Source organism: Aeromonas sp. S2(2024) (assembly GCF_041402505.1).
GTDB lineage: Bacteria > Pseudomonadota > Gammaproteobacteria > Enterobacterales > Aeromonadaceae > Aeromonas > Aeromonas media.
This window is the reverse complement of record NZ_JBGLRL010000025.1, coordinates 1-43,100: the sequence shown is the minus strand read 5'-3', so window position 1 is coordinate 43,100 and position 43,100 is coordinate 1. Positions and strand designations below refer to the sequence as shown.

43 protein-coding genes and 1 tRNA gene are annotated in these 43,100 nt (G+C 61.2%); 24 read left to right on the top strand and 20 right to left on the bottom strand.

The annotated features are described in order from the left end of the window. Nucleotides 1-30: 30 nt before the first annotated feature. A tRNA-Asp gene (locus tag ACB039_RS18865) sits at nucleotides 31-107 on the top strand. 155 nt (nucleotides 108-262) lie between these two features. Continuing rightward, on the top strand, nucleotides 263-1,099 hold the full coding sequence (gene tcdA, locus ACB039_RS18860; RefSeq protein WP_171272978.1) for a tRNA cyclic N6-threonylcarbamoyladenosine(37) synthase TcdA: 837 nt from the start codon (nucleotides 263-265) through the stop codon (nucleotides 1,097-1,099). Nucleotides 1,100-1,120: 21 nt separating this feature from the next. Here the strand turns inward: tcdA and ACB039_RS18855 are convergent, their stop codons facing one another. Both ACB039_RS18855 and ACB039_RS18850 read right to left on the bottom strand, forming a co-directional pair. Further along, entirely contained in the window at nucleotides 1,121-1,555 is a 435-nt protein-coding gene (locus ACB039_RS18855) for a SufE family protein (protein WP_171272979.1), read from the bottom strand. A 13-nt stretch (nucleotides 1,556-1,568) separates the two neighbouring features. Then, nucleotides 1,569-2,789, bottom strand: a complete 1,221-nt coding sequence (locus tag ACB039_RS18850; protein WP_171272980.1) for a cysteine desulfurase — start codon at nucleotides 2,787-2,789, stop codon at nucleotides 1,569-1,571. 152 nt (nucleotides 2,790-2,941) lie between these two features. Between ACB039_RS18850 and rep the strand changes: the two genes are divergently transcribed. After that, the gene (rep, locus tag ACB039_RS18845) at nucleotides 2,942-4,954 is read left to right on the top strand and encodes a DNA helicase Rep (protein WP_171272981.1); all 2,013 of its coding nucleotides are present in this window, start codon (nucleotides 2,942-2,944) and stop codon (nucleotides 4,952-4,954) included. Here rep and ACB039_RS18840 read toward each other — a convergent pair. From ACB039_RS18840 to ACB039_RS18820, 5 genes are all read right to left on the bottom strand, one after another. Continuing rightward, a complete protein-coding gene (locus ACB039_RS18840; protein ID WP_371166209.1) occupies nucleotides 4,941-7,241 on the bottom strand; it encodes a putative bifunctional diguanylate cyclase/phosphodiesterase in 2,301 nt (766 codons plus the stop codon). The two genes, rep and ACB039_RS18840, sit on opposite strands and share 14 nt — an antisense overlap. Nucleotides 7,242-7,325: 84 nt before the next feature. Then, nucleotides 7,326-7,778, bottom strand: coding sequence for a cytochrome c5 family protein (locus tag ACB039_RS18835; RefSeq protein ID WP_043132658.1), 453 nt, complete (start codon nucleotides 7,776-7,778; stop codon nucleotides 7,326-7,328). 274 nt (nucleotides 7,779-8,052) lie between these two features. Next, nucleotides 8,053-9,078: an L-threonine 3-dehydrogenase gene (tdh, locus tag ACB039_RS18830; protein ID WP_161506725.1), complete on the bottom strand. Its 1,026-nt coding sequence runs from the start codon at nucleotides 9,076-9,078 to the stop codon at nucleotides 8,053-8,055. Nucleotides 9,079-9,167: 89 nt separating this feature from the next. Then, on the bottom strand, nucleotides 9,168-10,358 hold the full coding sequence (locus ACB039_RS18825; RefSeq protein WP_043132653.1) for a glycine C-acetyltransferase: 1,191 nt from the start codon (nucleotides 10,356-10,358) through the stop codon (nucleotides 9,168-9,170). Between the two features lie 184 nt (nucleotides 10,359-10,542). Further along, nucleotides 10,543-11,187 carry a TetR/AcrR family transcriptional regulator gene (locus ACB039_RS18820; RefSeq protein ID WP_043132651.1) on the bottom strand — a complete coding sequence of 215 codons (645 nt, stop codon included), beginning with the start codon at nucleotides 11,185-11,187 and terminating at the stop codon, nucleotides 10,543-10,545. A gap of 146 nt (nucleotides 11,188-11,333) precedes the next feature. On the opposite strand from ACB039_RS18820, the gene rfaD reads away from it, so the two are divergent. Genes rfaD through ACB039_RS18795 form a run of 5 tightly spaced genes read left to right on the top strand, consistent with a single transcriptional unit; the run spans nucleotide 11,334 to nucleotide 16,856 of the window. Beyond that, nucleotides 11,334-12,293 (top strand): ADP-glyceromanno-heptose 6-epimerase, encoded by a 960-nt coding sequence (gene rfaD / locus ACB039_RS18815; RefSeq protein ID WP_025325251.1) that lies wholly within the window; start codon nucleotides 11,334-11,336, stop codon nucleotides 12,291-12,293. 49 nt (nucleotides 12,294-12,342) lie between these two features. Further along, nucleotides 12,343-14,106: a polysaccharide deacetylase family protein gene (locus ACB039_RS18810; protein ID WP_371166208.1), complete on the top strand. Its 1,764-nt coding sequence runs from the start codon at nucleotides 12,343-12,345 to the stop codon at nucleotides 14,104-14,106. Nucleotides 14,107-14,129: 23 nt separating this feature from the next. Further along, the gene (locus ACB039_RS18805; protein WP_371166211.1) at nucleotides 14,130-15,452 is read left to right on the top strand and encodes an O-antigen ligase family protein; all 1,323 of its coding nucleotides are present in this window, start codon (nucleotides 14,130-14,132) and stop codon (nucleotides 15,450-15,452) included. Next, nucleotides 15,433-16,164, top strand: a complete 732-nt coding sequence (locus tag ACB039_RS18800; protein ID WP_182786949.1) for a glycosyltransferase family 25 protein — start codon at nucleotides 15,433-15,435, stop codon at nucleotides 16,162-16,164. The genes ACB039_RS18805 and ACB039_RS18800 overlap by 20 nt, the downstream gene beginning before the upstream one ends. Further along, complete coding sequence (locus tag ACB039_RS18795) at nucleotides 16,161-16,856, top strand: glycosyltransferase family 32 protein (RefSeq protein ID WP_043132643.1); 696 nt, start codon at nucleotides 16,161-16,163, stop codon at nucleotides 16,854-16,856. The genes ACB039_RS18800 and ACB039_RS18795 overlap by 4 nt, the downstream gene beginning before the upstream one ends. Before the next feature lie 25 nt (nucleotides 16,857-16,881). On the opposite strand, the gene ACB039_RS18790 is transcribed toward ACB039_RS18795, so the two are convergent. The 4 genes from ACB039_RS18790 to ACB039_RS18775 form a co-directional block, all read right to left on the bottom strand. Continuing rightward, the gene (locus ACB039_RS18790; protein ID WP_371166207.1) at nucleotides 16,882-17,931 is read right to left on the bottom strand and encodes a glycosyltransferase family 9 protein; all 1,050 of its coding nucleotides are present in this window, start codon (nucleotides 17,929-17,931) and stop codon (nucleotides 16,882-16,884) included. 203 nt (nucleotides 17,932-18,134) lie between these two features. Continuing rightward, entirely contained in the window at nucleotides 18,135-19,391 is a 1,257-nt protein-coding gene (locus tag ACB039_RS18785; protein WP_371166206.1) for a PTS ascorbate transporter subunit IIC, read from the bottom strand. Between the two features lie 60 nt (nucleotides 19,392-19,451). Continuing rightward, complete coding sequence (locus ACB039_RS18780) at nucleotides 19,452-19,739, bottom strand: PTS sugar transporter subunit IIB (RefSeq protein WP_043132641.1); 288 nt, start codon at nucleotides 19,737-19,739, stop codon at nucleotides 19,452-19,454. Nucleotides 19,740-19,771: 32 nt separating this feature from the next. Beyond that, nucleotides 19,772-20,215 (bottom strand): PTS sugar transporter subunit IIA, encoded by a 444-nt coding sequence (locus ACB039_RS18775; RefSeq protein WP_043132639.1) that lies wholly within the window; start codon nucleotides 20,213-20,215, stop codon nucleotides 19,772-19,774. A 252-nt stretch (nucleotides 20,216-20,467) separates the two neighbouring features. On the opposite strand from ACB039_RS18775, the gene ACB039_RS18770 reads away from it, so the two are divergent. The 5 genes from ACB039_RS18770 (at nucleotide 20,468) to ACB039_RS18750 (ending at nucleotide 23,570) form a co-directional block, all read left to right on the top strand. Next, nucleotides 20,468-21,490: a LacI family DNA-binding transcriptional regulator gene (locus tag ACB039_RS18770; protein WP_371166205.1), complete on the top strand. Its 1,023-nt coding sequence runs from the start codon at nucleotides 20,468-20,470 to the stop codon at nucleotides 21,488-21,490. Nucleotides 21,491-21,520: 30 nt separating this feature from the next. Continuing rightward, nucleotides 21,521-22,501: an MDR family oxidoreductase gene (locus ACB039_RS18765; protein ID WP_371166204.1), complete on the top strand. Its 981-nt coding sequence runs from the start codon at nucleotides 21,521-21,523 to the stop codon at nucleotides 22,499-22,501. A gap of 72 nt (nucleotides 22,502-22,573) precedes the next feature. Further along, the gene (locus ACB039_RS18760) at nucleotides 22,574-22,696 is read left to right on the top strand and encodes a hypothetical protein (protein ID WP_081934617.1); all 123 of its coding nucleotides are present in this window, start codon (nucleotides 22,574-22,576) and stop codon (nucleotides 22,694-22,696) included. A 178-nt stretch (nucleotides 22,697-22,874) separates the two neighbouring features. Next, nucleotides 22,875-23,219 (top strand): DUF2799 domain-containing protein, encoded by a 345-nt coding sequence (locus ACB039_RS18755; RefSeq protein WP_371166203.1) that lies wholly within the window; start codon nucleotides 22,875-22,877, stop codon nucleotides 23,217-23,219. A 24-nt stretch (nucleotides 23,220-23,243) separates the two neighbouring features. Next, a complete protein-coding gene (locus ACB039_RS18750; protein WP_371166202.1) occupies nucleotides 23,244-23,570 on the top strand; it encodes a hypothetical protein in 327 nt (108 codons plus the stop codon). A gap of 45 nt (nucleotides 23,571-23,615) precedes the next feature. Here the strand turns inward: ACB039_RS18750 and ACB039_RS18745 are convergent, their stop codons facing one another. Together ACB039_RS18745 and ACB039_RS18740 are read right to left on the bottom strand one after the other, a co-directional pair. Beyond that, nucleotides 23,616-23,783, bottom strand: a complete 168-nt coding sequence (locus tag ACB039_RS18745; protein WP_371166201.1) for a hypothetical protein — start codon at nucleotides 23,781-23,783, stop codon at nucleotides 23,616-23,618. A 75-nt stretch (nucleotides 23,784-23,858) separates the two neighbouring features. Further along, the gene (locus tag ACB039_RS18740; protein WP_290070676.1) at nucleotides 23,859-24,293 is read right to left on the bottom strand and encodes a flagellar basal body-associated protein FliL; all 435 of its coding nucleotides are present in this window, start codon (nucleotides 24,291-24,293) and stop codon (nucleotides 23,859-23,861) included. A gap of 145 nt (nucleotides 24,294-24,438) precedes the next feature. Here ACB039_RS18740 and ACB039_RS18735 point away from each other — a divergent pair, with 145 nt between their 5' ends. Together ACB039_RS18735 and ubiA are read left to right on the top strand one after the other, a co-directional pair. Next, the gene (locus tag ACB039_RS18735; protein WP_270824829.1) at nucleotides 24,439-24,990 is read left to right on the top strand and encodes a chorismate lyase; all 552 of its coding nucleotides are present in this window, start codon (nucleotides 24,439-24,441) and stop codon (nucleotides 24,988-24,990) included. Further along, nucleotides 24,987-25,850, top strand: coding sequence for a 4-hydroxybenzoate octaprenyltransferase (ubiA, locus tag ACB039_RS18730; protein WP_270824828.1), 864 nt, complete (start codon nucleotides 24,987-24,989; stop codon nucleotides 25,848-25,850). Before ACB039_RS18735 ends, ubiA begins: the two co-directional genes overlap by 4 nt. Before the next feature lie 61 nt (nucleotides 25,851-25,911). Here the strand turns inward: ubiA and plsB are convergent, their stop codons facing one another. Then, the gene (gene plsB / locus ACB039_RS18725; protein WP_371166200.1) at nucleotides 25,912-28,335 is read right to left on the bottom strand and encodes a glycerol-3-phosphate 1-O-acyltransferase PlsB; all 2,424 of its coding nucleotides are present in this window, start codon (nucleotides 28,333-28,335) and stop codon (nucleotides 25,912-25,914) included. 204 nt (nucleotides 28,336-28,539) lie between these two features. Between plsB and lexA the strand changes: the two genes are divergently transcribed. From lexA to dinF, 4 genes are all read left to right on the top strand, one after another. After that, nucleotides 28,540-29,166, top strand: a complete 627-nt coding sequence (gene lexA / locus ACB039_RS18720) for a transcriptional repressor LexA (RefSeq protein WP_043132624.1) — start codon at nucleotides 28,540-28,542, stop codon at nucleotides 29,164-29,166. A gap of 460 nt (nucleotides 29,167-29,626) precedes the next feature. Next, complete coding sequence (locus ACB039_RS18715; protein WP_005331107.1) at nucleotides 29,627-29,836, top strand: hypothetical protein; 210 nt, start codon at nucleotides 29,627-29,629, stop codon at nucleotides 29,834-29,836. 213 nt (nucleotides 29,837-30,049) lie between these two features. Continuing rightward, on the top strand, nucleotides 30,050-30,676 hold the full coding sequence (locus ACB039_RS18710; protein WP_043132622.1) for an SCO family protein: 627 nt from the start codon (nucleotides 30,050-30,052) through the stop codon (nucleotides 30,674-30,676). A gap of 28 nt (nucleotides 30,677-30,704) precedes the next feature. Next, nucleotides 30,705-32,063 carry an MATE family efflux transporter DinF gene (gene dinF, locus ACB039_RS18705; RefSeq protein WP_371166210.1) on the top strand — a complete coding sequence of 453 codons (1,359 nt, stop codon included), beginning with the start codon at nucleotides 30,705-30,707 and terminating at the stop codon, nucleotides 32,061-32,063. 50 nt (nucleotides 32,064-32,113) lie between these two features. Here dinF and trmL read toward each other — a convergent pair whose 3' ends face one another. From trmL to ACB039_RS18690, 3 genes are all read right to left on the bottom strand, one after another. Then, nucleotides 32,114-32,578: a tRNA (uridine(34)/cytosine(34)/5-carboxymethylaminomethyluridine(34)-2'-O)-methyltransferase TrmL gene (gene trmL, locus ACB039_RS18700; RefSeq protein ID WP_139751851.1), complete on the bottom strand. Its 465-nt coding sequence runs from the start codon at nucleotides 32,576-32,578 to the stop codon at nucleotides 32,114-32,116. Nucleotides 32,579-32,659: 81 nt separating this feature from the next. Beyond that, complete coding sequence (locus tag ACB039_RS18695; RefSeq protein WP_371166199.1) at nucleotides 32,660-34,015, bottom strand: ATP-binding protein; 1,356 nt, start codon at nucleotides 34,013-34,015, stop codon at nucleotides 32,660-32,662. Beyond that, nucleotides 34,012-34,704 carry a response regulator gene (locus ACB039_RS18690; protein WP_371166198.1) on the bottom strand — a complete coding sequence of 231 codons (693 nt, stop codon included), beginning with the start codon at nucleotides 34,702-34,704 and terminating at the stop codon, nucleotides 34,012-34,014. Before ACB039_RS18690 ends, ACB039_RS18695 begins: the two co-directional genes overlap by 4 nt. An 86-nt stretch (nucleotides 34,705-34,790) precedes the next feature. On the opposite strand from ACB039_RS18690, the gene ACB039_RS18685 reads away from it, so the two are divergent. The 4 genes from ACB039_RS18685 (at nucleotide 34,791) to ACB039_RS18670 (ending at nucleotide 38,237) form a co-directional block, all read left to right on the top strand. Further along, on the top strand, nucleotides 34,791-35,702 hold the full coding sequence (locus tag ACB039_RS18685; RefSeq protein WP_043132612.1) for a cation diffusion facilitator family transporter: 912 nt from the start codon (nucleotides 34,791-34,793) through the stop codon (nucleotides 35,700-35,702). 8 nt (nucleotides 35,703-35,710) lie between these two features. Beyond that, on the top strand, nucleotides 35,711-36,490 hold the full coding sequence (cysE, locus tag ACB039_RS18680) for a serine O-acetyltransferase (protein ID WP_005331115.1): 780 nt from the start codon (nucleotides 35,711-35,713) through the stop codon (nucleotides 36,488-36,490). Between the two features lie 21 nt (nucleotides 36,491-36,511). Beyond that, on the top strand, nucleotides 36,512-37,792 hold the full coding sequence (locus ACB039_RS18675; protein ID WP_371166197.1) for a hypothetical protein: 1,281 nt from the start codon (nucleotides 36,512-36,514) through the stop codon (nucleotides 37,790-37,792). A 235-nt stretch (nucleotides 37,793-38,027) separates the two neighbouring features. Next, complete coding sequence (locus ACB039_RS18670; protein WP_025325277.1) at nucleotides 38,028-38,237, top strand: cell division protein ZapB; 210 nt, start codon at nucleotides 38,028-38,030, stop codon at nucleotides 38,235-38,237. A 72-nt stretch (nucleotides 38,238-38,309) separates the two neighbouring features. On the opposite strand, the gene elbB is transcribed toward ACB039_RS18670, so the two are convergent. Continuing rightward, entirely contained in the window at nucleotides 38,310-38,960 is a 651-nt protein-coding gene (gene elbB / locus ACB039_RS18665) for an isoprenoid biosynthesis glyoxalase ElbB (protein ID WP_139437769.1), read from the bottom strand. Between the two features lie 400 nt (nucleotides 38,961-39,360). Between elbB and polA the strand changes: the two genes are divergently transcribed. Further along, nucleotides 39,361-42,117: a DNA polymerase I gene (gene polA, locus ACB039_RS18660; protein ID WP_171272993.1), complete on the top strand. Its 2,757-nt coding sequence runs from the start codon at nucleotides 39,361-39,363 to the stop codon at nucleotides 42,115-42,117. An 82-nt stretch (nucleotides 42,118-42,199) separates the two neighbouring features. Here the strand turns inward: polA and ACB039_RS18655 are convergent, their stop codons facing one another. Then, nucleotides 42,200-42,739, bottom strand: coding sequence for a gamma carbonic anhydrase family protein (locus ACB039_RS18655; RefSeq protein WP_041206725.1), 540 nt, complete (start codon nucleotides 42,737-42,739; stop codon nucleotides 42,200-42,202). 155 nt (nucleotides 42,740-42,894) lie between these two features. Then, the coding region (locus ACB039_RS18650; RefSeq protein WP_371166196.1) for a hypothetical protein at nucleotides 42,895-43,100 on the bottom strand (206 nt) is incomplete at its 5' end.

The window sequence follows — 43,100 nt, the reverse complement described above, 5'->3', positions numbered from 1 at the left end:
GACAATTTAGCAAAAAGCTAACCAGACAGCGGAGCGGTAGTTCAGTCGGTTAGAATACCGGCCTGTCACGCCGGGGGTCGCGGGTTCGAGTCCCGTCCGCTCCGCCACTAACAAGAAGCCCAGTCTCACGACTGGGCTTTTTTTCGTTTCAAGCATGCCGACGCCGCACTCATTTCCCCCTCGCATCAACACCGTCATCATCTGATGATCGCCGCTGGCCGTCGTTGCCGCTATAATGGCCGCCCTCAAGCAAGGTGGTGGTATGAAAGCAGAATATCTACAGCGATTCGGGGGCATTGCCCGTCTTTATGGTCAACGCGCGCTCGGTTCCTTCAGCCAGGCGAAAGTCTGCGTGGTGGGGATAGGCGGGGTCGGCTCCTGGGCGGCGGAGGCGCTGGCCCGTGCCGGCATCAACCAGATCACCCTGATCGACATGGATGACATCTGCATCACCAACACCAATCGTCAGATCCATGCCATGCAGGGCACGGTCGGCTGCCTCAAGACAGAAGTCATGGCCGAGCGCATCCGCGCCATCAACCCCGACTGCGAGGTGATCGAGGTGGATGACTTCGTCACCGCCGACAACCTGGCCGAGCATATCAAACGGGAGTTTGACTATGTGGTGGATGCCATCGATTCGGTCAAGGCCAAGGTGGCGCTGATTGCCTTCTGCAAACGCAACAAGATTCCGGTGATTGTGGCGGGTGGTGCCGGTGGGCAGATGGATCCGACCCAGATCACCGTGGCCGATCTGGCCAAGACTATTCAGGATCCGTTGGCTGCGAAGGTGCGATCCGACCTGCGCCGGTTGCACAACTTCAGCAAGAATCCGGCGCGAAAGTTCGGGGTTGAGTGTGTCTTCTCAACCGAGCAGCTGAGTTATCCCGATGGCAATGGTGGCACCTGTCAGGCCAAGGCGGCCAGCGATGGCAACATGAAGATGGATTGCGCCTCAGGTTTTGGCGCCGTGACGCCGGTGACGGCAACCTTTGGGCTGGTTGCCGCGTCCCGGGTATTAAAGAAGATTGCCGAGCGGGGTGCCCGCGCCGAGAAAGAGGCCGGGAATGGAGAGGTAGGGTCGATTAGCGAAGCCTGATCGACCACTGAACAAGGCGGGTTAGACCGCTTGTTCCCGGATCGCCAACACGATCGACCTGAGCCCGTTGCCCCGTGACGGGCTCAAGTGTTTCTCAAGCCCGAGTTCGGTGAAATACCCTTCCATATCAAAAGCCTGGATCGCCGCAGACGATTGGTGGTTGAGCGCCGCCAGCACGATGACGATAAGGCCCCGCACGATACGAGCATCGGAATCACAGGCAAAGTGCCAGCGGCCATCCTCGCTTTGTTCTCCCTTCAACCAGGCCTGGCTTTCACATCCCTTGAGACGGAATGCCTCCTGCTGCCATTCGCCGGGTAGCGTGGGTAACAGCTTGCCGAGCTGGATGATGAGCCGGTACTGGTTCTCCCAGCCGTGAGCGGCGGCAAACTGTTGGCGGATGCTGTCAGCATTGGGCTCAAGGCCAATCTGGGTATAGCTTGCGAGGTCACTCATTCGGTTGTCTGCCTTAGAAGAAGTCACTTAACTTGTACAGGGCCGCCAGCAGGGTATCCACGTCATCCCGATTGTTGTAGCAGGCCAGGGACACGCGCATGGTACCGCCGATCCCTAAGCTCTCCATCAACGGCATGGCGCAGTGATGGCCGACTCGCAGCGCTATGCCCTGCATGTCGAGCAGGGTGGCGGCATCCTGGGGGTGGATGTCGTCCAGCAGGAAGGAGACGGCGCCGGCCCGTTGTGCTGGTTCCCCGATGAGGCGCAGGCCCGGCACCTGCCGCAGGCCAGCGATCAGATGGTCGGTGAGTGCCTGTTCGTGGCGCACCAGGGCAGACCTGTCTTGAGTCCTGATAAAGTCGATGGCGGCAGCCAGGCCAATGGCCCCGGCGATATGGGGGGTCCCCGCTTCGAACTTGAAGGGCAGGGTATTGAAGGTGGTGCCGCTGAAGCTGACCTTGTCGATCATCTCGCCCCCCGCTTGCCAGGGCGGCATCCGCTCCAGCAATTCGGTTCTGCCCCACAACACGCCGATGCCGGTCGGACCGTAGAGCTTGTGACCGGAGAAGGCGTAGAAGTCGCAGCCTATGGTCTGTACATCTACCTCGAGGTGGGCCACCGCCTGGGCGCCGTCGATCAGGGTCAGGGCGCCAACCGCCTTGGCGGCGGCCACCATCCGGGTGACCGGATTGACGGTACCGAGGGCATTGGAGACATGGGCCACGCTCACCAGCCGGGTGCGCGACCCCAGCATCGCCAGGTAAGCCTCCATATCCAGATCCCCGCGCTTATCCAGCGGAATGGCCCGAATAAGGGCGCCGGTACGCTCTGCAATCAACTGCCATGGGACAATATTGGCGTGGTGCTCCAGGGTGCTGAGGACGATCTCGTCCCCTACCTTGAGTTCGCTCATGCCCCAGCTCTGGGCCACCAGATTGATCGCCTCGGTGGTGCCGCGGGTCCAGATCACCTCGTGGCTGCGGGGCGCATTGATAAAGCGGGCGACCGTCTCGCGGGCTGCCTCGAAGGCGCGGGTGGCGCGGCCGCTCAGGGCATGGGCGGCGCGGTGCACATTGGCGTTGTCGGCCCGATAGTAGTGAGCGATGGCGTCCAGCACCGCCTGGGGCTTCTGGGTGGTGGCGGCGTTGTCCAGATAGATCAGAGGGTGGCCGTTCACCTCCTGCGCCAGGGCCGGAAACTGGCTACGCAATTGGGCGTGCTGTTGCTGATTCATGCTCCCCTCATCTCCTCTGGAAAAGTCGGCCATGATCCGGAAAATGACGGGCAAACACAAGGCGAAGTGGCGGGATCCTGTGTCCGGTTTCGGCTGCCCGCGGGATCTCTGTTACAATGCCGCCCCTCATCATAAGCCAAGAGATCCGGCCCATGAAGCTCAACCCCAATCAGAACGAAGCGGTCAAGTTTGTCTCCGGCCCTTGCCTGGTGCTGGCGGGGGCCGGATCGGGCAAGACCCGCGTCATCACCAACAAGATCGCCTATCTGGTGCAGCAGTGCGGCTACAACGCCCGCAACATCGCGGCTGTGACCTTCACCAACAAGGCGGCGCGGGAGATGAAGGAGCGGGTCGGCCAGACCCTGGGTCGCAAGGAGGCGCGGGGGCTCATGGTCTCCACCTTCCATACCCTGGGGCTCGACATCATACGTCGCGAGCACAAGAGCCTGAATCTCAAGGCGAACTTCTCCCTGTTCGACGACACCGACCAGCTGGCGCTGCTGAAAGAGCTGACCGAGGCGGAGCTCGACAACGACAAGGACAAGCTGTCGGCCCTTATCAGCCAAATCTCCAACTGGAAGAACGACCTCATCCTGCCGGCGCGGGCCATGCGCATCGCCCGGGGGCCGGAAGAGGTGCTGATGGCTCAGCTCTATGAGCGTTACCACCGTCAGATGGTGGCCTACAACGCGCTGGATTTTGACGACCTCATCGTGATGCCGACCTTGCTGCTGAAGAACAACGAGGAGGTGCGGACCCGCTGGCAGAACAAGATCCGCTACCTGCTGGTCGATGAGTATCAGGACACCAACACCAGCCAGTATGAGCTGGTGAAGCAGATTGTCGGCGAGCGTGCCCGCTTCACCGTGGTGGGGGACGATGACCAGTCCATCTACTCCTGGCGCGGTGCCAAGCCGCAGAACCTGGTGCTGCTGAACGAGGATTTCCCCAGCCTCAAACTCATCAAGCTGGAACAGAACTACCGCTCCAAGGGGCGCATCCTCAAATGCGCCAACATATTGATTGCCAACAACCCCCATGTGTTCGACAAGGCGCTCTTCTCCGAGCTCGACTACGGGGTGCCGGTCAAGGTGCTGTTCGCCAAGAACGAGGAGCACGAGGCGGAGCGGATCGCTGCCGAGATGATGGGGCACAAGTTCATGAACCGCACCCGATTCAAGGATTACGCCATCCTCTATCGGGGCAATCATCAGTCGCGCATCTTCGAGAAGGCTCTGATGACCAACCGCATCCCCTATCGCATCTCGGGCGGCACCTCGTTTTTCTCCCGCACCGAGATCAAGGACATCATGGCCTACCTCAAGCTGCTGGTGAATCCGGATGAGGACACCGCCTTCCTGCGGGTGGTCAATCTGCCGCGCAGGGAAATCGGCCCCACCACCCTCGAGAAGCTGGGGCAGTACGCCAACCAGCGCGGCAAGAGCCTGTTTGCCGCCAGCTTCGAACTGGGGCTGGAGCAGCACCTGTCTGGTCGCGGACTGGTGGCCCTGCAGGCCTTTACCAACTGGCTGGTGCGGCTCGGTGATCAGGCGCTGCGCGGCAACCCGGTGGAGGCGGTGCGGGACATGATCAAGGAGATCCACTACGAGGAGTGGCTCTACGAGACCTCCCCCAGCCCGAAGGCGGCGGAGATGCGGATGCAGAACGTCTCCACCCTCTATCGCTGGATCACCGAAATGCTGGAGGGGGACGAGCTGGAGGAGGCCATGACGCTTGCCCAAGTGGTCACTCGCCTCACCCTGCGCGACATGATGGAGCGCAACGAGGGGGAGGACGATGCGGATCAGGTGCAGCTGATGACGTTGCACGCCTCCAAGGGGCTGGAGTTTCCCTACGTCTACATGGTGGGCATGGAGGAGGGCTTGCTACCTCACCAGACCAGCATCGACGAGGACAACGTGGAGGAGGAGCGGCGCCTCGCCTATGTGGGTATAACCCGGGCCCAGACCGAACTGACTTTTACCCTCTGCAAGGAGCGCCGCCAGTACGGCGAGTCGGTGCGGCCGGAGCCGAGCCGCTTCCTGCTGGAGCTGCCCCAGGACGACCTGGAGTGGGAAAACCAGAAGAAGGTAAGCGCCGAGGAGCGCCAGCAGAAGGGGCAGGTCGGGGTCGCCAACCTGAGAGCGCTGTTCAAGAAGGATTGAGGGAGGACTCGGCCGGTGGGTCTGCCTGAGTGAGCAGCGGTATGATGTCGGATCCTGGCAGGGGCGGGGAGATGTGGCGCCCCTGTCCCTGGGCGCAGCCCAGTTCGATCAGCTTTTGCAACTGCTGCTGGTTCTCGATGCCTTCGACCACCAGAGTGAAGTCGAGATCCTGACAGATGTCCCGCATGGCGCGGATCAGCGCCAGATCCTTGGGGGAGTTCAGCATGCGATGGGTGAAGCTGTCATCCACCTTGATGTAGTCCACCGGGAAGTGGAACAGGGCATTGAGGGAAGAAAAGCCGGTTCCGAAGTCGTCGAGGCTGATCTGGATCCCATTGGCCCTGAGTTCATGGAGCGAGGTGAGGGAGTCGGCACTCTGCCTGGAGAGCTCCCGCTCGTTGAATTCGAAGATGAAGTAGCCGGGTATCACCCCTTCTTCCTCCATGATGTGAACAAGCGCCATGATCTGCTCGCGGTTGGCCAGGTGCTTGCCGGACAGGTTGAGCGATATCTTGAAGCGGCCGCCGCCCGAGAGCTGCAGCCAGCTCTTCAACTGCTGGCAGGTGCGTCTGAGGATCTGGCGATCCAGATCCTGAATGAGGCCGCACTGCTCGGCCAGAGGAATGAAGTCGAAGGCATCTTTCAGTTCCCCCTCCTCCGTGATCCAGCGCGCCATCACCTCCAGACCGACCAAGCGGCTGTCACACAGCCTGATCACCGGCTGGAAATAGGGGACAATCCGTCCTTCCCGCAAGGCCCTGAACAGCCGCTCCTCCGGCGAGCCTGAGTGCTCCATGCAGGCGTCGGAATACATGACGATGCGACTGCGGCCATTGCGCTTGGCCTGGTACATGGCGAGATCGGCCTGGTGCAGCAGCTCGCTGATGTCCGTGGTCTGCTCCGAGACGCTGGCCACCCCCAGGCTGACGGTAACGGTCAGCTCATTGCCCTGAAGCCGGAACGGGTGGGCGATGCGGCTTACAATGCGGTTGAGCACCGGGCTGACGTCCTCCTCCTGCTGACTGTTGTCCAGATAGATGACGAACTCGTCGCCCCCGAGCCTGGCCACCATGTCATTTTGCCGGATACAGCTCTGCAGGCGTTTGCCCAACTCCAGCAGCAACTGGTCGCCGGCACTGTGGCCCAAGGCATCATTGACCTGTTTGAAATGGTCTACGTCGGCGAAGATCAGGGTAAAGCCGGCCGTCTGATAACGGCGATAGCGGGTCATGGCATGATGGAGGTGATTCATCAGCAGGGCCCGGTTCGGCAACTGGGTCAGCGGATCGTGCAGTGCATTGAACTGGAGTCGCCGCTCCAGTTCCTGATGGTGTCTGAGTCGTTTCTGCAACCGCAAGTTGGTCTGGCGCAGTTGCTGGAGCCGCTGGTTGATGGACTCCTCCGAGTTGAGTTCATCCAGCTGCTGCCTGACTCTCTTGAGTTCCAGCAGCAGGGTCAACTGGTGGCGCAGGAAGTCGAGGAACAGCCTGTCATCGGTTTCCAGCGGTTGGGTCGTGTTGATGAGGAGGTGGGCAAAATACTGCTGTTGTTGACGCAGAGGCAGGCTGTACCAGAACAATCCGGCCTCGCTGCGCTCTATGCAGTTGGTGCTGTGGCACAGGCCCCTGATGACGTCATCATCGTAGGTGAGCCGTGTCGGATAGAGTCTCTCCAGTCGCTGGTTGTCGAGGCGGATCAGCAGCATGTCATTGACGGCCAGCATCTGGCGCAGCACCGCCTCCAGCTGGGAAAACAGGGCATGCTGCGGCAGATTGTGGGCCAACCGCATGATGCGGCCGATCTTTTCTATCTTCTGCTGCCAGTGAGGATCCCGCTGCATGAGGGGGGAGGCTTGTCCTGCCAGCTGGGTACCGGTCTGGGTTTCGTGCAGGCGCTTGGCCAGACACTCCAGCAACAGTCTCAGGGTCGGGGTCTGCTCGGGGGCGCCGCGGGCCAGCAACCATTGCACCTCATAGTGCTCCACCGCCTGCACACACCATCCCTGCTGTTCATCCAGCCGGGTGAGCTGTTCGGTAAGACGGGGCTCTTCACGTCCCAGTTGCTGCTTGAATGTCTCGGGCAGCTGATGCTCATACAACCAGTGCAGGCCCCCATCGGCCAGCCCCAGCATGGCAAAGTGCTGCAGGGGGCAGAGTCTGCCCAGCTGCTGTACCAGCCTGGCGTAGTCCTCAGGTGAGGCGATGCCGGGCGCGGGAAAATCCATGATGGAAGAAACGACCGCCAGCAAGGGGGGGGGATCTGGCGGTGTGAGGGGCTGGACTGACATGCAACACTCCCGAATTAGCTCACCTACAAGCGTAGTCGGAAGTGATTGGATTTAAAGGGCCGCAATAGGAGCCCTTTCAACCACTTAGAGCTTGTCGATCATGTAGTGAATGGCGTTTTCGATCTCTTCGTCACTACAGGCTGCGCAGGTTCCCCGTGCCGGCATCATGCCAGCCTTGCCGGTGAAGCCTTCGATGGCATGCTTGCGCAGGGTCTCGAACCCCTGGGCAATGCGTGGTTCCCAGGCGGCCTTGTCCCCGCGCTTGGGCGCACCGGCCGCGCCGGTATCATGGCAGGCAAAGCAGGCGCCCTTGAACACGGTCTCGCCATCACGGGGACCGGACGAGGCAGCAGCCGGGGCGGCCGCGGCCGTCGCAATGCCTTCCAGATCCTTGGCAGTGTAGACCTGACCGACCGGTGCTATGCGCTCGGCGATGGCTTCCGTCGACATCTCATCGGCGGCAAAGACGGCGCCGGACAGGGTGGCGGCAGCCATCCCGGCAGCCAGCAAATAGCTCAGTTTTTTCAACACGCTCATGTACTCCCAGCAGGCTCTTATTATCCCTAGAAAACGACGGGATTATAACCGAATAGTTACAGGCATTTAAACGCTTGTGTGTGAAGTGTTAAGCAATCTGCGAACAAAGTTTCTGCGGCGGCAGTGGCCGCAGGCAAGGCAAGAGCAAAAAGAAACCCGGCTTTCGCCGGGTTTTTGCAATCAGCCGTGAAAAAGGCTGACTTGTCTCCACTCAGGATCCCGGTGCCGGACCGGGCCTTCGCACCTGACATCCACAAGCCGTTGTCCAGGCTTCTCAATCCCAGTTCAGGATCACCTTGCCAGACTTGCCTGACCCCATGGCTTCGAAGCCCTGTTGGAAGTCATCGATGTGGAAGTGATGGGTGATGATGGGGCTGAGGTCCAGGCCAGACTGGATGAGGCTGGCCATCTTGTACCAGGTCTCGAACATCTCGCGGCCATAGATCCCTTTGATAAACAGTCCCTTGAAGATCACCTTGTTCCAGTCGATGGCCATGGTGGAGGGGGGGATGCCGAGCATGGCGATCTTGCCGCCGTGGTTCATCTTGTCGATCATGTCCTGGAAGGCGCTGGGCACGCCGGACATCTCCAGCCCCACGTCGAAGCCTTCGGTCATGCCGAGTTCGGCCATCACGTCGGAGAGCTGCTCCTTGGCCACGTTGACGGCGCGGGTGGCGCCCATCTTGCGGGCCAGCTCCAGCCGGTATTCGTTGACGTCGGTGATCACCACGTGACGGGCGCCCACATGGCGGCAGACGGCGGCAGCCATGATGCCGATGGGGCCGGCGCCGGTGATGAGCACGTCTTCACCCACCAGATCGAAGGAGAGGGCGGTGTGCACGGCGTTACCGAACGGATCGAAGATGGCGGCCAGCTCGTCGGGGATGTTGTCCGGCAACTTGAAGGCGTTGAAGGCCGGGATCACCAGGTATTCGGCGAAGGAGCCCGGGCGGTTGACGCCGACCCCTATGGTGTTGCGGCACAGGTGGGTGCGACCGGCGCGGCAGTTGCGGCAGTGGCCGCAGGTGATGTGGCCTTCGCCGGAGACGCGATCACCGATGGCGAAGCCGCGCACTTCCTGGCCGACGGCGACCACCTCTCCCACATACTCGTGACCGACCACCATGGGCACCGGAATGGTCTTCTGGGCCCACTCATCCCAGTTGTAGATGTGCATGTCGGTGCCGCAGATGGCGGTCTTGCGGATCTTGATCAGCAGATCGTTGTGGCCGAGCTCGGGAGCCGGGACGTCCGTCATCCAGATGCCGGCTTCGGATTTGAGTTTGGAGAGTGCTTTCATGACAGATTCCTCACGGCGCTGTGCCGGGTACAGAGGGTAATAAAATGGGGCCCAACCTTGGCCCCCGTTTTAATCAGCTAGCCATGTGATCAAATCACACCGAGCTCGCGGCCGATGCGGATGAAGGCATCGATGGCCTTGTCCAGCTGCTCGCGGGTATGGGCGGCAGACATCTGGGTTCGGATGCGGGCCTGGCCCTTGGGCACCACGGGGAAGGAGAAGCCCACCACGTAGATGCCGGCGGCCAGCATGCGGCTCGCCATCTCGGCGGCCAGCTTGGCATCTCCCAGCATGACCGGAATGATGGCGTGATCGGCACCGGCCAGGGTGAAGCCGGCGGCGCTCATCCGGGTGCGGAAGTACTCGCTGTTCTCTTTCAACTGGGCGCGCAGCGCGTGGCCGTCGGCCAGCATGTCGATCACCTTGATGGTGGCCGAGACGATGGAGGGAGCCAGGGAGTTGGAGAAGAGGTAGGGACGGGAGCGCTGACGCAGCCAGTCGATCACCTCTTTCTTGCCAGAGGTATAGCCGCCGGAGGCGCCGCCGAGCGCCTTGCCCAGGGTGCCAGTGATGATGTCGACCCTGTCCAGCACGCCGCAATATTCGTGGGTGCCACGGCCGTTCTCGCCGATGAAGCCCACCGCGTGGGAGTCATCCACCATCACCAGGGCGTCATATTTGTCCGCCAGATCGCAGATGGATTTGAGATCGGCGATGACACCATCCATGGAGAAGACACCGTCGGTGGCGATCAGCTTGAAGCGGGCGCCGTCGGCATTGGCCTGCTTGAGCTGGGCTTCCAGCTCGGCCATGTCGTTGTTGGCGTAGCGATAACGCTTGGCCTTGCACAGCCGCACGCCGTCGATGATGGAGGCGTGGTTGAGTGCATCGGAGATGATGGCGTCTTCGGCGCCGAACAGGGTCTCGAACAGACCGCCATTGGCATCGAAACAGGAGGAGTAGAGGATGCTGTCCTCGGTGCCGAGGAAGGCGGACAGCTTCTGCTCCAGCGCCTTGTGCTGATCCTGGGTGCCGCAGATGAAGCGCACCGAGGCCATGCCGAAACCGTGGCTGTCGAGCCCCTGATGAGCGGCGGCGATGAGGTCAGGGTGGTTGGCCAGCCCCAGGTAGTTGTTGGCACAGAAGTTCAGAACCTGCTCGCCACCCACTGCAATCTGGGCCTGCTGAGCCGAGGTGATGATGCGTTCCTGCTTGTATAGCCCTTCCGCCTTGACCTGTTCGAGCTGTTCGGCCAGGTGACGATAGAATCCGTTAGACATCCTCGGTCCTCATTGACTGTGTCGACTGTGTTATCAGGATCTTGGGCCGTGCGAGGCGCACGGACTGACGTCGTCGCGGTCGTGACGAAACGTCGACAGACCCTGGAATGGGCAACATTTTACTGCAATCGCTGCGCACCAATTCAAATTTTTATGCTGATATTCAACAATTGTGAAACAGATCTCACCCTGCTGGTTGGGCCAGTTGGTGGTAGTGCTGCTCCAGTTGGCGGATCTGGGCGAGCACCTGGGGCTGCACATAGGGGCGCAGCAGGAAGAGCACCCGCAAGACGCCCTGATAAAGCAAGGGCTTGGTGATGCGGGTGGCGGGTGCCTGGGCTATCTGGAACGGGATCCAGCAGGTGACGACCATCTTTATGGTCTGGCCAAGGTCGGGCAGGTCTTCGTCGCTGACGTCTATGATGCCGCCCTCGCGCAGGCTTCTGAGCAGCGCCTCCACGGCGGCGCGCAGCTGCTCCTGAGCCTTGAGGTATTTGTGCTGCAAGGGTTCGTCGCGACTGAGGATGTCCGGTAGATTTGCGTAGAAGAAGCGGAACTGCCACATCAGATAGAAGATGGCATCCAGATAACCCATCAGATCTTCCAGCTTGATCTCGTGGCTGCGGGCCGGGGTGAAGCTCTCGCTCAGGTGACGGGCGTATTGATCGAAGATGGAGTGGATGATGTCTTCTTTATTGCGGAAGTGGTAATAAAGGTTGCCCGGGCTGATACCGAGATGGGCGGCAATGTGGTTGGTGGTGATGTTGCGTTCACCCTGATCGTTGAACAGCTCGGTGGCGCTGTGGATGATCCTGTCTCTGGTCTTCATCGCTGATCCCTCTGCCGGGCCCTGTGCGCCGAGGTCGAATCCCCTGGCGGCCCGTGATAAACTTTTCGGCAATTTCAAATTGGCCCACTATACACAGCTTTAACAGGCAGTCACACGGGGCCATCAACGTACGCGAGGCAAACTCCATGATCGTAGTAACTGGCGGTGCTGGCTTTATCGGCAGCAATCTGGTCAAGCAGCTGAACGCTCAAGGACGGACCGATATCGTGGTCATCGACGACCTGACCGACGGCACCAAGTTCGTCAACCTGGTCGATCTCACCATCGCCGACTACATGGACAAGGACGAGTTCCAGGCGCGGATCGTCTCCGGTGACGAGTTTGAAGAGTGGGATGGCGGCATCGAGGTGATCTTCCACGAAGGTGCCTGCTCCGCGACTACCGAGTGGAACGGCAAGTTCATCATGGAGGTCAACTACGAGTACTCCAAGGATCTGTTCCACTACTGCATCGAGCGGGAAATTCCCTTCATCTATGCCTCCTCCGCCGCGACCTATGGTGGTCGCAACGACAACTTCATCGAAGATCCCAAGTTCGAGCAGCCGCTGAACGTCTATGGCTACTCCAAGCAGCTGTTCGATCAATACGTGCGCCGCTGGCTGCCGGAGATCGACTCCCAGGTTGTGGGTCTGAAATACTTCAACGTCTACGGTCCCCGCGAACAGCACAAGGGTTCCATGGCCTCCGTCGCCTTCCACCTCAACAACCAGGTGAAGCAGGGGGACAATCCCAAGCTGTTCGAGGGCTGTGACGGCTTCCCGGACGGCGGCCAGATGCGCGACTTCATCTATGTGGACGATGTCTGCAAGGTGAACCTCTGGTTCTGGCAGAACCCGCAGCACTCCGGCATCTTCAACTGCGGCACCGGCCGGGCCGAGCCGTTCCAGAACGTGGCCGAGGCCGTGATCAAGCATCACCAGCAAGGCGCCATCGAGTACATCCCTTTCCCGGATCACCTCAAGGGTCGCTACCAGAGCTTCACCCAGGCAGATCTCACCCGTTTGCGCGGCGTCGGTTATGACGGCGAGTTCAAGACAGTGGCCGAAGGCGTGGCCGATTACATGGCCTGGTTGAACCGGGCTTGATCCCCCTCTGACGGGCGGCCCTGGCCGCCCGTCGATCGGATGCGCTTGCATGAACATATTGATGGCACTCTCCCAGCTCGAAGTCACGGGAGCTGAGGTCTATGCCACCACGGTCGGCAACGAGCTGACCCGGCGTGGTCACAACGTCTTTTACGTGTCAGATACCCTGACCAAGCCCACGCAAGGGCCCGTATTCAAGCTGAGGTTCAACAAACGCAGCATACTGCGCCGCTTCTGGCATGTGTTTTACCTCATCTATCTCATCAGGAAGCACCACATCCAGCTGGTCCATGCCCACTCCCGCGCCTCCGGCTGGAGCAGCTATGTGGCCTGCAAGCTGACCGGCACCCCCATGATAACCACAGTTCATGGTCGTCAGCCGGTGCATGCCTCCCGCAAGGCCTTCCATGCCCTCGGCTATCGGGCGGTGGCGGTGTGCGAAGATATCGCCCGCCAGATTATCGACAATCTGGGGGTCGACCCTGCGATCGTGCAGGTGCTGCGCAATGGTATCGAAACCGACAAATTCCAGCCTGTGCCTGCGCCGGAGAATCCCAAGCCGGTGATCGCCATCATAGGTCGACTGAGCGGCCCCAAGGGAGAGCTCTGCTATCGTCTGCTGGACGAGGTGCTGGATCTGGACGCCTGCCAAGTCCGAGTCGTCAGCGGCACCAAGGTGCCGGAGCGCTTTGCCCGCTTCCAGGACAAGGTCGACTTCGTCGGCTATGTGGATGATGTGCCCGCCCTGTTGGCACAGTGCGATCTGGTGATCGGCGCCGGCCGGGTGGCGATGGAAGCCCTGCTGTGCGGCCGTCCGGCGTTTGCCATCGGCGAGGCCAAGGCCATCGGGCTGGTGACTGAACAGAATCTGGACGAGGCGTTGGCCAGCAACTTCGGCGACATAGGGCCCCAGGATCTGGCGATCGATTTTGCCGCGCTGAAGGGGCAGATTGCCTCAGCCCTGGCGAGCAAGAGCGTGCCGGGTAGTCTGCGTCAGCGGATTTTGCAAGAGTATGACTTGCAAGGGGTCGTCACCGGACTGGAGTCCATCTATCAGGATGCCGTGGTGGAAACGCTGCGCCGGGAAATGCCGGTCATCATGTATCACCGCTTCATCGAGCAGGAGAGCGAAAAGGGGGTGCATGGCACCTGGCTGCCCGTCGCCATGTTCGAGAAACATCTCAAGTTGATGAAGTGGCTCGGTTACGAGACGCTGACGTTCGCGGATCTGGCGGACAAGGGCTTCATCCACCGCCTGCAATACGGCAAGAAGTACCTGATGATCACCGTCGACGACGGTTATCGGGACAACCTCACTCGCATGCTGCCTGTGCTCGAAAAATATGGTTACAAAGCCGTGGTATACATAGTGACCGGCGAGGATCACAATCGTTGGGATGTGGAACACCCGACCCATCCCGATACCCCGGTGGCACTGATGAGTGGCGATGAGATCAAGGCGCTGGTGGCCTCCGGTCACGTGGAGGTTGGGGGTCATACCCTGACACATCCGCGCCTCAGCACGCTGGCTCCCGCGCAGCAGGAGTACGAGATCAGGACCAACAAGGAACGGTTGGAGCAACTGCTCGGCCATTCGCTGCTGTCGTTTGCCTACCCTTACGGGGATCTGAACGAGAGCGCGAAAGCCCAGGCCGATGTGGCTGGCTACCGTTATGCTGTGGCCACCAACAGCGGCCCCAGGGCCATGCACCAGGATCCGCTTCAGATCCGTCGGATCGCCATCTTCCCCCGCACCGACATGTTCGGGTTGTGGCGCAAGATCCGTGGCAACTATGTGTTCAGAAAATCTTGATGGGAAAATACACATTGTCCTGGATGAAAGATCAGACCCTGTCGACGAATCACGATTTTCTCGGCTTTTTTCATGGCAAGGCGTTTGGCAACTTCATCTTCCTGAATATTCTGGGTTACACCCTGTTCAAGGATTCGATACAGCTGATCGCCGATGTCTGCCAGACCATCATCGTCTTCGCTACCTTGCTGGCCTTCTATGTGGATAGAGCTTTTTTCATCAAAAACAGAGTCTTTCAACTGCTCTGTCTGGCCGTGGTGGTGCAGTGCCTGAGCTGGGCGTCATCCCGATATTATGTCCATGACTATGCCCTCAAGTACCCTTCGGTAAAGTCGATGGCCTATCTGTTCTTCTTCCTCGGTCTCGCCTACTGGCTGAAAGGGGAGCCGCGCCGCATCGTTATCACCTTGTTGACCTTCTGCGTCGGGGTGGTCTTCACCTTTGCCTACCACTCGGCCTTTTTCTCCATCTTCGAGACGGGGCTCGACGGCGCTAGGGTGGATTTCAATTACCGCAATGCCCAGCATGGCTCTTTGATCGCGGGCGCCTGCTTTCTGTTTTTCGTCCTGTTGCTGCTCACCTCAAGATTCAAGAAGCTGTCATTGGCCAATGCCGGGATCCTGCTCGGCATAGTGCTGTTCGGCGTTTTCTCCATTATTCTGCAATCCCGACAGTCCTGGCTGGCCATCTCGGTATCGCTCGCGATTCTCCCTCTGCTGGGGGATGGCGAACATTGGCCAACCCGCAAGGTGGTAATGACCTACGCCATGTTGCTGCTGACCATGCTGGCCCTCTATCAGGTCTCGTTCATCAGGGAGAGGGTGTTGTCGGGCTTTGTGCATCAAGGGGATATGCATGCCATATTGACGGGCAACTGGAACGAGGTACGGGACGTCAGCATAGGGGTGAGATTGAAGACCTGGCTCGAGGCCATCCAGTGGTTCCTGGCACACCCGCTCTTCGGCACAGGATATGGCAGTCAATCACTGGTCATTACCCTGTCCAAGACTCTGCCGGATTTCATCACCCGGGAGTTCCGTCACCTGCACAACTCCAACATGGAGACCCTGGTGTGCTGGGGCATTGCCGGATTCATGGTGCTGTATGGCACACTCTTCACCGTGGTCCGTCAGGTGCTGTTCTGTTCGCTCTCTTCGCGTTTCATCAAGATGTTGACCATCTCTTTCATCATCTACTGGCTCATCATCAACAACTTTGAATCCTTTTTCTACATGCGCTCCGGGCAGTGGGTATTTAGCGTCTTCATGGGCGCCATCTACTCGGTTGCACTGCATGGGGAACTGAATCGGTTTGCAAAGGAAGCTCATGAAAATTTACGTCATTAGCCTGGATAGGGCCGTCGAGCGGCGTCGTCGCGTCGAGTCCGTCCTGGCGGCCAGAGGCATCGAATTCGAGTTCTTCAGTGCCGTGAATGGCTTTGAAGGTCTCCCCGAACGGTTGCAGGCGTTGCCGGATGACCAGCACAGGATCCGTTTCAGGAGTCGGCCCCTGACCCCCGGGGAAAAAGGCTGTTATGCCAGCCACTTCCTGTTGTGGGAAAAGTGTGTCGAACTCAATGAACCCATCCTTATTCTGGAAGATGATTTCCTGCCTACCCAGTACTTTGAAGAGGTGTTGAAGACCCTGCCGAAGGTTCATGAGCAGTATGAGTATGTGAAGGTGGAGCCGCAGGTCGGGTCGGCCACCGCATTGACCACCATAGACAACATGCAGCTGATGTTCTGGCACAACAACTCCTGCTGGACCACGGGGTACAGCATCTCTCCCCAGGGAGCCCGCCGTTTGCTGGCCCACAGTCAGCGGTGGCTCTGCTCGGTCGACAACTTCATCGGTGAGTCCTATCGCACCGGGCTCATCTGCACCGGCCTTATCCCCTATGCCATCTACAGCCCGCGGGACATGGGCAGTGACATCCAGAATCAGGTTGAACTGAAGAAGGTGCCGCTGGGATTCAAATTGACCCGTGAACTGTACCGCTTCTACCGGTTCATAAGAATGACGCTGTGGAACGTGAAGCACTGTGGGGGCAAGTCATGAGCGCGACCAATAAAACCATTCATGCCATCTGGTTGGGCAACCGGCTGCCGCCCCTGGCGCATGTGTGTATCGACGACTGGCGAAAGCAGGGTTACGACTACAAGCTGTGGCTGGATACGGACCCGCAGATAAAGCGCTGGATCCAGGAGTGCACCTTTGCCCGGGAGTGCTACCAACGGGGCTTGCTGGCCTTCGTGACCGATTACCTGCGCCTCAAGATCCTCACCCAGGAAGGGGGCCTCTATCTGGATACCGATGTCACCATCAACCAGGATCCCTTCCCGCTCTTCGAGTCAGTGGCCTTTGGTGCTGGGTACGAATCCGATCGGCTGATCGGCACCGCTGTCATCTACGCCAGGCAGGATTCCGCCATGTTGTCCGAGCTGGTGCGGTTCTATGAAGAGGAGATCATGTCCTCCCCCATGTACATGGGGCCCGAGATCATGACCAGACTGGTGTCAGAGAAGTTGGCGCAGTCCGGCGATGCCGCCCTTATCGCCCCGGTTCATTACTTTTACAACTATCAGGGGGAAGCCATTCATTTTGAGCCCGCCGCGGAGCGCTATATGACGCACTGGTTCCAGCACAGCTGGAAGCGTTCATCCGGCCTTATCTTCCTGAGAGCCAAGGCCAAGGGATGGTCCGGATATCTCTATGAGTGGCAGAAGGAGTTCTTCCGTCTGAGGAAGTGATGGCCTGACGCGGTCCGTCACCCGGTTACCCGACGGACATAGGGTTGGATGCCGACGCTTCTGGTTTGCCATGGGGTGATGCCACTTCGTCCCAAAGCATGCTCAACTGTCGTTGAACGGCCAGGACTTCCTGCTCGGGATCTTGGTGACTGGTATCGATGAATCGATAGCGGGGATGAGAGACGGGGTTGGCAATGGCGGAGTGTCCCAGGGGAGAGACTATGGTCAGCAGCGGGATATCCAGCGCCTGCGCCATATGCCGCGGGCCAGTGTCGTTGCCGACGAACAGCTGGCAGTGGGCGATAAGTCCTGCCAGCTCCCGTACCGAACGGGTCTGGACATGGTCAAACACGTTGGCTTGCAGCGCGGCGGGCAGCAAGGGCTTCAGGCTGCGGTTGTACGCTTCCTCCCCCGGCCCGCAGTAGATCAGGATCTGGGCGTCGTGTTGCTCTATCAGCCAGCGTGCGACCTCGGCGAAACAGTCGATGGGCCAGCGCTTGTAGTGCCCAAGGGAGTTGACCCCCATGGCGATCAGCGGCCTGCCCGGATCTATGCCGGCGGCCTGCAGGGTCTCCCGTCCCCGTTGCTTTTCCTCATCACTCAGCCAGAGATAGTAGTTGCGATCCTCCTTGGTGAGACCGAGGGGTTTTAGCAGCGAGAATCTGTCATCCACCAGGGTGCTGTTACCCTGATGTTCGGTGTCATGTCGAAAGCGGACGATGCGGTTGTGGCCGAGCCGCCAGGGGAAGGAGTCAAACCCGATCCGCAAGCGGGCGCCGGACAGCAGGCAGGTCAGCAGACCTATCATCTGACCCTGGCTGTTGATCACCACGTCGTAGCGCTCGCGGCGAATGTCCAGCAGCAACTCTTTCATGTAGCGCCACTCGTTGCGGCGCGATTTCTCGATGACGATCAAGCGATCTATGTTGGGATTCCCCTCCGCCATCCCCGCGCAGTAATCCATGACCAGATAGTGAACCTCCCCGGCGGGGTCGTGCTGTTTGAGGTTGTTGCACAGTGCGGTGGAGATCAGCACATCTCCTATCTGTTTGGTTTGTACTACCAGGTATTTCATGGAAGAGGCCTCGGGTGAGGTCGGGGTGGAACGTCAGCGCACCAGCATATCGCACTCCCCCGTCAGATGCTGCCGCTGTGGGCTGAAAATCCGATCCAACGCACTGTGTTTGCACATATTTTCGGCGTCGATGTGGTGGGGTTGCTGCAAACAACAGGCGCGGCCCATAGACCGCGCCTGCTGACTGCCTGGACGAAGTGCCATCAGCGCACTATCAGGCCCAGCAGTATGCCCACCACGCCGAAGTCAGCATCGCTGAAGGTGGTGTTGGCAAAGCCGAGATCCCCCAGCACCGGCAACAGGAACACCGGCAGGAAGGTGATCAGCAGGCCGTTGGCGAAGGCCCCGAGCAGGGCGCCGCGACGGCCACCAGTGGCATTGCCGAACACCCCGGCCGCTGCGCCGACGAAGAAGTGCGGCACCACGCCCGGGATGATGACGGTCAGTCCCAGCAGATAGAGCAGCACCATGCCCGCCAGGCCAGCGGCAAAGCTCGACAGGAAGCCGATCAGTACCGCATTGGGGGCGTAGGGGAAGACGATGGGGCAGTCCAGCGCCGGTTTGGCGTTGGGCACCAGCTTGTCGGAAATCCCCTTGAAGGCAGGCACTATCTCGGCGATGACCATGCGCACACCCTGCAGGATGACGTAGACACCGGCGGCGAAGGTGATGGACTGCATCAGGGAGAACATGAACCAGTGCTTGCCCTTGGCAACGCTGTTAACGAACTCGGGGCCGGCGAAGGCGGAGGTGATGAGGAAGATGATGCCCATGGTGAAGGAGATGGCCACCGGGGTGTCGCGCAGGAACAGCAGGCTCTTGGGCACCTGCACCTCTTCGCTGCTGTGGGCCTTGTTGCCGAACTTGGCGCCGATCCAGCCGGCCAGCACGTAGGAGATGGTAGAGAAGTGGCCGAGCGCCACGTCGTCCGAGCCGGTGATCTGCTTCATGTAGGGGTGGGCTAGGGCCGGGAACAGCACCATGGTCACGCCGACCACCAGGCTGCCCACCGCGATCAGCGGGACGCCGCTCATGCCACCGGCGGAGAGAATGGCCGCCACCATCATCGACATGAAGAGGGTGTGGTGACCGGTCAGGAAGATGAATTTCCACGGCGTGAGGCGGGCGATCAGTATGTTCACCAGCATGGCGAAGAACATGATCATCGCCATCTCCTTGCCGAACGACTGCTGGGCGATGGAGACGATGGCCTCGTTGTTGGGGACCACCCCCTTGATGCCGAAGGCGTGCTGGAAGATGGTGGCGAAGTCGCCCAGCGAGTTCACCACCAGGGTGGCGCCGGCCCCTAGGATGACGAAGCCCATGATGGTCTTGACCGTGCCCTTGATGCACTCGGTCACGGGTTTCTTCTGTGCTATCAGGCCGATGAGGGCGATCAGGCCGACCAGCACGGCGGGCTCCGACAGCACGTCAAACATCAGAAAATTGAAAAATTCCATGGTCAGCTCCAAGCAGATGGAAGCGGCGGCCTACAGGCCGCCCAGGCAGTCATATCGAGGTTAGAGAGCGCCCAGTTCGCGCAGGGCGATGGAGAGCTTCTCTTTCATGGCAGCCTTGTCGACCATGTTGTCCAGGGACACCAGTCGGCCATTGACTCCCATGCTGATGAGCTGCTCGGCGATGTCGCGGGTGGCCACGAACATCTCGGCGGTTTCGCTGCCGGCGGAGGCGAGATCCCTGTGATCCACTTCGGCGGTGACGCTCAGCTCCTTGAGGATGCTCTTGATGCTCATCTCCATCATCAGGCTGGTGCCCAGGCCGTGTCCGCATACAACCAGAATTTTCATTGTCTCTTCCTCTGTCAGGCGCTGGGCGCCACTCAGTAACGCGCCAGGATGCGCAAAATGTCGTCTTTGGTGTCGGCCGCCATGATGGCCGCCACATCTTCTTCATTCATGAACAGCTCGGCCAACTGGGCGATTGTCTCCACGTGGGAGTTGCCGTCGCTGGCGGCCAGGGTGATGAGCAGCCGGACCGGGTCATTGCCCTCGGAATCGAAGTTGACCCCCTCCTTCAGCACGGTCAGTGCCAGCCCCAGGCGGTTGACGCCATCTTCAGGGCGGGCGTGGGGCATGGCCAGGCCCGGGCCCAGCACGTAGTAGGGGCCGAGCTCCTCGTGGGAACGAAACAGCGCCGCCACATAGGATGGCTCTATGGTGCCGTTGGCCAGCAGAGGGGCGGTGGCGAGCTCGATGGCATGGCGCCAGTCGCGGGCGCCCGCTTCGATGGAAATGACCTCCTCGGTCAGCAATTGGGTCAGCATGGCAATGTCCGGGCTGGATGAGATGGCGCCAATCTAGCGATCTCGCCGGCTGATAACTGTGAGCCTGATCGCGAAAGTTAGCGCTACCAGATAGCGCTAACACTGAAGTGTGATAGCGCTATCATTTCTGCTATGAGAGGGATTCATCTTGCCCTGTCACCCGCTCGAAGGAGGTAAAATCCGGTTTGAGCAAATAGTCAGTGCCGCACTTTTGCCTTAAAGTGAGTACCCCCATGCCGAGGAAGGGAAAGGATGTCAGAAGCGAAGAAGCGCCGTAGCACGGGTCGGGTGACCCTCAACGAAGTGGCCCAGTTGGCCGGCGTGGGGGCCATGACGGTGTCGCGCGCCCTGCGTACCCCGGAGCTGGTGTCGGACAAGATGCGCGAGCGCATCGAGGCTGCGGTGGATGAACTTGGCTATATCCCCAACCGGGCGGCGGGGGCGCTGGCTTCCGCCACCTCCCAGACCATAGTGGTGATCGTGCCCAGTCTGACCGAGCGCGGCTGCGGCGACATGATAGCGGGTCTGCAGCAGACCCTGCTCGCCGAGGGCTACCAGATCATGTTGGGGGACGCCCAGCACCTGAAGCGGCAGGAAGAGAGCCTGCTCAACAACTTCCTGCAACACAATCCGGCCGCCGTGGTGCTGTTTGGCGGCGATCCTGGCGAAACCATACGCACACGGCTGCAGGCTGCCCGGCTACCGGTGGTGGAGGTGGGTGCCATGGCGCGCCAACCCATCGACATGAATGTGGGGGTCTCCAACTTCGACGCCGGCTATCAGCTGACCCGCCACCTGATCGAGCGCGGTTATCGCAACATCGGCTTTCTCTGCGCCCGTCAGGAGCAGTGGATGCTGCAACAGCGCATGCAGGGGTGGCAGAAGGCACTGCTGGACAATTACCTCTCCCCCGATGCCATCATCAACACCTCCGAGCTGCCGAGTTTCAGCACCGGGGCCGCCATGCTGGGAGAATTTCTGCTGCGCTGGCCCGAGCTGGATGCGCTGGTATGCGTCAATGATGAGCTGGCGGCGGGCGTGCTATTTGAATGTCAACGCCGCCACCTGAGCGTGCCGGGCAAGCTCGCCATCGCCGGTTTCGACGATCTGGATGTGGCGCGGGCCTGCTATCCGGCGCTCACCTCGGTCAGGATCCCCTATCACCAGATGGGCCAGGAGGCCGCCGATCTCATCCTGCGTCAGCTGGCAGGCGAGACGGTGGCCGGCCTGGCCCTGACCCTGGATTTTCAACTGCAAAGGCGTCAAAGCACCTGATGGGTGACGCCACAACATTGAGAGGCAAGCATGTTCAAGGCTCTGTTACTGGACAACCAAGATGGCAAGACCAAGGCAACGCTGACCCAGCTGGCCGAGAGCCAGCTGCCGGCAGGGGAGGTGCGGGTGGCGGTGAGCTACAGCTCCCTCAACTACAAGGACGGGCTGGCCATCGCCGGCAAGGGCAAGATAGTGCGCCAGTGGCCGCTGGTGCCGGGTATCGACTTCGTCGGCACTGTGCTGGAGTCGGCCGACAGCCGCTACCAGAGCGGTGACAAGGTGGTACTGACCGGTTGGGGTGTGGGGGAAGGACACTGGGGCGGCATGGCCGAACAGGCGCGGGTCAAGGCCGACTGGCTGGTGCCGCTGCCGGCCGGGCTGGATGAGCGGCAGGCCATGTGCATCGGCACCGCCGGTCTGACCGCCATGCTCTGCGTGCTGGCGCTGGAAGAGGCGGGCATAATCCCCGAGAGTGGCGAGATCCTGGTGACAGGGGCGGCGGGCGGAGTGGGCACCACCGCCGTCGCCCTGCTGTCCGCGCTGGGTTATCGCGTCGCGGCCCTGACCGGCCGTCCCGAGGAGCAGGGCGCCATGCTGACGGCGCTGGGCGCCAGTCGTATAGTGCCGCGCAGCGAACTGCTGGAGCCTGCCAAGGCGCTGGAGAAACAGCTGTGGGCCGGTGCTATCGACACCGTCGGCAGCCAGGTGCTGGCCAAGCTGCTGGCCCAGATGAACTATGGCGGCACCGTGGCGGCCTGTGGCCTGGCGGGCGGCTTCGATCTGCCGACCAGCGTGATGCCCTTCATCCTGCGCAACGTGCGGTTGCAGGGGGTGGATTCGGTGATGTGCCCGCTGGCGCGCCGTCAACTGGCCTGGCAGCGACTGGCGCGGGGTCTGCCCGCCAGCTTCTTCGCCCAGGCGGTCACCGAGATTGGGCTGGAGCAGGTGGTGGAGGCCGCCGAGGCCATTACCCTGGGTCAGGTGGCTGGCCGTACCCTGGTGAAGCTCTGAGTGGAACCACTGGCGAGCCTCATGTTTCTGGATAGACTTTGAAGGCCGGTGCACTACTCAAGGAGAATGAGCATGGGTACGCAGACGCCGGATTTCGAGCTCGACGATGAGTGGGAGCCGGAATCCTGGGAAGACGAGCTGGAGGAGCTGGACGACGAGGACTGGCAGGACTATGACCCCCTCGACGATCGGTGACTCCCTGTAACGCATGAGGGCGGGCCTGGTGGCCCGCCCGATTTTTTGTCCGTTCGGCAGCATGCCCCTTGGTTGCCGCGCGAGGCTCTGGTTAGAATGAACTGCTCAAATGGCGCTGTGGGAAGAGGGATGCCCGTCAGGCCAGAGACGCCATAAACCACTCGAACAACGTCCAAGGATGATTATGCGCTCACTCGTCATCATGCTCTGTGCCACCCTGCTCGGGGGCTGTGTCTCCAACTCGGACGATCCCTGCGAAAAGGTGTGGAGCGACGTCGGGGAAGCCGATGGCAAGCTGGGGTTTGCCGATGACAGGGTGGCATTCCACCAGACCCAGTGCGGCGACAAGGTGGACGTTGCCATGTGGCAGCAGGGCCGCCAGAAGGGATTGGCCTGGTATTGCCGCCCGGAGCACCTCTATCTGGCCGGGCGATCCGGGGAGGAGTACCGTGGCGTCTGCCCCAATGACGTTCAGGCCCGTCGCCTGTTCGAGCAGGGCCGCCAGGGCTGGACCGATCAGTGAGGCCCCACAAGCTGGGTTAATTGTATGGAAAAAGTTCTCAGTATTAATGTAGACGCCACAGTGGCCATGATTGCTGCACTCATCGCCGCATGTTCAGCGTTATATGCTCGCCGATCTGCGAAGGAAGCCAAGCGGGCCAATGACATAGGTCGTCTGAATGCTTTGCTCTCCCTCAGACAACACTATCTCGAACTGCTGCGGCATCAGGAGGCTATGGCGAAACAGTTGGAATACATTCCCAGTGGCTTGAGGTCTGTCAGAGAGACATACGCGGATTTGGACTCGAAATTGCGCCAAGTGACAGCCGAGCTCGACTTGTACCATCCCAAGGTGGTGAAGAACAAGCTGTGACGCCGTGTTAGGCGGCGGCCAACTAAGCAACTCAATCTATTGGTTTTACTCTTCTTTTTTCAGCCGCAACGGCTGACACAGGTAGTCCTTGTCATTGGCGCTGCGGGCGCATTTGCCGCACACGAACTTGGGTTTGCGCAATATCTTGCGCAGCGTCTTGAGATCGGCGGGGATCTCGTGACGGCGCCATTCACACAGCGTCTTGTGGCCCATGACGATGACTTCCTCGACAGTGAATGGGAGCGGTAGGGAGAGCAGACTGCCGGTCGGCACCCTGCTCGCGGTTCATTACTGATAAAGATACTTGGTGAAGATGAGCTCGCGTACCACCTTCTTGCCGGTTTCTTTGACCAGCAGTTCGTTGACCTTGGCCTCGCACTCCTTGCGCAGCTCTTCCCGACTCACCAGCGACTTGATCTGGGCGCCCGTCTTGCTGCCAATCAGGCGGATGATGGCGTCGCGGATCAGGGGGTCGTGCTGTTCCAGCAACTTGAGATCGGCGGCGTTTTCGGCCATCAGCTCCACCGTCACCCGTACATACCCCAGGGTTTTGCCATCGCCGAGGTAGTTGGTGATGATGTCCGGATCCAGCGCATGATAGGCGAATCCCGGCTGGACGGCGGCGGAGGCCGGATCGGCGGCCGCTTCCTCGTTGGCGAAGGCGTGGGTATTCAACAAGGTACAGCCCAGGGATAACACCAGCAGAATTCTGAAGATCTTCATCAAGATGGCTCGGCAGCGACGGATGCCCCATTTTTGATGCTGCCATCGGGGCCGTCAAGCACGGATGTTCTTACAATTCGCCATTGATTTACGGATAATAAACCGGATTTTAACCTGACAACGGAAATCTCCGGATGGTGAAGCTGTGAAGTCCGAGTTGACTGTTCCCCTGATCCAGCTCGTCCCCTGGCGGGCACCCGCAGAGTGTGACCCCCCCGAGGCACTGCGCCCCTGGTTGCTGGAGGCAGACTCCATGACCCGGCGCCTGCGGCGTTACAATCGTCACCTCTCGGTGCAACTGCTCGGCAATCGCAGCGTGTCGCTGGGGGCGGACGAGCAGACGCTGGTGGCCGTTGCCGATCCCGTGGGGATCTGCCGCGAGGTTATCCTGCACGGTGATCATGGGCCGGCCATTCTGGGCTGGACTCTGTTTGCCGAGGCGGCGCTGCAGGCGGGCGGTCTGCAGGATCTGGGGGAGCAGCCATTGGGGGAGCGTATCTTCGGTGATGCACCGGCACGGCGGGATCACCTGCAACTGGCCTGCTTCGAGATCGCGAGCAATCCTTGGTGCCAGGCCGCCACCGTCTGGGGGCGCCGCTCTCGTCTCTATCTGGGGCAGTGGCCCTTGCTGGTCCATGAACTCTTCCTGCCCTCGCTATCGTCTCATTCGCTGCCATCGCATAAGGAGCTGGAGTGAAGCTGTTAACCAAGGAGCGGGGACTGGCCTATGTGCAGTTGGCCCGCATCGACAAGCCCATCGGCACCCTCTTGCTGCTGTGGCCGACCCTGTGGGCGCTCTGTCTCGCGGCGGGCGGCCTGCCGGATCCCTGGATCTTGACCGTGTTCGTGGTGGGGGTTTTCCTGATGCGCTCGGCAGGCTGCGTCATCAATGACTATGCGGATCGTAACTTCGACGGCCACGTGAAACGCACCGCCGGCCGGCCGCTGCCCATGGGCCGGGTCGACGAACGGGAGGTGCTGATCCTGTTCGCCGTGCTGGCGCTCATCTCGTTCGCCCTGGTGCTGACCCTGAACACGCTCACCATAGGCCTGTCGTTCGCCGGCCTGCTGCTGGCGGTCTGCTATCCCTTCATGAAGCGCTTCATTCCCATCCCGCAGCTGGTGCTCGGGATGGCGTTCTCCTGGTCCATTCCCATGGCCTATGCGGCCCAGGCCAATGCCCTGCCGCCCGTGGCCTGGCTGCTGTTTCTCGCCAACCTGCTGTGGACCATCGCCTACGACACCCAGTATGCCATGGTGGACAGGGACGATGACCTCAAGCTCGGCCTCAAGTCGAGCGCCATCCTGTTTGGCCGTCACGACAAGCGGATCATCGGCGTGCTGCAACTGGCAACCCTGCTGATCCTGCTGGGGGTGGGCCAGCTGATGGCGCTCGGCTCGGGTTATTACTGGGGGCTGCTGGGGGCTGCGGCGCTGTTCGTCTATCAGCAGCGGCTGATCCGGGAGCGCCAGCGGGAGGCCTGCTTCCAGGCGTTCCTCAATAACAACTATGTGGGTGCCTTGGTGCTGCTCGGGGTTATCGCCCACTACCTTTGAGAACCCCTGTCGATAAAAAAGGCCGCATGATGCGGCCTTTTTGTTGGCTGTAAGATGGTGGTTAGAGCCGGTTTCCCGCCTGTATGGTGCGGCGGATCTTGTTGCTCAGCAGCGGCACTATGTTGTCGGCCAGCGCCTGGAAGCGGCCGAGATCCGGCTTGCAGCCGGTGTCCAGATAGCCTTCGCTGCGCAGGGTGTGGATCAGGGTGCTGAACAGCTTCTGGTCGAAGAACTCGGGGGCGTTGATGCCGTGCAGGGTGCCGAGGCGCTCCGCCATCATCAGGCCGTCCGCCTCCAGCTGCTCTGCCTCTATGCGGGGCTGGGCCAGCACCCGGGTCAGCACGATGGCGTAGCGCTGCAGCGTCTCCTGAATGCTCTCGGCCAGCAACAACAGGCGGGTCTGGTTGCCCGGATTGACCCAGTAGCCGCCGTCGCGCGCCTCGACCAGTTGCTGGCGTTGCAGTTCGGCCAGCAGGGCATCGACCAGCTCTGGCAGCTCCTCCTCTTGGTAGCGCAGGAACAGCTCCGTCCTGAGCAGCGGGTAGATGTCGATGCAGCGGGCAACGAGTTCGCTGCGGGAGATCCCCTCGCAGCGTTCGATCAAGGCCGCCACCAGGGAGGGCATGGCGAACAGGTGGAGGATGTTGTTGCGGTAGTAGGTCAGCAGGATCGCCTGATAGCGGTCCAGGCTGATGATCTGACCCAGCTTGTCCTCGCTCACCTCGAACTTGTTGAGCTCCATGGCCTGATCCAGCAGGGTCTTCGCATCCTCACCCGGCAGGGTGCTCTGGGGGCTATAGGGCACCTGCTTGAGCAGGTCAAGATAGGTGTTGAGCTGGGCCTGCAGTTCGTCCCGGGTCAGGGCGTGGCGCTCGGCGGCCAGCAGCGCCAGGGCACTCAGAGTCAGGCCGTTGACGGCGGCGGCATCGTTGATGCGGGTCATCATCAGCTCGGCCAGCTGGTTGACGGTGGGGGCCATCCACTCCGGGCGCTCCTCCTTGCCGATGTGGGCCTTCCACTCCGGGACCTTCTCGTTGAGGTAGCCGTTGAGGGTCAGCGGCTCGCCGAAGTTGACGAAGCCACGGCCGTAGTTGCGCAGCTTGCGCAGTATGCCGAGCACCTGCAGGAAGCTCTCCTTCTCCTTGCGGCTGCCCTTGAGCTCGTTGTGGTAGGTGTTCACCTCCATCACGTGCTCGTAGCCCAGATAGACGGGCACCAGGGTCACCGGCCTGTCCAGCCCGCGCATCATCGCCTGCAGGGTCATCGCCAGCATGCCGGTTTTGGGCGGCAGCAGACGGCCGGTACGGGAGCGACCCCCTTCGGTGAAGAACTCTACCGAGTAACCCTTGGCAAACAGCAGGTTGAGGTATTCACGAAATACCGTGCTGTAGAGCGGGTTGCCCTTGAAGGTACGGCGAATGAAGAAGGCACCGCCGTGGCGGAAGAGCGGGCCCGCCGGCCAGAAGTTGAGGTTGATGCCCGCCGCGATATGGGGCGGCACCATCCCCTGGTGGTAGATCACGTAGGAGAGCAGAAGATAGTCCATGTGGCTGCGATGGCAGGGGACGTAGACGATCTCGTGCCCTTCCTGGGCCAGCTGGCGTACTTTCTCGGCGCCGTTGACCGACAAACCGCGGTAGAGCTTGTTCCACAGCCAGCCGAGGAAGCTCTCGCCGAGGCGGATCAGCCGGTAGGAGAAGTTGGAGGCTATCTCGTCCATGTAGCCATGGGCGCGCTTCTGCGCCTTCTCCAGGCTAATCCCCTCCCGTCTGGCCTCTTCTTCGATGGCCTGCTGGATCACGCTCGACTCCAGCAACTGCTTGAACAGCAGGTTGCGGTTCGGCAGCTTGGGACCTGTGGCGGCGAGCTGCTGGCGGCTGAAGTGGGTGCGGGCCACCCGCGCCAGCTTGTGGGCGATCGCCTCGTCGGTGCCGTGCTTGTCGGCCATGTGACGCAGGGAGAGCGGCGGGGAGAAGCGCACCAGATTCTCGCGACCCTTGAGGATCACGATCAGCGCCTTCTTGAGGCGGTTCGGTGCCAGGCTGCTGATGATGTTCCAGCCGGAGGCTTCCTCGCCTTCCCGGCCGGGGGCGCGGCCCCAGAACAGGGTGACGGGCACCACCTGGATATCCAGCTCGGGATCCTGCTTGTGCAAGTCCAGCAGCTGGTGGAACTCCTGCAGGAAGGGCAATGGCTTGTTGCGCGTGCCAAACAGGGGAGGCGGACGATCCAGACAGACGTAGCGCGGCAGCAGCTGGCCACCCAGCTCCAGCGGCGTGAACGGGCCGGGCAGGCCGAGATCCTCGCAGCACTGTTGCAGGGTCATCAGGTCGGTGATCGAGCTGGTCTTCAGGGCATAGACGATGGGTCTTGCCGGATCCAGCTTGAGTTCCGTGATGGGATTTTCCGGCAGGCTCTTGTGATTGACCAAGCCACTGACCGGCCATTGCAGGATGGCTCTGGAAATGTTCTGTCCAAGGGACATGTGCGTCTGCTCTCCAAAAAAATGCGGCGTGAGCATAGCAAATCACCGACGGCTTGTCGCCGAGAGGTAGGATGAGTGCCTTTTCAGGATAGAAGGTGCGGGATTTTTGCGACAAGACGAGGACAAATATCAGCAACGCCTTGCCTTGGCCACAGCACTGTATATACTGCCAGTGTGCTGTATAAAAAGACAGGTGCCTATGCTATGAAACCCCTTACCCCCCGCCAGGCTGAAGTGCTGGAGCTTATCAAGGCGAACATGAGCGAGACCGGCATGCCGCCGACTCGCGCCGAGATCGCCCAGAAGCTTGGCTTCAAGTCGGCCAATGCGGCCGAGGAACATCTGAAGGCCCTGGCCAAGAAAGGGGTCATCGAGATCATGCCCGGCACCTCCCGCGGCATCCGTCTGCTGCTCGAGGAAGAGGAGGCTGCGCCAGAAGAGAGCGGCCTGCCGCTCATCGGCAAGGTCGCGGCCGGTGAGCCCATCCTGGCCCAGGAGCATATCGAGAGCCACTATCAGGTGGATCCCGCCCTGTTCCACCCGCGGGCAGACTTCCTGTTGCGGGTGCAGGGCATGAGCATGAAGAACATCGGCATCATGGACGGGGATCTGCTGGCGGTGCACAAGACCCAGGAGGTGCGCAACGGCCAGGTGGTGGTGGCGCGTCTCGATGAAGACGTCACCGTCAAGCGCTTCCAGCGCAAGGGCAGCCAGGTGTGGTTGCTGCCGGAAAACGAAGATCTCTCCCCCATCGAGGTGGATCTCTCCAGCCAGCATCTGACCATCGAAGGGCTGGCGGTCGGGGTGATCCGCAACGCCGACTGGATGTAGGCATCGAACATGCCAAGGGGCCTCCTGCGGGAGGCCTCTTCGTTTTTGCGCTTTTCCCCGCTCCCCTTTTTCTCCCCGATCCCCGCCATTGCCGCTGCCCAGACTCACCGCAAACAGTACCGTCACGCATCATGCATTTCGGATATATCCTTTGAGAAGGCCCGCAGTGTCATGGCCGGATAACCGCCATGACCTTGAGTGTACTGCCAGGTCAGCATGGATCGCAGGGATGCATCACCGCTGAGTCGGTGCGGGGCAAGAAAGGGAGAGTCGTCAGGCAGTTGGACGACTCAATACAGTCAGTACGCGACGGTGTTCGGTCTGCCTCCTGATGGCGGGAACACTGGTCGGCGTGGCCTGTTGAGCAAGGAGGACAGGTATGGCTTCAAGCTCACCGTGGGATCCGGGTCCGGCTGCACCCCCCGTATCCTCCATCACCCGATTCATCAAGGGCAGTCGGATGACGTGGTTTTATGCGCTCTGGGTGTATCACAAGGGAGATGGCTGGACCATCTGGCTGGGGTGCCCCAAGGACAAGATTGTCCGCCTGGTTCGTCTGTTTCGCCGCCACCACGACATCGGTTTGCCAGATGCACCCTGGACGGCCCCGGTCATCCCGCTGCGCGCCACGATCCGGCGCCCCCAGGGGCTGCGCAGACTGCGACCCTGAGCCCGCTCCCCGAACCGTGTGTGAGCCCCACCTGGTGTGGGGCTTTTCTTTATCTTGTGATTATCGGGAGATAGCCCCTGTTTCGTCCCTGTAAGGCCCTTTCCAGCCCGGTATCCGGACTCGGGACTAGGCAGAAACGGGGCCGAGCGGGTTACAATAGCCCTTCATTGGCCCCGCCATTCGGCTGGTTGAACTAGCAAGGTTTTGTTTTATATGGTTAAACCACGTTTTTCTCTGCTGTTGTTGCTCTTCGTCGGCAGCATAATGGCAGCCTATTACTGGAGCCAACCCTCCCTGCCTGAGCAGGCGGATTATTATCCGGTAGGACGTGACATCAACCCCTTCACCCTCACGGATGGGGATGGGGAGCCCTTCACTGCCGCCAATCTGGCAGGGCACTGGACCTTCCTGTTCATCGGTTACACCTATTGTCCCGACGTCTGCCCGACCGCCCTGGCGGATCTGCGTTCCATCTACCCGGATCTCAAGAAGATCGAACCCAGCAGCCAGGTGGTCTTCATCTCGGCGGATCCCCAGCGGGATGACAGCGCCCGTCTCAAGAGCTATACCGCCTTCTTCCATCCGGAGTTCAAGGCGGCGACCGGTACCCACCGTGCCCTCTTCCCCCTGGTGCGCAACCTTGGTCTCGTCTATTCCATCGTGGAGAGCGAGCGCAAGGATTACCTCATAGACCACTCGGCCTCGATCGTGCTGATCAATCCCGAGGGGAAGCTGGTGGCCATGTTCCGCCCCAAGGTCGCCCCGGGTGAAGTGGCCCATGTGGATATGCAGACCATGGTCTCCGACTTCGCCCGCATAGTGCGGCTGGCCGACGAGTGAGTTGCCAGTCTCGATCGTGCCTAGCTTGATGCCGTCCTGGCTCAGGGATCCTCGCCGCCACCGGGCCGTGTTTGCCCTGGCCCTGCCCATGGTGTTCTCCAACGTCACCACCCCCTTGCTCGGCCTGGTGGATACCTGGGTGATCGGCCATCTCGGGCAGGCCTGGTTTCTCGGAGGTGTCTCGGTCGGGGCGACCCTCATCAACCTCCTGTTCTGGCTGCTCGGCTTCCTGCGCATGTCCACTACGGGTCTGACCGCCCAGGCCCAGGGTGCCGCCAGCGCCGAGGGGCAGCTGGACACCCTGGCGCGGGCGCTCGGCCTCGCCGTCGGGTTGGGGCTGGCCCTGCTGTTGCTGGTGCTGCCTTTCTTGCCGGCCATCATAGGGCTCAGCGGAGGATCCCCCGAGGTGCAGGTCTATGCCGGAGACTATGTCTCGGTGCGGATCTGGAGCGCGCCGGCGGCCCTGTGCAACCTGGTCATCATGGGCTGGCTGCTGGGCATGCAGGATGCGCGCAGCCCCATGCTGCTGCTGATCTTGAGCAACCTGGTGAACATGGTGCTGGACGCCTGGTTCGTGCTGGGGCTCGGCTGGCAGGTCAGGGGGGTGGCTGCCGCCTCCCTGCTGGCGGACTACTGTTCGCTCGGGGTGGGGCTCTGGCTGGTGAGCCGCCGCCTGCGCCATCTCCCTGCCGAGGTGTGGCAGAGCGCCTGGCCGCGCTGGTGGCAATGGCCCGCGGTGCGGCGGCTGCTCGGCCTGAATCGGGACATCTTCATTCGCTCCCTCTGCCTGCAGCTCTGTTTCGCCTTCATGACCCTGCAGGGGGCCAGGTTGGGGGACGTGGCAGTAGCCGCCAATGCGGTGTTGCTCAACTTCCTGATGCTGATCTCCTACGGGCTGGATGGCTTCGCCTACGCGGTGGAAGCCATGGTGGGGCGCGCCATAGGACGGCGGGACAGGCAGGGGCTGCGGGAGGCCATAGTCCTCAACCTGGGTTGGGCCTTGCTGATCGCGATCGCATTTGCTCTGGGGTTTGCCCTGGGAGGGCGGCAGCTCATCGCCCATATCACCGACATCCCTGCGGTGATCGCCGAGGCGAACCGCCAACTGCCCTGGCTCATCGCCATGCCCTTGCTGGCGGTCTGGTGCTTCCTGCTGGATGGGGTCTTCATCGGGGCCACCCGGGCTCGCGAGATGCGCAACAGCATGCTGGTGGCGGTGTTTGCCGGCTTCTTCCCGATCTGGTGGCTGTGCCAGGAATGGGGCGTGGCGGCCTTGTGGGCCGCCATGGCGGCGCTGATGACAGGGCGGGGCCTGACCCTGGGCTGGCTATGCTGGCAACTGGAACGTGACGGCCGCCTGCTGGGTCAAGGTCGGGAACCCGCCTGACGGGGTCTCATGGTCGGTGCCGTCTCTGAGGGGCACCGCGCCAGCAAAGGCTAGAGGGAGCCCTCATAGCCAAACTGGCGCCAGCTCTCGTAGACGAAAACCGCGACCGCATTGGCCAGATTCATGCTGCGACTCTGAGGCAGCATGGGAATGCGCAGCCGCTGCTCGAACGGCAGACTCTCGATGATCTCCGCCGGTAATCCTCGGCTCTCCGGCCCGAACAGCAGGGTATCCCCCGGGGCAAACTGCGCCGCCGAGTGAGCGGTGCGTCCCTTGGTGGTGCAGGCGAATACCCGCTTGGGGGCCACGGCCGCGAGGAAGTCCTCATAGCTCGGCCAGCGCTTCACCTCGGCAAACTCGTGATAGTCGAGTCCCGCCCGCTTCACCCGCTTGTCATCCCAGGCGAAACCCAGGGGCTCTATCAGGTGCAGCCGATAGCCGGTGTTGGCACAGAGGCGGATGATGTTGCCGGTGTTGGGCGGGATTTCCGGTTGGTAGAGCACGATGTCGAGCATGACGGGATCCTGATGCGGGGCTGAGGTGGTGCGAAACGGGCGCCAGCATACCCAGCGCCCATGCCGATGAAAAGGGGTGGCTCACACCATGGGCAGGCGGATGGTGATGACGAGCCCGGTCGGGTGATTGTTGCTGGCCTTGATGGTGCCGCCATGGCGCTGGATCGCCTCGGCGGCGATGGCGAGACCGAGGCCGGTGCCGCCAGTTTTGGCGTTGCGGGCATCGTCGACCCGGAAGAAGGGCAGGAACAGCATGGGTTGCTGCTCCACCGGCACGCCGGGGCCGTCATCCCGTATGGTCATCACCCACTCCCGTCCCTCCCGATACCAGTCCACCTTGATGAACTCGCGGGCATACTTGAGCGCATTGCGCAGCGGGTTCTCTAGGGCTCTCGCCAGCAGCTCCGGCCACATCCTGAGGGTCTCGGTCGGTAGCGGTGGCAGCCTGAGTTGCTTGCCGTTCTGATTGGCCTCGAACATGGCGTCGTCCAGGATGGGCTCCAGCAGCTCCGCCAGCGGCAGTTCCACCGGGGCTTCCACATGCTGCTGAACCCGCGACAGATCCAGCAGGTCCCCGATCAGCTTGTCGAGCCGGGCGATTTCGCTTTCGATCCGGGCCAGCTCCGAGCTGTCCCCCTGCTTGCGGCGGATCAAGGCCTGCGCCAGCTGCATGCGGGTGAGGGGGCTGCGCAGCTCGTGGGAGATGTCGGACAGCAACTGTTTCTGCTTCTGGATCATGCGCTTGAGGGTATCCACCATGTGGCTGACATGATCCGCCAGCTGACCTATCTCGTCCCGCCGCCCCAGGTTGGGGATCCGCGTCTCCAGCTTGCCCTGTGCCAACTGGGAGACCGACTGCTGCAACTGCAGTATGGGGCGGGTCAGCCGCCAGGCCAGCAGCAGACAGAGCGGGGTGCTGACCAGCATGGCGATGCCCAGGATCTGGATGGGGTGATCCAGGATCTGGATAAACAGGAACAGATAGGAGTTCTCGACGTTGAGCCCGAAGTAGACGTGATAGGTCTGGCCGTGGTGCTGCATCTGGAAGGGGCCGGCGATGGCCCGCTGGTGTTCGCTACCCAGCATGGGCCTGGCCGGGTCGTCGGCGTCCAGCATGAAGCGGATGACGAATTTGCTCAACTGGGTGGTGGATTGCATCTGGCCCTTGGCATCACGCAGGTAGACGTTGTCCACCGGCAAGAGACCTGCCACCGTGATGGCCTGTTGCAGATCGAACTCCTGGTTCGGGTCGGCTCCGGCCTGCAATGCCCGCAGGTTGTTGTTCATCCTGGCCATCTCGTGCTCGGGCAGGGGGATGGTATTGCGGGGATCCAGGGTGGGCAGTATCACCACGGCGGCCAGCACGAGCAGCAGCATGAACCAGAACCAGAGGAAGATTTGGGTGGAGAGGCCATTGAAGGTGCGGGCCGTTCTCATGCCTGCTCCAGCCAGAGGTAGCCTCGCCCGCGTACCGTCTTGAAGCGGGGCTGACCGTCTGCTCGTTCGGGCAGCTTCTTGCGCAGGTTGCTCAGGTGCATGTCGATGGCCCGATCGAAGGGTTCGAGCTTCTTGCCAAGCACCTGTTCAGACAACAGGTTCTTGCTGACGATCTGACCCGGGCTGCGCAGCAGGCACTCCAGCAGGCCGAACTCGGTGGCGGTGAGCTCCAGCAGTTGATCGTCGCAGCGGGCTCGCTGCAGGCCGGGTTGCAGCACCAGATCCATGAAGCGCAACTCATCGGACGCGCCGCGATGGGGTGAGGGATGCTGGGTGCGGCGCAAGATGGCGCGCACTCGCGCCAGCAGCTCCCTGTCATCGAAGGGTTTGGCCAGATAGTCATCTGCGCCCGCTTCGAGCCCGTTGACCCTGTCCTGGCTGTCGCCACGGGCAGTCAGCATCAACACCGGGGTGTCGTGGGTCTTGCGCAGCTTGGTCAGCATGGCGAACCCGTTGAGTCTGGGCATCATGACGTCCAGCAGCACCAGATCGAATGCCTGCTCTGCCAGCCGCAGCAGTCCTTCTTCTCCATCCTCGGCGACGGTGACCTCAAATCCTTCCAGGGTCAGGATTTCGGTGAGCAGCTGGGTCAGCTCGAGATCGTCGTCGACCAGGAGTATTTTGTTCATTCGGGGTCACTCCGTTGATTTTGCGCGCCAAACTGACGTTCGGGTCAGGGTATAATAAGTTTTTACGCGTCAGAGGAAAGCCGGTTTTGAGCCATCAACATTATTCCCGCTGGGTCACCCTCGCCAGCACGGCGGCGGTCGTCACCGCCACCCTGCTGATCCTGGGCAAGCTGATCGCCTGGTTGATGACGGACTCTTCCAGCCTGCTGGCGTCCCTCACCGACTCCTTCATGGATGTGAGTGCCTCCATCATCAACCTGCTGGCCATTCGTTACGCGCTGGCGCCAGCCGATGAGGAGCACCGCTTCGGCCACGGCAAGGCGGAGTCCCTTGCGGGTCTGATCCAGTCGGCCTTCATCTCGGGCTCTGCCCTGCTGCTGATGATGCACGGCATCTCGTCGATGCTGAATCAGGTCCCCGTGGTGCGGCTGGAGGCGGGGATCTGGGTCAGTGCCGGCTCCATCCTGCTGACCCTGCTGCTGGTCAGCTTCCAGAGTCTGGTCATTCGCAAGACCAACAGCGTGGCCATCAAGGCCGACATGCTGCACTACCGCTCGGACTTGCTGCTCAATGCCGGCGTGCTGCTGGCGCTGGTGCTGGCGGGGCAGGGGTGGCACTGGGCCGATGGCCTGTTCGCCATCCTGATTGGTCTGTTCCTGGTGTGGGGGGCCGCCCATATTGGCTACGAATCCGTACAGGCCCTGCTCGATCGTCAGTTGCCAGAGGAAGAACAAGCGAGAATAATGGCGCTCTGCTGTGCCGTAGAGGGGGTGCATGGCGTACATGATCTGCGTACCCGCCAATCCGGGCCGACCCGCTTCGTGCAGTTACATCTGGAGCTCGACGATCAGCTCCCCCTGGTCCAGGCCCATCAGATAGCCGACGAGGCTGAACTGGCGGTTCGCCAATCCTTCGAGCGGATGGAGGTGATCATTCATATGGACCCCATCTCGGTGCTGACAAAAGAACAACAAGGCACTCACCCTGAACAACAGTAGGCTGCAACATGGATGATCTGGTTGCCCAAACGTGGCAAAAAATTCAGCAGGAAGCGCAGAGCATGGCGGCCCAGGAGCCCATGCTGGCCAGCTTCTTTCACTCCACCATTCTCAATCACGGTGATCTGCGCTCGGCTCTGAGTTTTCAGCTCGCCAACAAGCTCGACAGCACCACCATGCCAGCCATCGCTCTGCGCGAGGTGATTGAACTGGCCCTGCGCAGCGAACCCGAGCTGCTGGCCGCAGTGGCGGCCGACATCTGCGCCGTGCAGGACCGGGATCCCGCCGTCGACCTCTTCTCGACGCCGCTGCTCTACCTCAAGGGGTTCCATGCCCTCCAGGGCTACCGGGTTGCCAACTGGCTGTGGCGTCAGGGGCGCCGCTCGCTGGCGCTCTACCTGCAAAACCAGATCTCCGTGGTGTTCGGGGTCGACGTGCACCCGGCCGCGCGGATCGGCAAGGGCATCATGTTTGACCACGCCACCGGCATCGTCGTCGGTGAGACAGCAGTGATCGAGAACGATGTCTCCATCCTGCAGAGCGTGACCCTGGGGGGCACCGGCAAGGAGAGCGGTGACCGCCATCCCAAGATCCGCGAAGGGGTGATGATAGGGGCGGGCGCCAAGGTGCTCGGCAACATCGAAGTGGGGGTCGGCGCCAAGATAGGAGCCGGCAGCGTGGTGATCAACCCGGTGCCGCCCCACACCACGGTCGCCGGTGTGCCCGCCAAGATCGTGGGTCGGCCCGAGTGTGATAAACCCTCCCTGGATATGGATCAGTGTCTCTGATCCCCTGACCGAGGCCGCTGTATGGTCAAGCGCTGGTCAGGCTATCTGATCCTGGGAATGTGGCTGCTCAACCTGCTGCACCTCTATCTGGGATTCTCCCCCTGGCCAGCCGCCGTCGCGGCCTGGGCCGCCTCCCTGCTCACCTGGCCCTGGCTGGTGGGAGCCGCCCGTCGTCAGGCGCTGGCGCTCTATGGAGCGGCACTGCTGCTGCTGATCTTCTCCTGGTGGCGTGGCGCCAGCCTCAGCCCTGGGGACTGGCTGCTGCCCAACATCAACATGCTCACCATGTTTGCCGCCGTCAGTACCCTCAACCTCGCCACCTCGGGTCTGCTGACAGGCACCGCCTCCTGGTCCGGTCGCAAGGGGCTGTGGAGCACCATGGCCAGCCTCAATCTGCTCGGTGCCGTCATCAACCTCTCGGTGCTCTTCATCATCGGTGATCGGCTGGAGCGCAACGGTACCCTGGAGCGGCGCCAGGTCATGGTGCTGAGTCGGATCTTCTGCGCCGCGGCCTTCTGGTCCCCCTTCTTCGTCGCCATGGCGGTGGCGCTCACTTACGCCCCCGGCCTGCAGCTCTCCCAGATTTTGCCGTTTGGCATCCTTGCCGCCCTGCTGGCCATGGGGCTGACGGCCTGGCAGGTAGAGCGACTCGGCGTGGAGACCTTTGACGGTTATCCGCTGCGGCTGCAGACCCTGGGGTTGCCGGTGACCCTGGCGCTGCTGGTGCTGGTGATCCACCGTTTCTGGCCCGGGCTCAGCATTCTGGCGGTGATCGCCCTGGTGGCCCCCTTGCTGGCGCTGCTCTTCATGCCAAGCCAAGGGCGCGGGGCTGCGCTCAAGCGACAGGTGGTGGAGCGTTTCCCCGCCATCGGCGGCCAGCTGGTGCTGTTTCTCGGGGCTGGCCTGTTGGCTGCCGGCATCAACAGTGCCCTCTCTGTCATCGACTTCGGCGCCGGTCACGGTCTGCCGCTATTCAACCACTTCGGCTGGCTTGAAGCATCCCTCACCCTGCTGCTTATCTTCCTGGTCGCCATCATAGGTGTGCACCCCCTCATCAGCATCTCGGGGATGGCCCCCTTGTTGTGGCCGCTGTCGCCGGATCCCAGCCTGCTCGGCATGTGCTTCCTGCTGGGATGGGGGCTCGCCACCGGCACCAGCCCGCTATCCGGCTCCAACCTGGCGCTGGCCTCCCGCTACAACCTGAGCGCCGGTTTACTGCTGCGCTGGAACCTGCTCTATGGGCTGCTGATGTACGGGGTGGCCTGTCTGCTGATGGGGGGCTTCATCGCCCTGCACGGCTGATGCCAGCGGCGGGAGAGGAGGCGGTTCGCAGGGGGCCGTGACGCCGTGGCGAGCGTCCCGGATCGCGGTTCCTGCCGCCTGCGAGAAAAACCGACGCATATTTAAGCAATACCGGCACGGAGGGCGCATTTTGCAACGCGCTGGCTTGTTTGTGCCGAGCGCATCAGGGTATGCTGGCTTCACGCGCTTGAATCGCCCCCTGTGGGGCATCGCAATTGAACATACAGGTATGCATATGTCACTAGAAGTCCTTGAGCAACTCGAATCCAAAGTACAATCCGCCGTCGACAACATCTCCCTGCTGAAAATGGAGCTGGACGAGCTGAAAGAGCAGAACAACAAGCTGCAAGACGAGAACCATCAGCTGCGCAACGAGCACGTTGCCTGGCAGGAACGTCTCCGCGCCCTGCTGGGCAAGATGGACCAGATGGGCGATGCCATCTGATCCCGTCTTGACTGACTGGAATGAAAGCGGGCCGCTCCTTGAGCGGCCCGCTTGTTTTGGCAGGGGAGGGGATCACAGGGCCAACAACTGCCTGACCGTCTTCTCTATGCCGTCGGCGGCCTCGACGATGTTCTGCGCCAGCATGTAGGCCGGGGTCGAGATCACCTTGCGTTCCTGATCCACCACGAACTCGCTGACCGGGCAGTTGAGATGGCTGCCCCCCATGGCCTCGATGGCATTGGCGGCGCCCTCGTCATGGCCTATGGTGGCCAGGGTGCCGGCGCCATAAATGAGGGGTATCATGGCCGGTGCTATGCAGATATAGGCCGCCGGTTTACGGGCTTCGGCAAAGCTTTGGCACGCTTTCAGCACATCGGGCTGGATCTGGCAGTTGGCGCCCTGAACGGCGAAGTCGCACAGATTCTTGGCGGCGCCAAAGCCGCCGGGCACCAGCAGGGCATCGAAATCGGCCGCGTCCAGCTCGGCCACATTCCTGATCTGGCCGCGGCAGATGCGGGCAGCCTCGACCAGGACGTTGCGGCTCTCCCCCTCGCTCACCTCGCCGGTCAGATGGTTGATGACGTGCAGTTGAGGCACGTCGGGCGCGAAGCACTGGACGGTGGCGCCCTGACGGGCCAGTGCCAGCAGGCTGATGACGGCTTCATGGATCTCGGCGCCATCAAACACGCCACAGCCACTCAAGATCACGGCCACTTTTTTCATGGCAGACTCCTCGTTGTTGAAAATGTGAGCCAGGGTAGATTGTTGTACTTTTGTATGGTTATCGTTCGGCCTCCACTGGTCAAGTCATCTTGCTGTGCTAGGATTGTTTCGTTTTGGATCCTGCCTCGTTGACCCCCTTGAATTTTTTTCCACATTGATCGAGATCATGATGAAGGCATCATGGTTTGTTTTTACGATCTCAACATGCTGTTTTATATGCTGTTTTTGTTTTTAATTCACAGCTTTGTCACCCTGGTGCAGCCATGAGCCCATTTTTGAGCACAGAGTTATCCACAGGCAGTGGGGCTGTTCGTGGCACGCATGAGAGGGGGTCAGCCCCTTGGTGTGCCGCGGGCCCTGTGGCATCCTAGCGACTGTTTATTCCTGGCAGGACGATTTCATGGCCCCTAGCAATCCCCTTATCTTGGTCGACGGCTCTTCATATCTTTACCGCGCCTTCTTCGCCTCCCAGCAGGCCGATCTGCGCACATCGACCGGTTTGCCAAGCGGCGCCGTCCGGGTGATGGCCAACATGATGCGCAGCCTGCGCAAGCAGTATCCCGACTGCCATGTGGCCGTGGTGTTCGACGCCAAGGGCAAGACCTTCCGTGACGACATCTACCCCGAGTACAAGGCGACCCGCGCCAGCATGCCGGACGATCTGCGTAGCCAGGTTGCCCCCATTCACCAGATGATCAAGGCGATGGGTTTCCCCTTCCTGATGGTCGAAGGAGTCGAGGCCGACGACGTGATCGGCACGCTCGCCCGCCAGGCGACCGAGAAGCAACTGCCCGTGCTCATCAGCACGGGCGACAAGGACATGGCGCAGCTGGTCTCCGATCATGTCACCCTGATCGATACCATGAAGGATGTGAAGACCGATCGGGAAGGGGTGATCGAGAAGTTCGGCGTGCCCCCCGAGCTCATCATCGACTACCTGGCCCTGATGGGGGACAAGGTGGACAACATTCCCGGTATGGCAGGGGTGGGTGAGAAGACGGCCCAGGCGCTGTTGCAGGGGATAGGCAGCATCGATCAGATCGCCGCCAATCTCGACAAGGTCGCCGCCCTGGGCTTTCGTGGCTCCAAGACGTTTGCCGACAAATTCCGCGAGCAGGAGGATCAGGTTCGCCTCTCCTACCAGCTGGCGACCATCAAGACCGATGTCGAGCTGGAGCAGAGCCTCGAAGAGCTGTTGCTGGGCCCGATCGACAAGGAGTCCCTGCTGGCGGTTTACCGGGAGTACGAGCTGCGCAACCTGATCAAGGAGCTGGAGTCCGGTGGCGAAGAGAGCGCCGGGCAGGAAGGAGCAGCTGATGACGCTGCTGCCCCCGCTGCCGCCATCGAGACCGACTACAGCTGCATTCTGGAGGAGGCCGAGTTCGACGGCTGGCTGGCACAGTTGCAGGCGGCACCACTGTTTGCCTTTGACACCGAAACTACCAGTCTCGACTACATGGAGGCGCGCGTCGTGGGCGTCTCCTTTGCCATCGAGCCGGGCAAGGCGGCTTATGTTCCCTTCGGCCACGACTATCTGGGGGCGCCAACCCAGCTGACCGAACAGCAGGTGCTGGGCAAGCTCAAGCCACTGCTGGAAGATCCGGCCCGCCTCAAGGTGGGGCAGAACCTCAAGTACGATCGCAACGTGCTGCAGAACCACGGCATCGATCTGCAGGGCATCGCCTTCGACACCATGCTCGAATCCTATGTGCTCAACTCCACCGCCAGCCGCCACGACATGGACTCCCTGGCCAGCAAGTACCTCGGGGTCGAGACCATCTCCTTCGAGGATATCGCCGGCAAGGGGGCCAAGCAGCTCACCTTCAACCAGATCGAACTGGAGCAGGCCGCGCCCTATGCGGCGGAAGATGCCGACATTACCCTGCGTCTGCACCAGACTCTGTGGGGCGAGTTGAGCAAACAGCCTGAGCTTGCCAAGGTATTCACCGAGATCGAACTGCCCCTGCTGCCGGTGTTGGCACGGATGGAACTGCTCGGCACCACCATAGATCCCAAGTTGCTGCACCAGCAGAGCCAGGAGATCGAAGTACGTCTGGCGGAGCTGGAGCGGCAGGCGCACGAGCTGGCCGGGCAGGAGTTCAACCTTTCCTCACCCAAGCAGCTCGGCGAGATCCTGTTCGTCAAGCTGGGGCTGCCGATCCTCAAGAAGACCCCCAAGGGCGCCCCGTCCACCGCCGAAGAGGTGCTGGCGGAATTGGCGGAGACCTATGATCTGCCGCGCCTCCTGATGGAGCACCGTGGACTGGCCAAGCTCAAGTCCACCTATACCGACAAGCTGCCGCTGATGATCAAGCCCCAGACCGGGCGGGTACATACCTCCTACCATCAGGCGGTGGCGGCGACCGGCCGGCTCTCCTCCACCGATCCCAACCTGCAGAACATCCCGGTGCGCAACGAGCAGGGGCGCAGGATCCGGCAGGCCTTCATTCCTAGTGCCGGTTACAAGCTGGTGGCGGCGGATTACTCCCAGATCGAGCTGCGCATCATGGCGCACCTCTCCGGTGACCAAGGCTTGCTGACCGCCTTTGCCGAGGGCAAGGACATCCACAAGGCGACTGCCGCCGAGGTATTCGGTGTGGCGCTCGAGGCGGTGACCACCGACATGCGCCGCAGCGCCAAGGCGATCAACTTCGGCCTCATCTATGGCATGAGTGCCTTCGGTCTGGCCAAGCAGCTGGGGATCGGCCGTGCCGAGGCGCAGAAGTACATGGATCTCTACTTCGAACGCTACCCGGGCGTGCTGGAGTACATGGAGCGCACCCGCCAGCAGGCGGAAGCCCAGGGTTATGTCGAGACCCTGTTTGGTCGCCGCCTCTACCTGCCGGACATCAAGTCCCGCAACGCCGGTCTGCGCAAGGCGGCGGAGCGGGCGGCGATCAACGCCCCGATGCAGGGCACGGCCGCCGACATCATCAAGCGCGCCATGATCGCCGTCGATGGCTGGATCCGGGGCATTACCGATGGCTCCATCCACATGCTGATGCAGGTTCACGATGAACTTGTGTTCGAGATCCGCGAGGAGAAGCTGGAGGAGTACATAGCGCTCATCAAGGAGAAGATGTCGGCGGCGGCCGAGCTGCACGTGCCGCTGGTGGTGGAAGCCGGGACTGGCGACAACTGGGATCAGGCCCACTGATCCTGACCACAGCGATTGGCTAGCTATATAAGCAGAGAAGCCCGGCGCATGCCGGGCTTCTTGTTTTCGTTCTCTGTCTGCCTCAAGCCTCTTGCAGATACTCATCCTTGAGCAGGACATAGTTGTCGGCCGAGGTCTTCAGAAAGGCAATCTCTGCCGGCTTGAGCGGCCGCGCCTGCTTGGCCGGGTTTCCCATATAGAGGAAGCCGGATGCGAGCCGCTTGCCCGGTGGCACCAGAGAGCCGGCACCTATCATCACATCATCCTCGACGACCACCCCATCCAGCAGTATGGCCCCCATGCCGACCAGTACCCGGTTGCCTATGGTGCAACCGTGCAGCATGGCCTTGTGGCCCACGGTGACGTCTTCCCCGATCAGAAGGGGGTAACCATCGGGATTCGCGGCGCTCCTGCGGCTAAGGTGCAGAACGGTGCCGTCCTGCACATTGCTGCGGGCGCCGATACGGATATGGTTCACATCCCCCCGTGCCGCTACCAGGGGCCAGATGCTGGCATCATCGCCGAGCACTATGTCTCCCACCAGGGTGGCGCAGGGGTCCACATATACCCGTTTGCCCAGTTGTGGGCGTTTTCCTTTATAGGATCTCAGTCGCAAGTCCATCTCGGCCTCCTCAATTTTCTGGCCATTCTAGCAATCCCGGGCCTGCTTCTGTGGATAAGTTTGTACAAAAGCTGTGCTTTGTTATGAATAACTAAAAAACTGCCATTTTTTGCAATTTTATTGCTTTGAGGGGCTTGCCAGAAAGTTTCAGCTCCCTATAATGCGCCTCCATCGACAGGGCAAGCGGCAACGCAGACAACCTCGTCGATAACCTCGAAAAGCCTTTGAAAATAAGGCTTGACTCGAGAAGGCGGTTGAGTAGAATTCCACTCCCGCAGCAACACACTGTTGCATCGCTCTTTAACAATTTGAATCAAGCAATCTGTGTGGGCACTCACAGCATCGAACATCAAACAATTTT

Excerpts from the sequence above, each read along its gene's own strand:
- tcdA (WP_171272978.1), top strand. The coding sequence starts at position 263 with ATGAAAGCAGAATATCTACAGCGATTCGGGGGCATTGCCCGTCTTTAT.
- ACB039_RS18855 (WP_171272979.1), bottom strand. The coding sequence starts at position 1,555 with ATGAGTGACCTCGCAAGCTATACCCAGATTGGCCTTGAGCCCAATGCT.
- ACB039_RS18850 (WP_171272980.1), bottom strand. The coding sequence starts at position 2,789 with ATGAATCAGCAACAGCACGCCCAATTGCGTAGCCAGTTTCCGGCCCTG.
- rep (WP_171272981.1), top strand. The coding sequence starts at position 2,942 with ATGAAGCTCAACCCCAATCAGAACGAAGCGGTCAAGTTTGTCTCCGGC.
- ACB039_RS18840 (WP_371166209.1), bottom strand. The coding sequence starts at position 7,241 with ATGTCAGTCCAGCCCCTCACACCGCCAGATCCCCCCCCCTTGCTGGCG.
- ACB039_RS18835 (WP_043132658.1), bottom strand. The coding sequence starts at position 7,778 with ATGAGCGTGTTGAAAAAACTGAGCTATTTGCTGGCTGCCGGGATGGCT.
- tdh (WP_161506725.1), bottom strand. The coding sequence starts at position 9,078 with ATGAAAGCACTCTCCAAACTCAAATCCGAAGCCGGCATCTGGATGACG.
- ACB039_RS18825 (WP_043132653.1), bottom strand. The coding sequence starts at position 10,358 with ATGTCTAACGGATTCTATCGTCACCTGGCCGAACAGCTCGAACAGGTC.
- ACB039_RS18820 (WP_043132651.1), bottom strand. The coding sequence starts at position 11,187 with ATGAAGACCAGAGACAGGATCATCCACAGCGCCACCGAGCTGTTCAAC.
- rfaD (WP_025325251.1), top strand. The coding sequence starts at position 11,334 with ATGATCGTAGTAACTGGCGGTGCTGGCTTTATCGGCAGCAATCTGGTC.
- ACB039_RS18810 (WP_371166208.1), top strand. The coding sequence starts at position 12,343 with ATGAACATATTGATGGCACTCTCCCAGCTCGAAGTCACGGGAGCTGAG.
- ACB039_RS18805 (WP_371166211.1), top strand. The coding sequence starts at position 14,130 with ATGAAAGATCAGACCCTGTCGACGAATCACGATTTTCTCGGCTTTTTT.
- ACB039_RS18800 (WP_182786949.1), top strand. The coding sequence starts at position 15,433 with ATGAAAATTTACGTCATTAGCCTGGATAGGGCCGTCGAGCGGCGTCGT.
- ACB039_RS18795 (WP_043132643.1), top strand. The coding sequence starts at position 16,161 with ATGAGCGCGACCAATAAAACCATTCATGCCATCTGGTTGGGCAACCGG.
- ACB039_RS18790 (WP_371166207.1), bottom strand. The coding sequence starts at position 17,931 with ATGAAATACCTGGTAGTACAAACCAAACAGATAGGAGATGTGCTGATC.
- ACB039_RS18785 (WP_371166206.1), bottom strand. The coding sequence starts at position 19,391 with ATGGAATTTTTCAATTTTCTGATGTTTGACGTGCTGTCGGAGCCCGCC.
- ACB039_RS18780 (WP_043132641.1), bottom strand. The coding sequence starts at position 19,739 with ATGAAAATTCTGGTTGTATGCGGACACGGCCTGGGCACCAGCCTGATG.
- ACB039_RS18775 (WP_043132639.1), bottom strand. The coding sequence starts at position 20,215 with ATGCTGACCCAATTGCTGACCGAGGAGGTCATTTCCATCGAAGCGGGC.
- ACB039_RS18770 (WP_371166205.1), top strand. The coding sequence starts at position 20,468 with ATGTCAGAAGCGAAGAAGCGCCGTAGCACGGGTCGGGTGACCCTCAAC.
- ACB039_RS18765 (WP_371166204.1), top strand. The coding sequence starts at position 21,521 with ATGTTCAAGGCTCTGTTACTGGACAACCAAGATGGCAAGACCAAGGCA.
- ACB039_RS18760 (WP_081934617.1), top strand. The coding sequence starts at position 22,574 with ATGGGTACGCAGACGCCGGATTTCGAGCTCGACGATGAGTGGGAGCCG.
- ACB039_RS18755 (WP_371166203.1), top strand. The coding sequence starts at position 22,875 with ATGATTATGCGCTCACTCGTCATCATGCTCTGTGCCACCCTGCTCGGG.
- ACB039_RS18750 (WP_371166202.1), top strand. The coding sequence starts at position 23,244 with ATGGAAAAAGTTCTCAGTATTAATGTAGACGCCACAGTGGCCATGATT.
- ACB039_RS18745 (WP_371166201.1), bottom strand. The coding sequence starts at position 23,783 with ATGGGCCACAAGACGCTGTGTGAATGGCGCCGTCACGAGATCCCCGCC.
- ACB039_RS18740 (WP_290070676.1), bottom strand. The coding sequence starts at position 24,293 with ATGAAGATCTTCAGAATTCTGCTGGTGTTATCCCTGGGCTGTACCTTG.
- plsB (WP_371166200.1), bottom strand. The coding sequence starts at position 28,335 with ATGTCCCTTGGACAGAACATTTCCAGAGCCATCCTGCAATGGCCGGTC.
- lexA (WP_043132624.1), top strand. The coding sequence starts at position 28,540 with ATGAAACCCCTTACCCCCCGCCAGGCTGAAGTGCTGGAGCTTATCAAG.
- ACB039_RS18715 (WP_005331107.1), top strand. The coding sequence starts at position 29,627 with ATGACGTGGTTTTATGCGCTCTGGGTGTATCACAAGGGAGATGGCTGG.
- ACB039_RS18710 (WP_043132622.1), top strand. The coding sequence starts at position 30,050 with ATGGTTAAACCACGTTTTTCTCTGCTGTTGTTGCTCTTCGTCGGCAGC.
- dinF (WP_371166210.1), top strand. The coding sequence starts at position 30,705 with ATGCCGTCCTGGCTCAGGGATCCTCGCCGCCACCGGGCCGTGTTTGCC.
- trmL (WP_139751851.1), bottom strand. The coding sequence starts at position 32,578 with ATGCTCGACATCGTGCTCTACCAACCGGAAATCCCGCCCAACACCGGC.
- ACB039_RS18695 (WP_371166199.1), bottom strand. The coding sequence starts at position 34,015 with ATGAGAACGGCCCGCACCTTCAATGGCCTCTCCACCCAAATCTTCCTC.
- ACB039_RS18690 (WP_371166198.1), bottom strand. The coding sequence starts at position 34,704 with ATGAACAAAATACTCCTGGTCGACGACGATCTCGAGCTGACCCAGCTG.
- cysE (WP_005331115.1), top strand. The coding sequence starts at position 35,711 with ATGGATGATCTGGTTGCCCAAACGTGGCAAAAAATTCAGCAGGAAGCG.
- ACB039_RS18675 (WP_371166197.1), top strand. The coding sequence starts at position 36,512 with ATGGTCAAGCGCTGGTCAGGCTATCTGATCCTGGGAATGTGGCTGCTC.
- ACB039_RS18670 (WP_025325277.1), top strand. The coding sequence starts at position 38,028 with ATGTCACTAGAAGTCCTTGAGCAACTCGAATCCAAAGTACAATCCGCC.
- elbB (WP_139437769.1), bottom strand. The coding sequence starts at position 38,960 with ATGAAAAAAGTGGCCGTGATCTTGAGTGGCTGTGGCGTGTTTGATGGC.
- polA (WP_171272993.1), top strand. The coding sequence starts at position 39,361 with ATGGCCCCTAGCAATCCCCTTATCTTGGTCGACGGCTCTTCATATCTT.
- ACB039_RS18655 (WP_041206725.1), bottom strand. The coding sequence starts at position 42,739 with ATGGACTTGCGACTGAGATCCTATAAAGGAAAACGCCCACAACTGGGC.